Annotated in this window: 42 protein-coding genes and 1 rRNA gene (1 of these 43 only partly in view); 20 read left to right on the top strand and 23 right to left on the bottom strand. The window is 45.1% G+C overall.

Annotation, left to right across the window (positions count from 1 at the left end):
* Positions 1-118 (bottom strand): 16S ribosomal RNA (locus tag EKG38_RS21855); the annotation flags it as partial.
* Between the two features lie 594 nt (positions 119-712).
* Between EKG38_RS21855 and EKG38_RS21850 the strand changes: the two genes are divergently transcribed.
* The gene (locus EKG38_RS21850; protein WP_126523111.1) at positions 713-1,267 is read left to right on the top strand and encodes a gamma carbonic anhydrase family protein; all 555 of its coding nucleotides are present in this window, start codon (positions 713-715) and stop codon (positions 1,265-1,267) included.
* A gap of 35 nt (positions 1,268-1,302) precedes the next feature.
* On the opposite strand, the gene EKG38_RS21845 is transcribed toward EKG38_RS21850, so the two are convergent.
* The 5 genes from EKG38_RS21845 to EKG38_RS21810 all read right to left on the bottom strand — a co-directional run bounded on the left by EKG38_RS21845 (position 1,303) and on the right by EKG38_RS21810 (position 5,351).
* Complete coding sequence (locus EKG38_RS21845; RefSeq protein WP_126523110.1) at positions 1,303-1,581, bottom strand: DUF1488 family protein; 279 nt, start codon at positions 1,579-1,581, stop codon at positions 1,303-1,305.
* Positions 1,582-1,595: 14 nt separating this feature from the next.
* Complete coding sequence (gene aroE / locus EKG38_RS21840) at positions 1,596-2,411, bottom strand: shikimate dehydrogenase (RefSeq protein ID WP_126523109.1); 816 nt, start codon at positions 2,409-2,411, stop codon at positions 1,596-1,598.
* Positions 2,412-3,174: 763 nt separating this feature from the next.
* Positions 3,175-4,095 carry an oxygen-dependent coproporphyrinogen oxidase gene (gene hemF, locus EKG38_RS21820; RefSeq protein ID WP_126523106.1) on the bottom strand — a complete coding sequence of 307 codons (921 nt, stop codon included), beginning with the start codon at positions 4,093-4,095 and terminating at the stop codon, positions 3,175-3,177.
* A gap of 34 nt (positions 4,096-4,129) precedes the next feature.
* The gene (gene tsaC, locus EKG38_RS21815; protein ID WP_126523105.1) at positions 4,130-4,687 is read right to left on the bottom strand and encodes an L-threonylcarbamoyladenylate synthase type 1 TsaC; all 558 of its coding nucleotides are present in this window, start codon (positions 4,685-4,687) and stop codon (positions 4,130-4,132) included.
* 100 nt (positions 4,688-4,787) lie between these two features.
* The gene (locus EKG38_RS21810) at positions 4,788-5,351 is read right to left on the bottom strand and encodes a DNA topoisomerase family protein (RefSeq protein ID WP_126523104.1); all 564 of its coding nucleotides are present in this window, start codon (positions 5,349-5,351) and stop codon (positions 4,788-4,790) included.
* 137 nt (positions 5,352-5,488) lie between these two features.
* Between EKG38_RS21810 and EKG38_RS21805 the strand changes: the two genes are divergently transcribed.
* The gene (locus EKG38_RS21805) at positions 5,489-7,261 is read left to right on the top strand and encodes a collagenase (protein ID WP_126523103.1); all 1,773 of its coding nucleotides are present in this window, start codon (positions 5,489-5,491) and stop codon (positions 7,259-7,261) included.
* Positions 7,262-7,450: 189 nt separating this feature from the next.
* On the opposite strand, the gene EKG38_RS21800 is transcribed toward EKG38_RS21805, so the two are convergent.
* From EKG38_RS21800 to EKG38_RS21790, 3 genes are all read right to left on the bottom strand, one after another.
* Complete coding sequence (locus EKG38_RS21800; RefSeq protein ID WP_126523102.1) at positions 7,451-7,924, bottom strand: DUF494 family protein; 474 nt, start codon at positions 7,922-7,924, stop codon at positions 7,451-7,453.
* A gap of 2 nt (positions 7,925-7,926) precedes the next feature.
* Positions 7,927-8,919, bottom strand: a complete 993-nt coding sequence (gene dprA / locus EKG38_RS21795; protein WP_500691056.1) for a DNA-processing protein DprA — start codon at positions 8,917-8,919, stop codon at positions 7,927-7,929.
* Between the two features lie 160 nt (positions 8,920-9,079).
* Positions 9,080-10,183, bottom strand: a complete 1,104-nt coding sequence (locus tag EKG38_RS21790) for a LysM peptidoglycan-binding domain-containing protein (RefSeq protein ID WP_126523100.1) — start codon at positions 10,181-10,183, stop codon at positions 9,080-9,082.
* Positions 10,184-10,309: 126 nt separating this feature from the next.
* Here EKG38_RS21790 and def point away from each other — a divergent pair, with 126 nt between their 5' ends.
* Genes def through EKG38_RS21765 form a run of 5 tightly spaced genes read left to right on the top strand, consistent with a single transcriptional unit; the run spans position 10,310 to position 16,005 of the window.
* Positions 10,310-10,822, top strand: a complete 513-nt coding sequence (def, locus tag EKG38_RS21785; protein WP_126523099.1) for a peptide deformylase — start codon at positions 10,310-10,312, stop codon at positions 10,820-10,822.
* A 7-nt stretch (positions 10,823-10,829) separates the two neighbouring features.
* On the top strand, positions 10,830-11,819 hold the full coding sequence (fmt, locus tag EKG38_RS21780; protein WP_126523098.1) for a methionyl-tRNA formyltransferase: 990 nt from the start codon (positions 10,830-10,832) through the stop codon (positions 11,817-11,819).
* Position 11,820: 1 nt separating this feature from the next.
* A complete protein-coding gene (rsmB, locus tag EKG38_RS21775) occupies positions 11,821-13,101 on the top strand; it encodes a 16S rRNA (cytosine(967)-C(5))-methyltransferase RsmB (protein WP_126523097.1) in 1,281 nt (426 codons plus the stop codon).
* 9 nt (positions 13,102-13,110) lie between these two features.
* On the top strand, positions 13,111-14,520 hold the full coding sequence (gene trkA, locus EKG38_RS21770) for a Trk system potassium transporter TrkA (RefSeq protein WP_126523096.1): 1,410 nt from the start codon (positions 13,111-13,113) through the stop codon (positions 14,518-14,520).
* Positions 14,521-14,562: 42 nt separating this feature from the next.
* Positions 14,563-16,005 carry a TrkH family potassium uptake protein gene (locus EKG38_RS21765; protein ID WP_126523095.1) on the top strand — a complete coding sequence of 481 codons (1,443 nt, stop codon included), beginning with the start codon at positions 14,563-14,565 and terminating at the stop codon, positions 16,003-16,005.
* A 402-nt stretch (positions 16,006-16,407) separates the two neighbouring features.
* On the opposite strand, the gene EKG38_RS21755 is transcribed toward EKG38_RS21765, so the two are convergent.
* Together EKG38_RS21755 and hemG (EKG38_RS21750) are read right to left on the bottom strand one after the other, a co-directional pair.
* Entirely contained in the window at positions 16,408-16,884 is a 477-nt protein-coding gene (locus EKG38_RS21755; protein ID WP_126523093.1) for an energy transducer TonB, read from the bottom strand.
* A 434-nt stretch (positions 16,885-17,318) separates the two neighbouring features.
* The gene (hemG, locus tag EKG38_RS21750) at positions 17,319-17,858 is read right to left on the bottom strand and encodes a menaquinone-dependent protoporphyrinogen IX dehydrogenase (RefSeq protein WP_126523092.1); all 540 of its coding nucleotides are present in this window, start codon (positions 17,856-17,858) and stop codon (positions 17,319-17,321) included.
* 201 nt (positions 17,859-18,059) lie between these two features.
* Here hemG (EKG38_RS21750) and EKG38_RS21745 point away from each other — a divergent pair, with 201 nt between their 5' ends.
* A complete protein-coding gene (locus EKG38_RS21745; RefSeq protein ID WP_126523091.1) occupies positions 18,060-18,368 on the top strand; it encodes an ArsR/SmtB family transcription factor in 309 nt (102 codons plus the stop codon).
* A gap of 150 nt (positions 18,369-18,518) precedes the next feature.
* Here EKG38_RS21745 and hemG (EKG38_RS21740) read toward each other — a convergent pair whose 3' ends face one another.
* The 4 genes from hemG (EKG38_RS21740) to pepQ form a co-directional block, all read right to left on the bottom strand.
* Positions 18,519-19,046 (bottom strand): menaquinone-dependent protoporphyrinogen IX dehydrogenase, encoded by a 528-nt coding sequence (gene hemG / locus EKG38_RS21740; RefSeq protein ID WP_126523090.1) that lies wholly within the window; start codon positions 19,044-19,046, stop codon positions 18,519-18,521.
* Between the two features lie 95 nt (positions 19,047-19,141).
* Positions 19,142-20,599: a TrkH family potassium uptake protein gene (locus tag EKG38_RS21735; protein WP_126523089.1), complete on the bottom strand. Its 1,458-nt coding sequence runs from the start codon at positions 20,597-20,599 to the stop codon at positions 19,142-19,144.
* A 176-nt stretch (positions 20,600-20,775) separates the two neighbouring features.
* Positions 20,776-21,390: a YigZ family protein gene (locus EKG38_RS21730; protein ID WP_126523088.1), complete on the bottom strand. Its 615-nt coding sequence runs from the start codon at positions 21,388-21,390 to the stop codon at positions 20,776-20,778.
* Between the two features lie 87 nt (positions 21,391-21,477).
* A complete protein-coding gene (pepQ, locus tag EKG38_RS21725; protein WP_126523087.1) occupies positions 21,478-22,797 on the bottom strand; it encodes a Xaa-Pro dipeptidase in 1,320 nt (439 codons plus the stop codon).
* A 375-nt stretch (positions 22,798-23,172) separates the two neighbouring features.
* Between pepQ and fadB the strand changes: the two genes are divergently transcribed.
* The 4 genes from fadB to ybaK all read left to right on the top strand — a co-directional run bounded on the left by fadB (position 23,173) and on the right by ybaK (position 27,642).
* Entirely contained in the window at positions 23,173-25,323 is a 2,151-nt protein-coding gene (fadB, locus tag EKG38_RS21720; protein WP_126523086.1) for a fatty acid oxidation complex subunit alpha FadB, read from the top strand.
* A 21-nt stretch (positions 25,324-25,344) separates the two neighbouring features.
* Entirely contained in the window at positions 25,345-26,508 is a 1,164-nt protein-coding gene (gene fadA, locus EKG38_RS21715) for an acetyl-CoA C-acyltransferase FadA (RefSeq protein ID WP_126523085.1), read from the top strand.
* 182 nt (positions 26,509-26,690) lie between these two features.
* On the top strand, positions 26,691-27,152 hold the full coding sequence (locus EKG38_RS21710) for a GNAT family N-acetyltransferase (RefSeq protein WP_126523084.1): 462 nt from the start codon (positions 26,691-26,693) through the stop codon (positions 27,150-27,152).
* Positions 27,153-27,174: 22 nt separating this feature from the next.
* Positions 27,175-27,642 carry a Cys-tRNA(Pro) deacylase gene (ybaK, locus tag EKG38_RS21705; RefSeq protein WP_126523083.1) on the top strand — a complete coding sequence of 156 codons (468 nt, stop codon included), beginning with the start codon at positions 27,175-27,177 and terminating at the stop codon, positions 27,640-27,642.
* Between the two features lie 94 nt (positions 27,643-27,736).
* Here ybaK and EKG38_RS21700 read toward each other — a convergent pair whose 3' ends face one another.
* The 5 genes from EKG38_RS21700 to EKG38_RS21680 all read right to left on the bottom strand — a co-directional run bounded on the left by EKG38_RS21700 (position 27,737) and on the right by EKG38_RS21680 (position 32,649).
* Positions 27,737-29,074: a transglycosylase SLT domain-containing protein gene (locus EKG38_RS21700; RefSeq protein ID WP_126523082.1), complete on the bottom strand. Its 1,338-nt coding sequence runs from the start codon at positions 29,072-29,074 to the stop codon at positions 27,737-27,739.
* Between the two features lie 101 nt (positions 29,075-29,175).
* The gene (locus EKG38_RS21695; RefSeq protein WP_126523081.1) at positions 29,176-29,772 is read right to left on the bottom strand and encodes an LPP20 family lipoprotein; all 597 of its coding nucleotides are present in this window, start codon (positions 29,770-29,772) and stop codon (positions 29,176-29,178) included.
* A 9-nt stretch (positions 29,773-29,781) separates the two neighbouring features.
* A complete protein-coding gene (locus EKG38_RS21690; protein WP_126523080.1) occupies positions 29,782-30,822 on the bottom strand; it encodes a hypothetical protein in 1,041 nt (346 codons plus the stop codon).
* Between the two features lie 21 nt (positions 30,823-30,843).
* The gene (locus tag EKG38_RS21685; protein WP_126523079.1) at positions 30,844-31,821 is read right to left on the bottom strand and encodes an LPP20 family lipoprotein; all 978 of its coding nucleotides are present in this window, start codon (positions 31,819-31,821) and stop codon (positions 30,844-30,846) included.
* Between the two features lie 72 nt (positions 31,822-31,893).
* Positions 31,894-32,649 (bottom strand): ETEC_3214 domain-containing protein, encoded by a 756-nt coding sequence (locus tag EKG38_RS21680; protein ID WP_126523078.1) that lies wholly within the window; start codon positions 32,647-32,649, stop codon positions 31,894-31,896.
* Between the two features lie 637 nt (positions 32,650-33,286).
* Here EKG38_RS21680 and tusA point away from each other — a divergent pair.
* The 3 genes from tusA (at position 33,287) to EKG38_RS21665 (ending at position 37,528) form a co-directional block, all read left to right on the top strand.
* Positions 33,287-33,532: a sulfurtransferase TusA gene (gene tusA, locus EKG38_RS21675; protein WP_012004159.1), complete on the top strand. Its 246-nt coding sequence runs from the start codon at positions 33,287-33,289 to the stop codon at positions 33,530-33,532.
* Positions 33,533-33,557: 25 nt separating this feature from the next.
* Positions 33,558-33,998: an MOSC domain-containing protein gene (locus tag EKG38_RS21670; RefSeq protein WP_126523077.1), complete on the top strand. Its 441-nt coding sequence runs from the start codon at positions 33,558-33,560 to the stop codon at positions 33,996-33,998.
* A gap of 284 nt (positions 33,999-34,282) precedes the next feature.
* Positions 34,283-37,528, top strand: coding sequence for an amidohydrolase family protein (locus EKG38_RS21665; protein ID WP_126523076.1), 3,246 nt, complete (start codon positions 34,283-34,285; stop codon positions 37,526-37,528).
* Positions 37,529-37,693: 165 nt separating this feature from the next.
* On the opposite strand, the gene EKG38_RS21660 is transcribed toward EKG38_RS21665, so the two are convergent.
* Together EKG38_RS21660 and EKG38_RS21655 are read right to left on the bottom strand one after the other, a co-directional pair.
* Positions 37,694-38,860 (bottom strand): 3-phenylpropionate MFS transporter, encoded by a 1,167-nt coding sequence (locus EKG38_RS21660; protein ID WP_126523075.1) that lies wholly within the window; start codon positions 38,858-38,860, stop codon positions 37,694-37,696.
* A 66-nt stretch (positions 38,861-38,926) separates the two neighbouring features.
* On the bottom strand, positions 38,927-39,511 hold the full coding sequence (locus EKG38_RS21655) for a DNA-3-methyladenine glycosylase I (protein WP_126523074.1): 585 nt from the start codon (positions 39,509-39,511) through the stop codon (positions 38,927-38,929).
* A gap of 162 nt (positions 39,512-39,673) precedes the next feature.
* Between EKG38_RS21655 and glyQ the strand changes: the two genes are divergently transcribed.
* Both glyQ and glyS read left to right on the top strand, forming a co-directional pair.
* The gene (glyQ, locus tag EKG38_RS21650) at positions 39,674-40,579 is read left to right on the top strand and encodes a glycine--tRNA ligase subunit alpha (protein WP_126523073.1); all 906 of its coding nucleotides are present in this window, start codon (positions 39,674-39,676) and stop codon (positions 40,577-40,579) included.
* An 11-nt stretch (positions 40,580-40,590) separates the two neighbouring features.
* Positions 40,591-42,660, top strand: a complete 2,070-nt coding sequence (gene glyS / locus EKG38_RS21645) for a glycine--tRNA ligase subunit beta (protein WP_126523072.1) — start codon at positions 40,591-40,593, stop codon at positions 42,658-42,660.
* A gap of 103 nt (positions 42,661-42,763) precedes the next feature.
* Here glyS and EKG38_RS21640 read toward each other — a convergent pair whose 3' ends face one another.
* Entirely contained in the window at positions 42,764-43,807 is a 1,044-nt protein-coding gene (locus tag EKG38_RS21640) for an HDOD domain-containing protein (RefSeq protein ID WP_126523070.1), read from the bottom strand.
* Positions 43,808-44,021: 214 nt separating this feature from the next.
* On the opposite strand from EKG38_RS21640, the gene pxpB reads away from it, so the two are divergent.
* The 3 genes in view from pxpB to pxpA are tightly spaced (at most 50 nt apart) and all read left to right on the top strand, a layout consistent with a single transcriptional unit that may run on beyond the window.
* The gene (gene pxpB, locus EKG38_RS21635) at positions 44,022-44,708 is read left to right on the top strand and encodes a 5-oxoprolinase subunit PxpB (protein ID WP_126523068.1); all 687 of its coding nucleotides are present in this window, start codon (positions 44,022-44,024) and stop codon (positions 44,706-44,708) included.
* A gap of 28 nt (positions 44,709-44,736) precedes the next feature.
* Positions 44,737-45,702: a 5-oxoprolinase subunit C family protein gene (locus EKG38_RS21630; protein ID WP_126523066.1), complete on the top strand. Its 966-nt coding sequence runs from the start codon at positions 44,737-44,739 to the stop codon at positions 45,700-45,702.
* A 50-nt stretch (positions 45,703-45,752) separates the two neighbouring features.
* Positions 45,753-46,157, top strand: the 5' portion of a protein-coding gene (gene pxpA / locus EKG38_RS21625) for a 5-oxoprolinase subunit PxpA (protein WP_126523064.1). Its footprint extends 342 nt past the window's final position; the window shows 405 of its 747 coding nt (coding positions 1-405); its start codon is at positions 45,753-45,755; its stop codon lies off the right edge, out of view.

Below are 46,157 nucleotides of genomic sequence, written 5' to 3'. Positions count from 1 at the left end.
TTACTCACCCGTCCGCCGCTCGACGTCTGATAGCAAGCTATCTCCGTTTCCGCTCGACTTGCATGTGTTAGGCCTGCCGCCAGCGTTCAATCTGAGCCATGATCAAACTCTTCAATTAAAGTTTTTTGTTTTACTCACTTACTCAACTAAGAGTGTGAGCAAAACGGCTCAATGAATTATACTGTTTTTCATCAATCCGAAGATTAATGAAGTTTACATATTGCTATGGTCACTCAGTGGTTCATCGAGTTAAATTTTTGATTGCTTCCTAAGAAGCAATTTCGAATAACTCAACACCTGTGAGTGTCCACACAGATTTCTTGTTTCAACTTGTTAAAGAGCGTTAGCATCAATCTTTCAGATGCTGCCGTTAGACGCTAGGTCGTTGGCTTGAGGGGGCGTATTCTACACTTCCCTTGGTTGGCGTCAAGTGCTTTTCTTAAAAGATTTTTAATCGTTTAAAACGAGTTAAAAACTCTTGTAAAACTTAGCGAACTTGTTGCCCTGACTCGTTTCTGCCTTACTCTGCTTAACGCTTTGAAAGACTGCTTTGCCGTGTCAGTGGATGCGCATTATAGGGAGATCCTGAAACAGCGCAAGCGCTTTTATCATGAAAAGTGTTGTTCCCTTACTGTTTGTCGATAAAACCCCCTGACTAGCTACTTTTTAAGCTTTATAATGCCTGAAACCGCTATTTTAAGGACTTTTACTGATGACCATCTTGAAAAAAACTCAATCATTACGCTCTTATAAAGGAATAACTCCTGAACTTAAGGATAATGTGTATGTAGATGAAGCTTGCGTACTGGTTGGAGACATATTCCTTGATGAAGATGCAAGCATCTGGCCTTTGGTAGCCGCTCGCGGTGATGTTAACCATATTAGAATTGGGAAGCGATCTAACGTTCAAGATGGAACCGTTTTACATGTTACCCGTAAGTCCAATGCCAAACCTGATGGCAATCCTTTACTTATTGGTGATGATGTTACTATCGGCCATAAAGCTATGTTGCATGGTTGCACTGTTGGTAACCGCATATTAGTTGGCATGGGCGCAATCATTCTTGATGGTGCGATACTGGAAGATGATGTGATTTTGGGCGCGGGCTCTTTAGTTCCTCCTGGTAAGGTATTAAAGAGTGGTCACTTATATGTAGGTAGCCCAGCGAAACTGGTTCGAGAATTAACCGAAACTGAGTTAGCCTTCTTGCCTCAGTCTGCTGATAACTACGTCAAACTGAAAGATGAGTACCTGGAAGAGGTCTAGTCATCAATCTTTGACTGGTGCTTATTAATAGGTTCTTACTTTACTACGAGCCGACCTTGCTCATCGAATGACTCGCGTTCGATGAGTGTTTCAACCTCTTCTTCAATATCGAACCTATACTCTTCAAATAAGGTTAACGCTTTCTCTTTGATATCGCTGTCGGAACTTTTTAAGAGTGTTAAAGCCATTTCGGATAGCTTAGGCAATCCTATACGACATTCAAGATTCGCACCTTGTACCTGAGCCGGAAATACCACTGATTGCGTTTTCTCATCCCAGTCTTGTAGATCGGGAAACAAAATATTCTGATTCATGTGACCTCTGCTTTTTAAAGCTGTGCTCTAAGTTCAGCTAATACAGGTTCTACACTCGGTTTAACCTTGCGCCAAATAGCAAAACTTTGGGCAGCTTGACCAACTAACATACCTAAACCATCTAAAGTCAATTTTGCGCCTTGCTCTTTTGCCCAAACATTAAAAGATGTTGGCTCTTTTCCATACATCATATCGTAGCAAACGGTACTCGTAGCTATAACTTGAGTCGACAAATTAGGAACCTCTCCAGTCAAACTTGAAGAAGTTGAGTTAATAATGATGTCATAGCTTTGATTATCATGCTCCATTGGCAAAGCACAAACCTCACCATATCCAGAAAAGATTTCAACCAGTCGCTCTGCTTTGACTTGTGTCCGATTAACGATTGTGAGCTTGCTGATACCCGATTGTAGTAACGGCAAGACACTTCCTCTGGACGCCCCACCAGCACCCACCAGTAAAACAGTTAAACCGTTAAGCTCACCCATGTGTCTTTTCAAGTCAGCCACTAACCCTAAACCATCGGTATTATCCCCCCGGATCACACCGTTAGCTTGCACCGTTAAGGTATTCACCGCACCAGCTAACTTAGCCTCTTCACTTAGCTCGTCACACAAGTTAAACGCCTGCTCTTTAAAGGGCACTGTGACATTGGCCCCCTTACCACCTCTTTTCCAAAACTCCCCTAAACTTGAAGCAAACTCATCGACCGGAGCGAGTATTGCTTCATACTCCAGATCTTGTGCCGTGTCTTTCGCAAAAAAGCCATGGATCAGCGGAGATTTACTATGGGCAATGGGGTTGCCGAAAACGGCATATTTATCAGTCATGACTGGTCTCAAATATAGGAGGGCTTTACAAGAGTTTTACTAGTCTACTCAGACTATACTTTGGCGCAATTGATTACTCTTCATATTATTGGCATTTTTTGATTTCCAAGCTCGATATTGAGATTAAAGGGGTGGAAAATCGAGCCGCAACATTTGAGGCCATAAGTACCTTAGCCGGCAATATTCGTAAACAATAATCATAATATTGAGCTTAATGGTTATTCTTACTAATCAATTTCTCTTCTAAATTTAACCAATCCTTCGGTTTTAATAAGTCGGTGTAAAGAAGTGCTTCAGCCGAATTTTCTTCCGGTGTATAGGCGTACTGCCAACGAACTATGGGCTCGGAATACTGCATAGACATCAGAGTCGTTCTGATAACACTCCTCAGCCTATGCTAGTAAACTATATTTACTTTTCTAAGCCTAACCAGTCCTTTGGTTTTAAGAAGTCGGTATAAAGAAGTGCTTCAGCCGAATTTTCTTCCGGTGTATATGCGTACTGCCAACGAACTATGGGCCCGGAATAGAGCATAGACATCAGAGTCGTTCTGATAACACTCCTCAGCCTATGCTGGTAAACAATATTTACTTTTCTAAGCCTAACCAGTCCTTCGGTTTTAAGAAGTCGGTATAAAGAAGTGCTTCAGCCGAATTTTCTTCCGGTGTATAAGCGTACTGCCAACGGACTATGGGCTCGGAATACTGCATAGACATCAGAGTCGTTCTGATACCACTCCTCTGCCTATGCCGATAAACAATATTTACTTTTCTAAGCCTAACCAATCTTTCGGTTTTAAGAAGTCGGTATAAAGGAGTGCTTCAGCCGAATTTTGTTCCGGTGTATATGCGTACTGCCAACGAACTAGCGGCGGCATAGACATCAATATCGACTCGGTTCGGCCACCTGTTTGCAAGCCAAACAAGGTTCCTCTGTCGTAGACGAGATTAAACTCAACATAGCGCCCTCGACGATATAACTGGAACTCCCGCTCTTTTTCGCCATATTCTGTATCTTTACGGCGATCGACAATTGAAGCGTATGAAGTTAAGAAACCATTACCGACAGCCTGCATAAACTCGAAGCTTTTTTCAAACCCGTCTTGATTGAGATCGTCGAAGAATAAACCGCCAACACCGCGAGTTTCATTGCGATGGGGTAAGAAGAAGTATTCATCACACCACTTCTTATATTTTGGATAAACAGATTCTCCAAATGGCTGACATAAATCATGGGCATTCTGGTGCCATTCAATTACATCCTCTTCAAACGGGTAATAGGGAGTAAGGTCGAAACCACCGCCAAACCACCAAACAGGATCTGCTCCCTCTTTTTTAGCGATAAAGAAACGAACATTGGCATGAGTGGTAGGAATAAATGGATTTTTCGGGTGAATAACTAAAGAAACCCCCATCGCCTCAAAACTACGGCCTGCAAGTTCGGGTCTGTTAGCCGTTGCCGATGCTGGCATTGCAGCACCGGTAACATGAGAAAAGTTTACACCTGCCTGCTCGAATACTTTGCCATTAGTTAATACACGGCTCGTACCGCCACCTCCCTCTTCACGCTTCCAGGAATCAGCTTCAAACGTCCCTTCTCCATCCAACTGCTCCAAACCTTCACAGACTCGCTGTTGAAGATCGAGTAAAAACGCCTTGACTACACTGGTGTCTGGCACAGACATAATGATTCCTTTTTATTATTTATCTTTCTATTGTCTAACGTAACACTTTGCCACTGATCGCATCGACGATTGTTGAAGGTTTGCGCTCAGCTCCAAGAGAGCCGGCTATCAGGGCATCGATCTCACCATCAAATTTGGCAATGATCTCTTCACTGCTCATCGCAGGTGGTTCGCCGGCATGGTTGGCGCTAGTCGAAACCAACGGCTTACCAAGTCTCTGACAGATAGTTTGAATAGTAGAATGGGAAGACACTCTAACCGCGAGTGAATTAAAACTGCCACATAGCAGATTTGAAAGCCCTGGCTTAATCGGCATGATAAAGGTGAATGGTCCAGGCCACTTAACAAAGACCCTGTTTAACTGCTCATTGGTTAGTTTTGATTCATCAATATAGGGGAGTAATTGTTGATAATCACTGGCAACCAAGATAAGCCCTTTCTGCCAGGGGCGCTTCTTTAATGCAAGCAACTTGGTTATTGCTTCATCATTATCAGGATCACAGCCTAATCCATAGACCGCTTCAGTCGGGTATGCCACGACACCGCCCTGTTCGATAATCTCCTGAACCTCGTCTGGAGCCTGTTCCAACATAACAAAACCTTAAAGAAAAACTTGCTTACCCAAGCGGTTTAAACACCACTAATTCGATGAATGGAATTATACAGAGTTCCCTAATACTAACAATCACGCCCTATAGGGCACGCTTATACTTACATTGTTTTTTCGGGCATTCTAAACGTGCCCCAGCCGCTCCCTTACGTTCAACCAAAATACCAAAACCACAGTCGGGACATGTTTCATGCACTGGTGGGTAATTAACCAGAAATTTACACTTAGGGTAACCACTGCATGCATAGAAGCTTTTGCCGAAACGATTGGTTCGATGCTCAATATGGCCCTTATTACAGATGGGGCAAGGTATCTCTTCCCCTCCCACCTCTTGGTCTTGTTTCTCGATATGTTTACACTCAGGATATTGAGTACAACCGATGAAAATGCCAAATCGTCCGGATTTTACGGCTAACTCGTGTCCACACTCAGGACATTGAGAGCCCTCAATCACCTGGGTTTCTATCGACTCGTGCTGCACCAGCGGCCGGGTATAATCACAGGTCGGATAGTTATTACAGCCGATGAAACCACCATGTTTACTATTTTTTATCGATAGTTCACAGCCACATTTTGGACAAAGCTCAAACTCTTTCTCGAGTGCATGCTCATGGGAGCTAAATAGCTGTTGATCGATTTTAGACATGGTTATCTCACTTACCAGATGATGTTCATATTTTATCAAGCAATGACAATGCAGGGAAATGGCAATTGCGACTAATTAACCTTGGCTATATGGCAATAACACAAGTATATTGTATACAAAAAACACAAGGGGTTATCATGTTTCGCCATTCTCTTATTGCCATCACGCTTATATCTCCCGCACTCATGACATTAAATGGGTGTAGCAGCTCCCCCAACTTAATAGTAGACCAGACACTCGTCAGCCAGATTAACCAGACGAATAAAGATTCACTTTTTGATGCCAGTAACCCGCAGTTAAACAAAAATGTATTTGAACAGGTAACACTTGCCTTAGCGACAACAAGCGATCAGCAGCAGGCCGATAACCTTCTTTATTATCTACGTGCGTTTAGCTATTTTGGGCCCATCGATGAGCTTGATGACACAAGCTATGAATCACTCACCTTTGGGCTTAAACAACTCGCTAATAATGAGTTGTTGAGTCACTCCTCTCGGCTACAGGAACAATATGGAGTTACCCTGTATCGTTACTACGCTAATAGTGAACGCGCAGCACAACTTGCCACCCTCTTACCCCAGCTCGACTCACAACTATTCTCTCTCGGACAGAGCGCTTCCAATACGGATAATGACTACGCCCTTTGGGAAACGCTTAGAGCCTACGGCCTACTATTAAATGCAGCCAGAAAAGAAGCGGATGGAGATCTTAACAAGTTATTGGTAGAACAGGGTTTGGCGCGTCCTCTACTTGAATTTGCAGCATCAACGACAAGCATAAGGTCCGGTAATGACTGGCCTAAGGCTAATGCTTATTGGGCTCTGGGGCTATATCGTTTAGCGCTGCCGTCAAGTGAGAATGATAAGCCAACGCCTGCAGAGCAGAGAGTAGACTATGCGGTTGCCGACATAGCTAAACAAGACGTAAAGTTACGCGGTGAGAAAGCTAAAGAGACTTATACCCTAGGCTATCATGTTAACGCTTTTGCGGGTAAAGAAGCATGCGAAAGCAATAGTGAGATCTGCCGAATACCTAAATTACAAGATATTCTGCCTATCAAGCATTCCTGCTCTGATAGCTTGTTCATTCTGGCACAAGACCTAAATGAACAAGAGCTAGCGACAAGCTGCAGTAAACTCACCTCCCAAGAGACCAACTTTCATCAAGTGTTGGAAACCCAATATCAGCCTACCGCCAATGATTTCAACAATGCACTGCGTGTGGTGGCGTTTAAAAACTGGAGCCAGTACAACGCATACGGACAACTGCTTTTCGACATAGATACTGATAATGGTGGCATGTATATCGAAGGCACTCCGTCAAAACCAGGCAACCAGGCGACATTCTTCGCCTACCGACAGTTCTGGATCGAACCCGAATTTGCTATCTGGAATTTAAATCATGAGTACGTACATTACCTCGATGGGCATTTCGTCAAATATGGTGGATTCGGGCACTTCCCGGAAAAAATGGTGTGGTGGTCAGAGGGCCTAGCCGAATACATATCCAAGGGCAACGACAATCCAAATACGCTAAAAGTGATCAAAAAAGATATTGATAAGGCACCCAGCCTTGAAGAAATTTTTGCCACTGAGTATAAAGATGGGCAAGACAGAACCTATAAATGGAGTTATATGGCAGTGCGCTTTCTGGTTGAAAACCACCATTCAGATTTCGTTCAATTGAGTCATTATTTAAAAACGGATTACTTTGAAGGTTACGCTGAGTTAATGGCTAAACTCACTGACCATCAGGCTCAATTTTCAGATTGGCTAAATGTGCAGGTGGAACAGTTTGATGATAGCGAAGAGAAAACTAAGCCCAGACTCAATAAGCAAAACAGATATAGCTATCGGGATTACTTAAAACCTGGGCACCTGAAACAAGACAAGCAACACCAGCACTATTAATCTGTTTGAATGCTATAGGAAAGAGTGACATAAGTGTTCTGACTGCCACGGGCCAAAGATACTCCAGATACCTTTATGGCATTTCCCACATCCCTGTGGGTCATGGCGGGAATGCCGATAAATGTCTGGAACATTTACGGTCAGACACAAAAAAAGGAGGCGTATGCCTCCTTCTTATTTCAAGCGAAGTTAAGAGTGTAATCGTCCATCGGGTTGCTCAAAGATCAGATCTTCCATCTGTTCATAAGCAGACTCATTTCCTGGAGCATTAAATAACACCATTAAAACAACCCACTTAAGATCTTCCAGAATCAGGGCCATCTCATCCAGCTCCATGACCCGATCGATCACCATTTCACGAGTTTCTACACTGAGCACTTTAATTTGCTCAAGAAAAAGTAGAAAGCCACGACATTCGACATCAAGCTTATCCATCTCTTTCTGAGTATAAATTCGGAAAGAGTGTTGGGCATGATCACAAAGATATGGTTTATCACCCTCTTGTAGCTCGGCTAAGTTTTCAAGCCAAGATAATGCTTTAATAATGTCGGACTGATGAAAACCAGCACGAGTGAGCTCCTGAGTAAGCTCATCTTCATCCACTAAGAATTCTACTTCGCTGTGAACATAGTTTTCAAATAGATACATGAGGATATCAAACATGGCTAGCTCCTCCTTAGTCTTACATAACCACCGGGTACTACAGCGACCCAACCTTGTAGCTCAAGTTCAAGCATTTGCTCTAATACTAACTCTATGGCTTTTCCACTATGCTCAACCACAACATCAATTGGAGTGGCCTCATAACCAACACTAGCTAACAGTGAGGTAAATGGCAAATCTGAAGCGTTCTCCCCCCCTATATGGTGACGACTTTTCAATTCTTCAAGGTGAAAATCACATAAAGCTGACACTTCTTCTATTATATCGGCCGCATTCTCGACAAGTTTTGCACCATCTCGCAATAGGTCATGACAACCCTGACTCTGTCCACCCAAAATACTCCCCGGAACCGCAAACACCTCTCTTCCCTGCTCCAACGCCAATCGGGCGGTGATTAATGAGCCACTTTTCCGACAGGCCTCAACAACAAGCGTACCTAATGATAGACCGCTGATAATCCTGTTTCGTTTCGGAAAATTTCCAGCATAAGGTCTGACATCCGGCCAAAACTCGCTTATGACGGCACCATGGCATTGAATTTCATCATATAGCTTCTTATGTCTACGAGGATAAATAACTTCAACCCCCGTTCCCAATACCGCGACGGTTTTGGCATTGTTATCAATACATGCCTGATGTGCTGCGCCATCGACTCCCGCCGCCAGCCCACTGGATACAGAAAAACCAAGCGACCCGAGTTCACCCGCCAGTTGGTAAGCTGATTGTAAACCCGAACTCGTTGCTGCGCGGCTTCCAACAACGGCAATACTCGGTAGAAGAAGCGTATCGGGCTCACCTTTAATAAACAATATCGGTGGAGGATCGGAGATCTGTTTCAACAAATTCGGATAATGGGGGTCATCTAAAGTGACAATATGGTGATGTAATGACCTTTGTAACCAGTCTAATGCCGAATCGACAAGAGAAAAATCGGGGACAAGCTCACGTTTGAGCAGACTCTCCGGTAGAGGCAAAGCATCTTTCTCATGCTCCAATCTCTGCCTAAGTTCCTCTACATCCATGTAGTTGAGTAATTGTTGAATCCGGGCTGGTCCGAGCCCGGATACAGCACTAACAACCAGCCAATCGACCAGCTTTTCAGTAATTGATCACCTCGTAATCGATCTCAATATTTCAGTTATAGATAAACTAAAGCTAATCACTAGCCAATAGGGAATTTGGCTGAATAAGTTTATCGTCGACCCGCACAGGCCTTTCATTTACCACGATCAAGGCCAAGCTGGTTCTATCAAATACCTTGAACACCATAAGCTTTCCACGATAAATATCTGGCATTTTTACAGCGTTATCGGAGGATATGCCAGTCAATAAACTTTCATAGGTACTACGATCCTGGGGCAGTACAGGCTGGCCATCGCCGTTGATAACGATATCGACACCCTCTCTGAAGATAGAGAACACATGCCCGGCTTCCACCCCATCCTCATTCCCTTTATCTATGTAGACAACATCCAGCTTACCCATCTCTCTATTCTTCTTATCAGAAGCGATTACCGTTGCCGGAGTTTCCAGCTTAGCGGCTCTGGGCATGAAATAAGCGGAGAGCAGGGAATCATCTTCGATCGGTAAGACTCGATATCCGGCTTTCGTTTCACGAAAATTACTCAGCAACCTGACTTTAGAAATAGGTCCGGATTCGATGACACGGCCACTTGCCGTCAATATCACCTCTCGTCCCAAGGGCTCACCCTCTTCCTTGCTAACAAACTCACGGCCTTGAGCATACACGCCAAATTTATCACCTAAGGTAAGCTGATCTTGAACATAGATAATATCGCTAGCGATATGATATTTGGAATCACTTTCGCCGCCCATAACCATAGGCTGCTCATCAAACCAATCACCGTCTACAACTCTATTTTGCACCAGGAATGGTCGAATGAGTGATAGATCAACTGCCGGAATAGCCCCATCCTTTGGCATTATTCTACCTTCAGGGCTTTTGCGAATATGCGGCTTAACCACTAATCTTGGTTCACCGTCGATAAAGACTAAGGTGAGTCGATCCCCCGGATAAATAAGATGAGGGTTGGCTATTTGCGGGTTTGCGCCCCAGAGTTTAGGCCAACGCCAGGGATCATTTAAAAAATGCTCAGAGATATCCCAGAGGGTGTCTCCCTTCTTTACAACATAAGAATCAGGGTGTCCGGACTTCAATGTCAAAGTATCCGCGAACACGAACGAGCAACTTATTATCATTAAAGCGAGTAAAATTAGTCGTTTCATGGGGTTTTCCATGCTGTTTGCTCTTTTAATAGAGCTTTTACTGTTATTGAATGCCGCTAAGGATTAAAATTAAGCCATTAACTAAATGTCAGTATAACCAACTGATAATGATTTGACAGACTTGTTAAGAGTTTATGTATGAGTTTATTAAAAGTTTTACGTTTTCCCGATGAGAGATTACGCACGATTGCGAAGCCTGTAGCAGAGTTTAACGCTGATCTGCAGGTTCAAGTCGATAATATGTTCGACACCATGTATGAAGAGAAGGGGATCGGACTGGCCGCAACGCAAGTCGATTTTCATCAACAATTGATAATCATGGATCTACAAGATGACGTAGAGAGACCCACGGTGTTCATCAATATGGAGATAATTGCCCGTGATGGCAGTTGTACCAATGAAGAAGGCTGTCTCTCTGTCCCCGGCATCTATGCCAACGTAGATCGCGCCGAGTCGGTAACGATTAAGGCTTTCGACCGTGAAGGTGTTGAGTTCACCTTAGATGCAGACGGGCTGTTTGCGATATGTCTGCAACACGAATTAGACCACCTCAACGGTAAGTTATTTGTGGATTACCTGTCGCCCTTAAAACGACAAAGAATCAAACAGAAACTCGAAAAAGCAGCCAGGCTCGAAGCCAAACAAGGATAAACCGTACTTGAAACCATTAAACATTATTTTTGCTGGTACTCCAGATTTCGCGGCTCGCCATCTGCAAGCACTGATCGATTCAGAACACAATATTATCGGTGTTTATTCACAACCGGATAGGCCGGCCGGACGCGGAAAGAAACTGCAAGCGAGTCCGGTAAAAAGTTTGGCCATCGAGCATAACCTTCCCGTCTTTCAGCCAAAGTCTCTTCGTGATGAACAGGCTCAAGCAGAGTTGGCTGGCTTAAATGCCGATATTATGGTGGTTGTCGCCTACGGATTAATCTTGCCAAAAGTAGTGCTCGATACGCCTAAACTTGGGTGTATTAATGTACATGGCTCAATATTACCTCGCTGGCGCGGTGCGGCGCCAATCCAGCGCGCCCTTTGGGCTGGTGACACAGAAACAGGCGTCACCATCATGCAGATGGATATCGGTCTGGATACCGGCGACATGCTATTGAAGACCCGGTTACCGATTGAAGATAACGATACTTCGGCGAGTCTCTATGAAAAACTGGCTTTACAGGGACCTGATGCCTTGATTGAGGCACTGACCGGATTAGCTAAAGGTGAGTTAGCGGCAGAGAAACAGGATGAAAGTCTGGCTAATTACGCAGAGAAGCTCAGCAAAGAGGAGGCTGAGCTGGACTGGAATAAATCTGCGCTCGAACTGTGGCGTGAGATCAGAGCCTTTAACCCATGGCCTATCAGCCACTTTACTCACCAGGATGCCAGTATCAAAGTAAGAGAGTCCGCGGTCAGCAACCTCAGCAGTGATGCACCTGCAGGTACCATTATTGCGGCGGGTAAACAGGGTATAGATATTGCCACAGGTGACGGCGTGTTAACTCTGCTTAATATGCAGTTGCCAGGCAAGAAGCCATTGAGTGTCGGCGACATTTTGAATTCTCGTGGGGAGTGGTTTACTCCTGGCACGCTCTTAAATAGTAAAAAGCTGATTGGCAAAGAGCCAGCGGCAAAAGAGGCTGAGTAACATGAATTTGCGAGCATTAGCGGCCAAGGTCGTATTTCAGGTGTTAGAAAAAGGGATTTCATTGTCTGTCGCCCTGCCGGATCAGCAAAGACACCTTGAAAGTGGTAAAGATAAGGCGCTAATGGCCGAGCTCTGCTATGGCGTCATGCGCCACCTGCCTCAGCTTGATAAATTGGTCAGTGACTGCATGAGTAAACCTCTGAAGGGCAAGCAAAGGATACTGCATCAACTGTTACTCGTTGGCTGCTATCAACTTTATTTTACCCGCATCCCGAGCCATGCAGCCATTTCAGAAACCGCAGAAGCCTGCCGACAACTCAAATTTGAAGGTCTGGTAAAGGTTGTCAACGGTGTACTGCGCAATATTCAGCGTCAAGAGAAGCCACTGCCTACAGACAACGAAACCTTAGCTCTCAATACGCCGGCCTGGATCATCAAGCGACTCAAAGAGGCTTATCCCAAAAACTGGAAAGAGATCGTTGAGCAAAGCCATCAACGTCCACCTATGTGGTTACGCAACAATAAGCTATCGCAAACTCGCGATGAGTACTTAACCTCGCTTGCCGAAGTAGAGATAGAAGCTTCGGCAGGTAAGAGTAGTGATGCCATCTTACTCGAGAGCCCTAAAGATGTAATGCAACTTCCCGGCTTTGAGGAAGGAGCGGCCTCGGTTCAGGACGGTGCGGCTCAATGGGCTGCAACTCTACTAGCCCCAATCGATGGGGAATTAATCCTCGATGCTTGCGCGGCACCAGGCGGTAAGACTTGTCACCTATTAGAACAAGCTCCCAATATTGAATTAGTCGCCGTTGATTTTGACGCCAACCGTCTCGAACGGGTTCAGCAAAACCTGGACCGTCTTTCCCTCAACGCAAAACTGATCCATGGCGACGCCGCCGATATCGATTCATGGTGGCAAGGAGATAAGTTTGACCGCATCCTTCTCGATGCCCCCTGTTCGGCAACTGGTGTTATCCGTCGTCATCCAGATATCAAATGGCTAAGAAAACAATCCGATATTGAAGAGTTGGCCTCACTGCAGAGTAAGATATTAGATCACTGTTGGCAGTGGCTCAAGCCCGGTGGCACACTGCTCTACGCGACTTGCTCAATCCTTCCTCAGGAAAACGAACAGCAGATCCGTGCCTTCCTGGAGAGAGCCGAAGACGCGACTCTCGTTCCAATCGATGAGCAAAACCACCCTGATGATATTGGATGGCAAATTACACCGGGATTGGAGAATATGGATGGATTTTACTACGCTCGGTTGGTAAAGGGATAAAGCAACGCCATGAAAATTATCATTTTAGGTGCAGGTCAGGTTGGTGGCACATTAGCCGAAAACTTAGTCGGCGAAAATAATGACATCACTATCGTCGATAACGATAGAAGTCGATTACGTTCGCTGCAGGACAAGTATGATCTGCGGGTTGTTTTCGGTCATGGTGCTCATCCAAATGTCTTAAAAGAGGCTGGCGCCGAAGATGCCGATATGCTGATTGCCGTCACCAACAGTGATGAGTGCAACATGTCGGCCTGTCAGATGGCATACACGCTTTTCGGTACACCGACTAAGATTGCCAGGATCCGCTCCGAGCAATATCTTGCCTTGCGGGATAAGTTGTTTATCAACACCGAAACCAAAAAAAATGATAATAGTCCTCGTGGCGGTTTTATTATTGATGAGCTGATCGCACCCGAACAGCTCGTTACTGCTTATATTCGCAGGCTGGTCGAGTACCCCGGTGCCCTACAGGTTCTCGAGTTTGCCGAGGGGCGTCTAAGCCTTGTCGCAGTGAAAGCCTATTATGGTGGGCCCCTCGTAGGTAACGCACTGGCCGCTCTTCGCGAACATATGCCGAATATTGATACCCGAGTAGCAGCCATCTTCAGGCAGGGACGCCCCATTATGCCTCGCGGCACCACGATTATTGAAGCCGATGATGAAGTTTTCTTCGTCGCCGATAGCCGTCATGTTCGCGCTGTCATGAGTGAGATGCAGAAACTGGATAACTCCTATCGTAATATTATGATAGCGGGCGGCGGTAATATCGGTTTCGGGCTCGCTCAGCAGCTACAGCGGAATCACTCGGTAAAACTGATTGAACATCGACAAGAGCGCGCAGAAGAGCTGTCTGAAAAACTCGAAAACACCACTGTTTTTTGTGGTGATGCCTCAGATCAAGAGCTACTGCTCGAGGAGCATATCGATCAAACAGACGTATTTATTGCGGTAACCAATGACGATGAAGCCAATATCATGGCAGCCCTGCTGGCTAAACGCATGGGCGCGAAGAAGGTGATGGTGTTGATCCAACGCGAAGCTTATGTGGATATCGTTCAAGAGGCTAATATCGATATCGCAATATCTCCACAACAAGCGACTATCTCGGCACTGCTCACCCATATTCGTCAGGGTGATATCTGTAATGTGTATTCACTCAGGCGCGGCGCAGCCGAAGCTATCGAAGCTATTGCTCATGGCGACTCAAAAACGTCAAAAGTTGTTGGTAAACAGATAGGTAATATCAAGTTACCCCCCGGCACGACCATCGGTGCTATCGTCCGTGACGAAGAGGTACTGATGGCTCATGATAAAACCGTCATCGAACAAGGCGATCACGTCATTCTCTTTCTGGTAAATAAGAAGTTTATCGGTGAAGTCGAAAAGCTGTTCCAACCAAGTGCTTTTTTCTTCTAGCACCTTATCGTCAACCGACGCTTTTCAAAGGGTTGAGTCGTCATGCTGAATCTTCGACCTCTGCTGTTTATTTTGGGCATATTTCTGTCGACGCTGACAGTATTTATGTTCGTCCCACTTTTCTTTGCCCTGTTTTATGGCGAAGAAACGGTGGGCGCATTTATGATAGCCTCGCTGTTCACCGGTACATGTGCCAGTGCCTGCATGCATCAGGGCCGAGGTCATCAACTTCACCTGAACATCCGTGATATGTTTCTGTTGACCAGCTTAACCTGGTTAATCGTTAGCTTTTTTGCCGCAATGCCATTCACCCTCTATCACGGCATTAATTATACCGACGCATTTTTTGAAACCATGTCCGGCATAACGACAACTGGATCGACCGTCTTATCTGGCCTGGACAACATGGATCACAGCATATTGATCTGGCGCTCTCTGCTCCAATGGATGGGCGGTATAGGTTTTATCGTGATGGCCGTTGCCGTACTTCCCTTCCTCAATGTCGGTGGCATGAGATTATTCAGAACCGAGTCATCCGACTGGAGTGATAAGGCGATTCCTCGCACTCAAGATATGGCTAAGCACCTTTTCTATATCTACATCTTCTTGACCATTTGCTGCGGTCTCGCCTACCACTGGGCTGGTATGAGCTGGTTTGAAGCCATCAACCACTCGATGACAACACTGTCGACGGGGGGCTACTCTACCTCTGATAGCTCTATGGCAGCCTTTTCCAATCAGGCGCATTGGGTAGGCACTCTCTTTATGGCTGCCGGAGGCTTACCATTATTAATCTTCGTCAACTGTATTCAGCATAGATCTCTGTGGGTTTGGAATGATGCTCAGGTTAAAGGGTTCCTGTTATTTTTATCGACAGTATCTTTTGGCCTGGCCTTCTGGTTATGGCTGGGTCATGAAATGACGCCAATCGATGCACTACGTTTAGCCAGCTTTAATGTCGTATCTGTGGTAACGACTACAGGTTATGGTCTCACCGATTACACGGCTTGGGGGGCATTAGCCAATGTCGCCTTCCTGTTTTTGATGTTTGTAGGCAGTTGTTCTGGCTCTACATCCGGCGGCATCAAGATTTTCCGATTCCAGATAGCCATCGCGATTATGCGGGAGCAACTCAAGCAGCAATTCCACCCCAATGGCGTCTTTAAAGAAAGATACAACAACCGGGTGATAAGCGAAGATATTGTCCGTTCGCTGGTAGCCTTCGTGTTGCTGTTTATGCTGGTTATCGTCGTACTGTCCGTCATCCTGGTGATGACCGGACTCGATCCCACCACCAGTTTTACCGGCGCAGTAACTGCGGTAACAAATGTTGGTCCCGGGCTTGGGCACACTATCGGACCGGCGGGTAATTTCTCGACCTTGCCTGATGTCGCCAAGTGGGCACTGGCAATCGGCATGCTATTGGGTCGATTGGAGATCCTGACGGTAGCTGTGCTGTTTCACCCAGGCTTTTGGAAATACTAGTTCGAAGTACTTGGATCGATACTTTATCAAGGGAAATGTGTATTTAGTCGTTTTATGGGAAACCATGACCTCTATGTAATTTATAGCCTGCGGCTCGCTGAATGTGCAGATACTTCTTCGGCACGCTGCAAGTACATCCATGTAAGCTCGACGGTGGCATCCTTGCCACCAACGTCCTCAGCCGTATCTACACTTGAGTGTTTATCTCTCCGACGTAAATTTTTAGTTATGAATACAGCTCTAAGCTGAAATGAGTTAATAGTTAGTCTCTAACTCATGAGGTTTTGATTAGGGAAAGTATGGCAGCCGCAATAAACGGCTTATTACAGTTGGCTAAAATTGTTGAGAAACCAAACACAGCTAACTGTATTTGGTCCTGATCTAACAGTTTGTTAGCAATTGTCACCCACTACGTTTAACTCTATAACCAATAGAATAAATAACATCTTCGCCGCTGCACTGGCTATTTTCAAAAGAATCTTTTTCCGAGCAATGACCATCTCCAGTTTCTAAGCAAAACTGAAATTGAGTATTGGTTTTAATAGGCTCTTGGACAATACCTTTAGATAATTCAGACCATTTCCATTTTTTTACGTTAAGTTTTGCTTGTTTAGCAAAGTGTTTACTAGTTGAGGAAACAACTTTAATATCTCTAATTTCGTAACCTTGAGTAATAACATACTCAACCGAAGCACAGCCTTCTTTTCCTGCTCTCGCATCTTCAATGGGATATAAGGGAGGAAAGCGTTCTAATTTTTCCCATTTTTCCGAAAGCAATTCAGCTTCAGTTAACTGTAAATCTTGATATTGCTCGGTCGGTGTCGTTTTACAACCAACTAAAGCAAGTGTCCCTACTATTCCTAAAATATACCGATTCATGCCAAACTCCTTTTGTATTCCTAACCTTTGTATAGTGCGAACTTCACCACCCTTAACAATCAGCAACCTATCACCAAGTACTTTAGTTAGCCACTGATTTAATAGCTATTTAATACAAGATCTTTCTTAAACACAACGTGCATTAGATTCTACCGCTAGTCTGGCGGTAGAAATCAAACTCAAATCGAAGAGATAGATGAACGGGTGTAGATGCGACTGCGAACGTTGATGGCAAGGATGCCATCGTCGAGCCCACATGGAAGTGCTTGCGGCGTTTCACAGAAGTATCTGCACATAAGCTCACCGCAGGTGATAGATAACCATGAAGATTAAACCTTCAACAAGCTATCAAATACCAACTAAACCAAAACAGAAAATGTAATCAGCCTTCATTCGAAGGCTGACTATCAATAATATGAATACAAAGCTGAATGTTAGTCAGCCAGACTCACTAAGTGATCGGCATAGACCTTAACATCATCCCAGTCGGTGTAATCGATGACGGTTTTCGGATCCGTTGGGCCATCAGTCATCTTCATGATCAACTGAATAGCCAACCTGTCCCACCAACGCCAAGATGGGTAATCGACCTTACCGGCAATGACTTTGACATCTTTCGGTTTCCAGGGAGATAACTCGATAAACTTCTGCAAGTACTTATTATTTTCAGGTACACGCTTTTCAGGCTTACGCGCGACGACGTTAACACTGTAAAAACTGCTCGGCTTCTCGCTTAAGGCGACTTGATGTTTAGTGGTAAACTCGAAGACACTCTTATCGTAAGTGCCATACATGACACAGGCCCCCAAGGCGACACAGTCGTACTTTGACCAGTCCAGCCCCTCTTTCACCGCCTCACTGATGTGCATTACCGCACATTTATTGCCACCATTTTCAATGTGTTCAGCAATGGCTCGGCTGATCTTAGCGGTATGCCCGCCTCGAGAGTAATAAAGTACTAGAACTGATTTCATCGATATACCCGGTTAATATTCTGATATCTTCATCTATTGTTACAGTAAGTCCATTAATAAACAGGATAATTGATCACAAATTAGCTCTAGCTCATATAATTTAAAGTAAAAATTGAGATCCTCGTTATCGCTCAGTATTATTGTTTTTATGGACCAACTCAATTAGAATTAACTAATCAAAGGCTAGAAGTGAGTAACCGTATGCAAAAAGAAATTGATGTAGATGCAATGGTAACCAATGCTGAGAGCGCAGCGAAATGGCTGAAAGCAATCGCCAATCCCTATCGCTTGATGATTTTGTGCTTATTACTCGAAAATGAGTATAGTGTTACCGAATTAAATGAAACGGTTCCTCTAAGCCAATCCGCACTTTCACAGCACCTTGCCGTGCTACGTGCACAAGATTTGGTATCGACGAGAAAAAGCTCTCAGGTTGTCTACTACAAGCTTAAAAACGAGCAGGTAACCAAGATCATCTCAATTTTACACAGCCAATACTGCGCTGACTAAACGCTTATTTATGAACCCTGTTTTATAGTAAGTGTTAAAAAGCCTGCATTAGCAGGCTTTCTGGGGAAGTGTGTCATAAATACCTGATACAGCGCTTAGTCGCAGATACCTAGCGTAATGTCTAAAGTCACATCAGATTGTTGCAACCCCCTATTGCTCACTAAATGCTTTGGCAAACTCTTCAACCTGTTCCCAGTCAGTAAACTCATAAGTACCGCTGGTGTCCGTTGGGCCCTTGGTGATCCACATGATGAGACGGATCATGGTCTTATCAAAGAAGCGATAACTGGGGTAATCAATCTTTCCTGCGAACACGGCTAACTGTTGAGGCTTCCAGAGTGACAGTTCCAAAAACTTCTTCATATAGGGATTCGTTTCAGGCGTCTTTTTTTCTGGTTTTCTGGCGACTACGTTCACGGTGAAAAACGCATTCTGTTTAGCACTGAGTACGGCGTGATGGCGATTAATGTACTCGTAAAGTTCTGGACGGTGTTTTCCATAACGAATACTGGCACCAATTAAAATTTTATCAAAATCAGCTAAATTTAATAATTTAGCTTCATCGAGGGAAGCCATAGTTACGCTATCGCCCGCACCTTCATTTACCCCTTGAACGAGCTCGCAGATCGATTTCGTCTGACCATCTACAGTAGAATAAATTATTAATGTATTGCTCATCAGGTTTCCCAAATTAAGTTCGCATTATGAGTTCTAAGAGGAAATGGACCAAGCTTTCCCCCGCATTGATATAACTCTTCATGGTACGTGAAAAGTTAGGTTCTCCAGAATGTCGGTGTAAATAGTACCAATAAGGTAAAGACTTCGAGTCGTCCAAACAGCATAGCTATCAGCAACACCCACTTAGCGCCATCACTGATACTGGCATAGTTGCTGGCAACTTCACCTAGACCTGGCCCCAGATTATTCAGGCAAGCCGCCGTAGCACTAAATGCGGTGATATTATCCATCCCCATAGCCATCAAAGCCAACATACAGATAACAAAGACCAGCGCATAAGCAGAGAAAAACCCCCATACAGCATCGATAACACGCTCAGGAAGGGCCTTGTTTCCTATACGGATGGAGAACATTCCTCTTGGATGTACAAGACGTTTCAATTCACGTGAGCCCTGCTTTAACAGCAAGATCATCCGCATCACCTTGATACCACCGGCGGTCGAGCCACCACAGCCACCAATGAAGCTTGAGAAGATAAGTAACATAGGCAGGAAGAGTGGCCATACATGGAAGCTCTCTGTACCGAAGCCTGCCGTGGTAGATATTGAAACAGCCTGAAACAGGGCAAAGTCTAATGTCTCTTCGGGTGAGTCATAGATCCCCGAATGGTAGAGAGTAGCAAAACAGATCCCTGTCAAAACCAGCTGCACTATGATTAAAGCCTTAAACTCAGCATCTTTAAAATAGACTTTCAGGTTGATTCCACGACGTGTAAAAGCGGCGAAGTGCAGGCTAAAATTAAGCGCCGCGATAAGCAGGAAAACCACACACACCATGTTAATTGCAGTGCTATCGAAATATCCCATACTGGCATCATGGGTGGAGAAACCGCCGATAGCAATCGTCGAGAAAGAGTGGCAGATAGCATCAAACAGATCCATGCCTGCTACCCAGTAAGCAAATGCACAGGCAATAGTCAGTAAAAAATAGATATACCAAAGAGCCTTGGCCGTCTCAGCAATTCTTGGCGTCATCTTACTGTCTTTTACGGGTCCAGGCATTTCTGCTCGGTAGAGCTGCATCCCCCCGATACCCAATACCGGTAATATTGCCACAGCCAGCACAATGATCCCCATGCCGCCTAACCATTGCAACAGATGGCGATAAAACAGGATAGCTTTAGGAAGTGAATCCAGACCAACAATCACAGTAGCACCTGTGGTTGTCAGCGCCGAGAATGACTCGAAAAAACTGTCGGTCATACTCAGGTCGGGTTGACTGGAAAAGATAAAGGGCACCGCACCGATAGAACCCAGCACGCCCCAGAAAAGAACCACGAGCAGGAAGCCTTCACGGGTGCGCAGATCTTTGTGGTGCTTTCTATTTGGATACCAAAGAATAAACCCAAGAAAAAGGCTGAGTGCAAAAGCCTGTATAAATGCCGTTCCGCCACCATCTTTATAGATCACTGCCACCAAAGCCGGAGGAAGTAATGACAGAGAGAACAACCCCATTAAGAGGCCTGTTATTCTTATTATTGTTCTATATTGCATTAAACTATTTAGTCTTCCCTAAGTTTGCACACCTTGTACTTTACTATTTTCGCACAAATGATTAACGCGCAACAGCATTGCGGCTCATCTAACAATATCGCCTCACCGACTCAAGCAGAAATCCAAAGCGGCCACAGTCATCACGACCATAACCTTAACGAATGAGTCTTGACGAATTAACTCTTAAACTTTGCCGACAGCATCCCTTGACTCATGGTCGCCAAACCGAGATTCAACGTCTCTTGATAACGCTTTGGGATCTCAAACAGAAGCGTCACCTTATCTGTAAAAGATCTATCTTCGACAACTGCATCATATTGACTCAATAGATACTCAACATCTTTTAACTGGCTATACTCACACACCAAGGATCCCGGATATCTAATCTGCTTCAACTCAGTCTGCAGTTGAGTGAGCCCTTGCTTAATTCCGGAGCTGTAGGCCCTAACGAGTCCACCAACACCCAATTTTGTGCCACCGAAATAACGTACGACTATGGCGCCGATCTCTCCAACATTGGCACCCTGTAGCGTTGCCAGCATAGGGCGTCCGGCACTTCCGGCAGGCTCTCCGTCGTCACTTGAGCCTATAGCAATACTATTTTCTGGCTGGGCAGCGACAAATGCATAGCAATAATGGCTGGCCCCCGGATAATCAGCCTTTACGTTAGTGAGTACACACTTCAGCTCTTCATAAGACTGACAATGGAATAAAACAGATATGAAGCGACTATGCTTAATCTCCTCCTCAATCACCAGCTCAGCAGATGGAACCTGATAACTATCGGTCAATACAACCCACCCTTTGTTTATTGAAATACAAACTTTCAGCCCACCTCACCACTCAGTGGCCTAAATAGAGATGCGCAGCAGATCTAGTTAGTCTAAACCTAAATCCCGAGTCATATTTTCATTTTTATCACTATGCACTATGACATTATCTTCGATGCGGATCCCACCAAATGGACGCAACACATCTACATTATTCCAGTTCACCTGATGTTGGCGCTTATCTTGTTTAAGTCCCTGCAGGAGAGAGTCGATAATGTATAAACCCGGTTCGATAGTCAGCACTTGATTCGCGGCGAGAGTGCGCGTACAACGCAAAAATGGATGCGCATCGGGTGCAGCAATATGTGTCCCACGCTCGTCATGAAGGAAGCCACCCATATCATGAACCTGTAAACCCAACATATGGCCCAACCCATGGGGGAAGAAGGCACTGGTGATCCCCTGCTCTATCAGACCATCACGCTCTCCGGTAGCCAGGTCGAAGTCGATAAGCATTTGAGCCACCTTTTGGTGAGTCGCAAGATGAAGATCGACATATTTAACACCGGGACGCATCATATCGATAATCTCAAGCTGTGCCCTGTCCATTGCCTCTATTAACTCACTGAAGATATTCTTCTCAAACGCATAGGTTCTGGTGATATCCGACGCATAGCCAAAAAAGTTTGCGCCTGCATCGATAAGGAAGGAACGGCGGGGCTGCGGAGATTGATGCTCCAACTTGGTGTAATGCAGTATCGACGCATTCTGGTTCAACGCGATAATATTGCTGTATGGAACCTCGCTTTCCCCTTGATTCGTCGCCATCAAATATTGCTGCTGGATCTCAAACTCTGACCCGCCATTATAGAAAGCATTCTTAGCTGCGATGTGGCCCTTTACTGCAATCTTATTGGACTTGCGCATACAGGCTAATTCATATTCAGTCTTTGTAGCGCGATGGTAATGCAGGTAACTCATAACGGCGTCTGGGTTACGGGTCTTGAAACCAAGCACCTCAGCCACATCCAGATGCTCACCAATATAAGCCCAATCAACAATATCTTTTGGCAGTAGATCGGCCACCTTATCCGCTTTGGTCAGTAACTTAATATCGACATGAGCAGTCCAGAATTCATCAGGAAGATCGGCAACCTTATGCCAGAAGTCGACTGGACGATAGAAGATAAGTTGAGGCTTATCACGCCCGTTAACTAATAACCAACAGTGTGGATTATCTAAGATCGGCAGCCAAGCTTTAAAATGAGGATTAACTTTAAATGGATAATCCATATCATCGAGAAATTGTCGATGAGGCTGCCCCGAGTGGATCACCAGGCCGGATAAGTTTTCACGAGCAACAATCTCTGCAACCCTACGGTTTAACTCTGCCACATGAGCATGAAAATGATTAGTTAGCTGATCCATGAGCTATTTCCTGTAGATGGTTTATTGCTAATTCATACCGCTCAATTTATTAAGTAATAGACTCACACTTTCTACTCAGTCAACTAAGCTATTAAAAATCAATTTTGACACTTAAAACAGTCTAACATAAAGGTGAAAAATCCCCCTAACCAAGACGAAATCAAACACCCGTTTAAATTGGGTGTTGTAATTTACACATTTTACAAGCACACTGAGTCACAAGTGGTCAAATGATGGCCTGTTGTGAGATAGAACATTTACCTAATTATATATACCAGAGAACATTAAAATTGAAGATCAGCCATTAAGAGCACTCCAGTTTCGATGATTTCTGGCATACAACAAAGACAGGTATCACGCAAAAGGAAGCAAGCAATGATCTACCAAAGTCCTACGATTCAGGTTGAGTTACTTGAGGATAATATTGCCCGGTTATGCTTTAACGCATCGGGCTCTGTCAATAAACTGGATAGAGAGACGATTAACTCTCTCGATGCAGCATTAGACGCAATTCAGCAAAACTCACACATTCAAGCATTAGTACTGACGTCAGCTAAAGGTGCTTTTATTGTCGGTGCCGATATCACTGAGTTTCTTGGCTTATTTGCTCAAGAAGATAGTGTTCTTCTTCCATGGATTGCCGAAGCTAACGTGGTATTCAACAAGTTAGAAGATCTACCATTCCCAACGATTTCAGCCATTAACGGCTTCGCATTGGGTGGTGGTTTCGAAACCGTGCTAGCAACCGATTTCCGTATTGCCGATACCACAGCAAGACTAGGTCTGCCTGAAACTAAGTTGGGCTTAATTCCTGGCTTCGGTGGTACCGTGCGTCTACCTCGCCTTATCGGTACCGATAATGCACTGGAGTGGATCACATCGGGTAAAGATCAACGCCCTGAAGCCGCATTAAAGGTTGGCGCTATCGATGCGGTTGTTGCTCCCGAAAATTTACAAGCTTCAGCCATTAAGATGCTTAAAGATGCACTGGCTGAAAAGCTCGACTGGCAATCTCGTCGCGCCCGTAAACAGGCCGCACTAACGCTACCAAAATTAGAAGCCATGATGTCATTTGCTACCGCGAAAGGCATGGTATTCAAGATAGCAGGCAAACATTACCCGGCTCCTATGGCGGCAATCAGTGTTATCGAACAAGCCGCAAGATGCGGACGTGCCGACGCATTGAAAGTTGAACATCAAGCCTTTGTTAAGCTAGCCAAGACCGACGTTGCACAGGCATTAATCGGTATATTCCTTAACGACCAACTGGTTAAAGGCAAGGCGAAGAAAGCCGGCAAGTTAGCGAAAAATATCGATACGGCAGCCGTACTCGGTGCCGGTATCATGGGTGGCGGTATCGCCTATCAGAGTGCCAGTAAAGGCACACCGATTGTTATGAAAGATATCGCACAACCTGCCCTCGAATTGGGTCTGGGTGAAGCCTCTAAGTTACTGGCCGCTCAAATCAAGCGGGGGCGTTCAACTCCAGAGAAGATGGCCAAGGTACTTAATAACATCACTGCCACGCTGGATTACACACCGGTTAAAACTGTCGATGTTGTCGTTGAAGCCGTTGTTGAGCATCCAAAAGTTAAATCTATGGTACTCGCAGAGGTTGAGCAACACGTTAGTGATGACGCCATCATCACCTCTAACACTTCGACCATCTCGATCAACCTGCTCGCTAAGAGCCTGAAGAAGCCTGAGCGCTTCTGTGGTATGCACTTCTTTAACCCGGTGCATAAGATGCCACTCGTAGAGGTCATTCGTGGTGAGAACAGTTCTGAAGAGACTATCGCTTCCGTTGTCGCTTACGCCAGCAAGATGGGTAAAACACCTATCGTTGTTAACGACTGCCCCGGCTTCTTCGTAAACCGCGTGCTCTTCCCTTACTTTGCAGGCTTCAGCGGCCTGCTTGCAGACGGCGCTGATTTCGCCGCTATCGATAAGGTGATGGAGAAGCAATTTGGCTGGCCTATGGGTCCGGCCTACCTGCTCGATGTTGTCGGTATTGATACCGGTCATCATGCACAAGCCGTTATGGCTGAAGGCTTCCCGGATCGAATGGGTAAGAATGGTAAAGATGCTATCGATATCATGTTTGAAGCTGAGCGTTTCGGACAGAAGAACAGCAAAGGTTTCTATGCTTATTCGGTCGACCGTCGCGGCAAGCCAAAGAAAGATGTCGATCCAACCAGCTATGAGCTATTAGGTGCAGAGTTTGGTGAGCTTAAGGCATTTGAATCCGAGGATATTATCGCCCGCACCATGATCCCTATGATTATCGAAACGGTTCGCTGTCTCGAAGAGGGAATTATTGCGACTCCGGCGGAAGCCGATATGGGTCTGGTATTTGGTCTTGGATTCCCGCCATTCAGAGGTGGTGTGTTCCGCTATATCGATACCATGGGTGTAGCTAACTTCGTAGCACTTGCCGATAAATATGCTCACCTAGGTGGCCTTTATCAAGTAACCGATGCCATGCGCGAACTCGCCGCTAATAACGGCAGCTACTACCAGTCTTAATTTGTGGGAAGGAATAGAACAATGAAACAAGCAGTTATCGTAGATTGCATCCGTACTCCCATGGGCCGTTCAAAGGCTGGAGTATTTAGAAATGTACGCGCAGAGACACTCTCTGCAGAATTGATGAAAGCACTGTTAGTGCGTAACCCTCAGCTGGATCCTAACACCATTGAAGATGTGATCTGGGGTTGTGTACAGCAGACGCTGGAACAGGGCTTCAATATCGCACGTAACGCATCTCTCCTTGCCGGTCTGCCCAAGCAGATTGCTGGCGTAACCGTCAACCGTCTGTGCGGTTCATCTATGGATGCCCTGCATCAGGCGGCGCGTGCCATCATGACCGGTCAAGGCGATACGTTCATCATAGGCGGTGTCGAGCACATGGGGCACGTCCCTATGAATCACGGTGTAGACTTCCATCCTGGTCTCGCTAATAACGTAGCAAAAGCCTCGGGTATGATGGGCCTTACCGCCGAGATGCTAGGCAAGATGCACGGCATTACTCGTGAGCAGCAAGATGAATTTGCCGTCCGCTCACATCAACGTGCTCATGCAGCAACAGTCGAAGGGCGTTTCGCTAACGAGATCCACCCTATCGAAGGTCACGATGCCGATGGAGCGCTCATCAAGGTTGAACATGATGAAGTTATCCGCCCGGAGACCTCGATGGAATCTCTATCGGGTCTGCGCCCGGCGTTCGACCCAGCCAACGGTACGGTAACGGCAGGAACCTCATCGGCGCTATCTGATGGCGCCTCTGCCATGTTAGTGATGGAAGAGGAAAAAGCCAAGGCGTTAGGTCTTCCTATACGTGCCCGTATTCGTTCTATGGCTGTTGCCGGTTGTGATGCCGCTATCATGGGTTACGGCCCGGTACCGGCGACCAAGAAGGCGCTTGAGCGTGCAAACTTAAGTATCGATGATCTCGATGTTATCGAACTCAACGAAGCCTTTGCCGCTCAGTCACTCCCTTGTGTGAAAGAATTAGGGCTGATGGATGTCGTCGACGAAAAGATTAACCTTAACGGTGGCGCAATTGCATTGGGTCACCCACTAGGTTGCTCCGGTGCTCGTATCTCTACGACATTGATCAACCTGATGGAAGCCAAAGATGCGAAGTATGGTCTGGCGACCATGTGTATCGGTCTTGGCCAAGGTATTGCGACTATCTTCGAAAGACCTTAATCAGCTAAAGCGATAAACTTTGAGCTAAATAAGAAGACCCTAGGCACACGTTCCTAGGGTCTTCTTTTATGACCCTCGTGGAACGCCTCCCTAGCAAGCCACAGAAACACAAGCACTTCCCCTTGAACAATTAATCAAATTCTGTCAAAACTAGTCTTCACAAATCATTATAGAGCCGATAGATGGAACAGGTATTACTCGCTGATAAGCCCGATGCTATTCCACAAATAGCACAATGGTACAGCGATGAGTGGGGGTATCTCGGGGGCGGTAGAACCACCGATGCACTCGAGCTTAAACTTCGAACTTACCTCAATCGAGATAAGTTACCACTTATGGTCCTGGCAAAAGGGAGAGAAACCTTGATTGCTGTTGGACAGCTAAGATACCAAGAGATGGATACCTATCCGGCCGACTCCCATTGGATTGGTGGCGTTTACGTAGAACAGACTCATAGAGGCAGAGGCATTGCACGACACCTCCTTGAAAACATCATCAGCATTGCAAGAAAACAAGGCATCACAAGACTCTACCTTCAAACAGAAGATAAAACCGGAGGGTTATATGCTCGAATGGGGTGGACTGCCATTGAAGAGGTCACTTATCATGGTGTCGACGTACTCGTTATGGTTAAACTCATTTAATAAATTCGTGTAGACACAACTTATGACTCCTGCAATTGACCTCTTAATAAAAGCAAACATCAAACATACGATTCATGAATACCAGCATGAAGCCAGTGCACAGGCCTACGGGATCGAGGCAGCGACAAAACTCAATCTCGATACAAGACTGGTATTTAAAACTTTAGTGGCCAAACTCGACAGTGGCAAGCTAGTCGTAGCGATTATTCCGGTTGAAGAGAAACTCAATATGAAAGCGCTTGCAAAGGTAGCTGGAGTTAAGAAGGCCGCCATGGCCTCGTCTCAAGAGGTCGAGCGCTCTACCGGTTATGTATTAGGAGGGGTAAGCCCCTTAGGTCAAAAGCGTCCCCTATTAACCTATATCGATACCTCGGCAGAGCAACTCGACCAGCTCTACGTCAGTGGTGGAAAGCGCGGCTTGGATATAGAACTGACCCCCTCTGCACTGCTAAAGCTGACGAGAGCACAGTTTGCCCCTCTCATCGCCTAGTGTTACACCTGAAACACTGGTACGGCTTCAGTCAAAGTGTTGTAGGAAGGACGGCTCAGGCCCCCCTCCTTGAAGACCTAAGCTGATTTTTTTGCTAAATTTTATTTTGATATAAAGAAATTCGCCCACTAACCTTCTCTAGATAATGCTTAGTTTCTTCGTAAGGTAAATTTTGCAGCAGATGTTGATACACTTCATCGGGTTCCATCTGATTAATCACTTTCGAAGCCTTACGTATATTGCGTGCACCGTCGGAGTTGAACGCTTTTGCGACATTTCCAGCCCCTGTATTGTATGCTGCAATTGTACAGTACATTCGGCTCTTCTCATTGATGATCGACTTAAGGTAGCGCTTGTCTAAGATATTCAGATATGCCGCTCCCGTCTCAACATTAACCATGGGCAGATATAACTCACTTGAGCTCATAGGCTCGTTGATTTTCCGAACAATTTGGTTAACATCGAACCCAGCGCTTGTAGGGACGATTTGCATCAGGCCATAAGCAGGAATAGGCGATCTAGCTTTAGGATCAAAGCTCGATTCAGAGTGAATGACAGCCATGATCAATGCAGAAGGTACTTGCCAACGAAGTCCCTCCTTTTGGGCAAAATCAACCACTTTTGCTGCACGTACACTCAACCCATTTTTAGGCAGGCTCACTCGATACTGAATCACCTTCTTTTCAGTTAATTCGGCCTGCTTAGCTGACTCTCTTCGCTCTTCATAAGCAGCATCTAATTTAACCAGTCTCTCTTTGGCAAGATCCACCAATTTATTCTTTTTCTGATCTGATACTCGTTCAATAACATCCATGGAAATACTATCTAGTTTAGTAAGCTGCGCCTTATCTAACTCCTTATCAATTTCAGATAGTTGAGCCTTAGTTTGCTCGATGATAACACTCTTAGCTTGCTGTTCATTACTGTCAGAAAAGCTCACCGGACTGCTCTGCAACTGACCACGTTCAACTAGGTCTTCAGCTGTCACTAATGAGAAAATATTCGACTTTTTGTTTTCGACTAAAGATTTCACTTCACTGTTTAGTTTTTGCTTGATTTCATCATCCGTAAGATCTTTATCGACGATGATTGAAACGGTTAACTCATTAGCTTCGTAATCAACCACAGATTTAACGTTTTTATCTGCGGAATACTCCACACTCTTCTGTTGTTGAGAGACCTCTCCCGTTCCCCATATAGCAATAATTTCCGCTCGATATTGATCAAACTCCTGTAGATACTCCACTCGCCAGTTTTCATATTCAGCCATATAGGCAAAAACGAAGTCACTGTATTCCCTATCTTGCCCCTCCACTGGTGGTTTACCCGCCTTTTCAATCTCAGCATCTAACTCAGTGAAGCTATCCGATGCTAAAGCTGATTGACTTAACAATAATGTGCAACCGATTAAACAAGCAAAGCGCAAATTCATATACAGCGTCCTTTCATAGCAATACAAAGTAAAATGGGCTGAAACTCAGCCCATTAAATTTAGCTTCCCTAGAACATTTAAAACTTAAAACGTAGAGCAAACTATAGTTTTTGTAGTGAGGATAAAACAGCCTCTAAATCTTCAGCTGCTTTTTTATTATTAAATTTATTCCAAAGTTGAGGATCTTTTTGTCCTGCGGCAGTAACGACTGCAGCCAAGTTAGCATCATAGGTCGCCTTGTCCATACCAACCAAAGTGTATAAACCACCACCTGGACTACGTTGTGTCACAATAACCCGGCTATTTGATAAGGTTCGGCTCGTTACGTTTTTAGTCACCGTTTCAAAGTATTCAGTTACCTCTTCAGATACTTCTTCAGTAGTTGAAACTATGTTTGCTTGGGTTGCTTGCTTAAATAGTGTATTAACATTCGACTCAAACTGCTGAGCTAAGCGAGCTCGAGCATCGTTAGTGGCAATGTCACGCATAATATTTAAACCAGCGACACTCTTTTTTGAATAGCCAACAGCTCCCATTTCAATGCCTTCAGGCATCACATCACATATCCAACGTGGCGCGCTAACTGTCACTGCATCCGGGTAGAAACAATCCAATTGCTGAACATTCTGAACTGTATCATTGCTCTGACAACCTGCAAGCATGCCGATAAAACAAGTAGTAATAAGTATTTTTTTCATGCTGTTCCTTTATAAACTCAAAGTGTTAGATAGAGTTTCCGATGTTGTATGACAAAGTTTTGAGAAAATAGACATACCATTACAAGCATCTTCAAATTTTACTTTTACCGTATCACCACGTTTTACCTTACTCGCCATATCAGCATCGATCATGACCCAGGAATAATTTGGCTTAATGCCGTGTTCGGCGTTATTGATAACCACCCCTTTACCATAGCCCCTCGACTCAACTTCTAACTCTCCAGCATAATTAGTCACTTTCTCGTGAGTACTGAAGTTAACGTCCCACTCAGGTAAAACCCCTTGGCTACTTCCAATATCTATGCGAACCATAGTACCGACTTCACATTTACGCATTTCAACGACACTGGCACGTGGTGCTAATAAGTTTTTTAAATCGTCATTGCGCGTTACTGCGTGCTTAGCAGCCTTAGAGATCATACTATTTATTTGATCTTTCGAGATAGGGCAACGTGAATCATAGGTGTCATAAGAGAAGCTTTCATCACCTACAAATTGAATCTGCTTCATCGTTATCATTTCAGGCAATGACACCGCTCTAATGCTGGCTTCTATCGTCGCCTTAAACGAACAAGCAGCGGCGACCATAACTCTTTTATCCTTAAACGGGTCATACGATTCATGAGCCGCTTTAAATTCTCGTGAAAAATCAGCCACACCAATATCACTAAATACTGCGTAGTCTGCTATCGGAACACCTTCAGAGCTATAACGTCCACTAGCTTCTGCAATCTGTAGCTCTGACTTTAGTTTTTTAGCTAGTGAACGATCGACTATTTTTGAGCCAGTCATATTAACTTGATTAGATAATGACTGATGAAAAGATGCAGTGATCCTTTTGGCTGTATCTGTTTCAAACTTCATATCTGGCTCAAACACCAAAACCTTAGTGCTAGCAGAGCTTTTAATTTGGTGGCCACTCATTGGCATTTCAACTCGCGTTGACGATGGGCAAACGTTAGTAGCCGTTGATTGGCAACCAGTAATCGTGGCAAGAGTAGCTAGTGTAACAAGTGTTTTCTTTAACATATCACATTCCATATTTAATGTTTAAAAATCAAAGCCTAAGGCTTTCCAAAAATCTTGTTCTTTTACCTTGGCAGAAAAACTGCGTGATACCCCTTCCCGAGCACGCTCAAAGCTAGTAACAGAATTGGCATTAGCAATAATTTCATTACTTGCCACGACTAAGCTCTTTTCATCTTTCACGATAAGGTTCACCCTTGCTGTCGAGACAAAAATATCGGCAATACTGCTATTATTCCAATGAGTGTCCAATATCAAGTTGTGGCTATAAGCTCCCTTTTTATAGTCCACTACGGGTATGTTATATTTTGAAAAAAGGTTAGTTAGTAAGTCTTTCATCAACTCCTCTTCCTGCCCTCCAGATATGGTAATAATGATCTGAGATTTCACACGACTAACGTTGGACTTAAGCAGAGGTAGTACTGTTTTAGGTTCATAATCATTAGGAGTAGAAAGCGCTGCTAACATAGAAGTCTTTACTGTTAACTCTTTTTCTAACTCTTCAACATTGCGGTTTTTCAACCACCAAACTAATAGATCTGTATGGGCCAGCGCACTTAACTCAAATTTTGCGTGTTCATTTATCTTGTCGATATCTGCGACAAGCTGGTTTCTAAGGCTCGTTTTAAATACCTTAGCCTCCACATAATAGAGAGGACCAACTTGCTCCGCCTTTGTGTATTCGACGCCACTAAGCACCAGTTCGGAAGTCTTGGTATTAAGACTAAAATCATTGAGTTGTTGGTAGTGATCACCACCATTGATATTATTCGCGATATTCCGGCTCTGACTACTCGAACTGACTTGAGTCCATAACCTCTGATTTATGGCACTTAATGCTTTCTTTTTAGCATCATCAAGTGAATTACCTTCCCCAACAGCCGTTATTGATTCTGGATAGTTTACATTCGGTGCTAGCACCCAACTCGGCGTCTTGGTGGTTGATTGGCACCCTATAAAGAGGAAAAAAATAACAACTAGTGACGTATTTTTACTAAACATAAATTATCCGATTTTTGGTTTCGGAACATATAGATTCAATAGCGCTTCAGACTGTTTACTCTATAAACTGACTTATTTGCTCGCTAATAGCGTCTTATGTTCAAAGTGTGTAAGCAGGCCAGAAACCATTAACCCTGGTTCCAACTCTGAAATCGCAAAATAGTTAGGTGAAAGAGTTCGACTCACAGTCAATAGGGCAAGCACATCCTCTTCACCACGATCCAGTGCAGTATTTAGCGCTTTAACCACTTCAGTTTCCCGATCGGTGTACGCCCCATAATTAACACTTCCAATCAGTAAGTTGTAAAACATGACATTTTTGCCCAGTTCATGAGACTCGGCGTAATACTCCAAATTATTGGAGTCAGAGTAGTAAGAGTCGACGACAGCATATGAACTCGCGATACTGCTTTCTGCGAGCTTTATATCTGTAAATGGAATGGGGACATTGAAATCTGGTATTAAGCCAATAATGCCATAGCCGGATAAACGTTGATCTTTAACCGCTAACATCAACTGATATTTGGCATCGCCATAATAGTAATAGGTTAAATAGAGATCAGATTTTGACTTCTTAGATGCGTGAGGTGCACCCAATATCGAAGTGATATAATCATAGGTTTGCCCGACATGTAGTTTAGACAAACGCTTATATTCAATATCGTTTGTCCAATGGGCAACAAAGAGTTCGTACCCCGAATTGAGAGCTTCTTTTGTATCGTTCCACTGCCCTAGAGACAACATTAACGCAACGACCAGAAATGAAGCGCTTTGAAGTTTAGGCCAAAAACCTACCTTTTTTTTGATATCACTCGCAGTGTTTTCCATGCTTTATTGCTATTAGCCATCCATTTTGACTACTGAACAATACAACATGAATAATTGACAACACAATTCAACCAAAGAAAAATGCGATCCAAATCAACTAGTTAGCACATCCTTCAAACAAATAATATATCGTGGCCATTCATTAAATAGTATTTCATTCTGTATAAAGCCTTGAAATCGAACAAAAGACCACCAAGCCTGCTCCGACCAGTTGAAAGCTTCAAAGTTCAACAATTAAAACATTAAACCAACAAGCGTATTTAAGTATGAGATTTGTTCTTCTGCTCGAAAAAGTTAAACAATTTCCTTGATAGCAAAATGGACGATCTCGACAATGAGGCCTGTACTGGCGTTCATTGGTTAGCGGTGTCTATGTATGTCAAATTGCCGCAATAAAAAGGTGGCACAGTTTGCCCCTCTCATCGCCTAGTGTTAATTCTCAAGTGTTCCACGTGAAACATACAGGCACGACTTTACCCAGACATGACTATCCTGGTGGTTTCACAGGTCTGAGCTCACAAAAGCTTCGCCGCTACTTGGCATATTTTTAAGGCTAGCGTAATATTAGCCCCCACTGTTACAGTGCAATTTCTTAGTAACTCAAAAATATTTCATTCCAGTCAATTAGGTTATAAACATGAGCGACCCATTTTCAGAAGCACAACACCAACTCGATGCTCTCGGACTTAGATGCCCGGAGCCGGTCATGATGGTTCGTAAATCAGTACGCAAGATGGCTCAGGGTGAAACACTATTGATCATCGCCGATGATCCGGCCACGACTCGTGATATTCCCAGCTTCTGTGAATTTATGGACCATAAATTGCTGGCCAGCCAAACAGACTCGACGCCCTATCAATACCTTATTCAGAAAGGCTTATAAGCCGAACAGAAGTAAGGATTGCACGATGAAGAAACTTATCGCTATCGGGTTTAAACCAGTCAAACAAGGTCCTATGACGTTAGTAAAATCTGCTGACGTCACTCAATCTCATGGTGTAGAACAGGACTTCTTTGGTCGTCCCGGCAAACGCCAGATCACGGTAATGTCTAAAGACCAATGGCAACTAGTTTGTTCTGAGCTTGATGCATCACTCCCTTGGACGACTCGCCGTGCAAACCTATTGATCGAAGGACACAGTTTCAGTGCCGCAGACAAAGGTAAATTATTACGTATTGGTAAACTCACACTCGAGATAACCGGCGAAACCGATCCCTGTAAAAAAATGGAGATAGCGCACGCAGGACTCGAAGCGGTACTGACACCGGATTGGCGTGGCGGTGTAACCTGCCGTGTATTAAGCGATGCCGTAATCAACGAAGGTGATCTGGTTCAGCTACTGAACTAACTCATGGCTCAACTCCTGTTTCCCGGCCAGTTTTAGTCCACTGACACTCTGGCCATAGTATTTCCTTAAACTCCCCCTCCCTCTATCTGTCACAAACTTTAGCGATATCAGTCGATATTCAAGCACGTTACTTGTTAACAATATTGCTACACGTTATTTGTGTTACTGATCACATAAATGTGCGATAAATGATACCAAATGTATATAGCATCCAAAAACTAAAAACGAGAAAAGCGCCACCAAAGCAGCTTTCAATATATCAACGATATGAAACAGGGATTCGAATGTTAAAACATAAGCTCACCCCACTATTTGCGGCCATAGCACTCAGCTTCAGCCCCCCTATTTTTGCAGAAGAAACCAAATCAGAAAAAGAGCCAGCCTGGCAGGTAAACGCTCCGGCAAATGCACCACTTGAAAAAGTGAATATCGATGTCAGCGAAGGCACCTGGATGAATGTTAGTGTCAGCCCCAATGGCGAACATATCGTGTTCGATATGTTAGGTGATATCTATCAGATCCCGATGAAGGGTGGCGAAGCGAAAATACTGGCCAAGGGTATAGCCTGGCAGATGCAGCCCGCCTACAGTCCGGACGGTAAATATATCGCTTTCACCTCAGATGAAGATGGTGGCGATAACATTTGGGTCATGGAAGCCGATGGAAGCAACCCCAGAGCAGTAACCGAAGAGACATTCCGCCTACTCAATAGCCCAGCCTGGAGCCCTGACTCTCAATACCTGATTGCCCGTAAGCACTTTACCGGCTCTCGCAGTTTAGGCGCCGGTGAAGTCTGGATGTACCATGTCGCTGGCGGCGAAGGCGTTAAATTAACCAAGCGTCCAAACGAACAGAAAGATCTCGGTGAACCAGCCTACTCACCCGATGGCCGTTATATCTACTTCAGTCAGGATGCGACACCAGGTAAAACTTTTCATTACTCCAAAGACTCGGTGAAAGGGATCTATAAGATTAAACGTTATGACACTCAAACCGGTGACATTGAAGTATTAATCGAAGGCACAGGCGGCGCGATACGTCCAACCCCTAGCCCTGACGGTAAGAAGCTTGCCTACATAAAGCGAGACGGATTTCAGTCATCGCTCTATATGCTGGACCTCAGGTCCGGAGAAACAGAGAAGCTCTACGGCAAGTTAGACAGAGATATGCAGGAGACATGGGCCATCCATGGCGTCTACCCGACCATGAGTTGGACCAGCGACAACGAAGAGATAATCTTCTGGGCCGGTGGTAAGATCAACAAGCTCGATGTTGAATCAAAGTCAGTCAAGCAGATCCCCTTCTCAATTAAGACCCAGCTCGACGTTCAACCTGCCGTTCGTTTTACGCAAGATCTGGACAAAGATAAGTTCGACGTGAAGATGCTGCGTATGGCACAGGTCTCTCCCGATGGTAAGAGGATCGTCTATGAGGCCTTGGGAAAGCTATGGGTTAACTCCCTATCTAATGGAAAGTCCGATGGTAAACGCACCCGATTAACTAAGCTGGATTCAGAGCTTAGAGAGCTTTTTCCTCAGTGGTCCCGCGATGGCAAGAGTATCGTATTCACCACCTGGAATGATCTGGAGCAAGGCAGCGTTCGCGTCGTCAGCCTAATAAGCAAGAGAGTGAGGACCTTAACCAAGGAACCGGGGAAATATGTCGAAGCCACCTTCTCACCCGATGGTTCATTCGTGGTTTACCGTAAGGCTAAAGGAGGCTACATCACCCCAAGGACCTGGTCACAGGAGACGGGTCTGTACAGGGTAGATATTAAAGGAAAGGAAAACATTAAGATCACTCCCGACGGCTACCAGCCACAATTTGGTGCCGAATCGGACCGAGTCTACTTTATGGATCATGGCGAGACTCCCGAGTTAGCCTCGATCAACTTAGACGGTTTCCAGAAACGTGTGCATTACACGAGTAAGCATGCCACAGAATTCCGCGTCTCTCCCGATGGCAAACAACTTGCCTTCGCCGAGCGTTTCAAGGTTTGGGTTACCCCTTTTGCTAAACATGGCGAAACCATAGAGATAGGCCCGAAAGCCAATAACCTTCCGGTCACTCAACTCAGCGTTCGCGCCGGTGAAAGCATAAGCTGGAATAATGATAGCGATCAGCTCTACTGGACCTTGGGCCCGGAGCTCTATCAAGTCGAAGTAGATACGGCCTATGCAGCCAAAGATAAGACAGCTAACGATAAACAAGCTAAAGCCATCGAGCCACAAATAACCGACATCGGATTCTCGCAAAATGTTGATGTTCCACGTGGAACAGTCGCTTTCGTGGGTGGTAAAGTTATCACAATGGAAGATGATAAGGTGATCGAAAATGGAATAGTCATAGTCAAAGACAACCACATAGTTGCGGTTGGTGGGGCCGATACAAAGGTACCCGCCAATGCTCAGGTGATCGACATCAAGGGCAAGACCATAATGCCGGGTCTTTTCGATGCCCATGCACACGGTTCACAGGGAGAAGATGAAATTATCCCGCAACAAAACTGGGAGTTATACTCTAACCTGTCTCTGGGAGTGACAACGATTCATGATCCATCCAATGATACAACAGAGATTTTTGCCGCTTCGGAGCAACAGAAAGCGGGTAACATCGCCGGTCCTCGTATCTTCTCTACCGGTACAATTTTGTATGGTGCCAATGGACCGGGTTACACCTCCCATATAGATTCACTGGACGATGCAAAGTTTCATTTAGAGCGCCTCAAGAAAGTTGGCGCCTTCAGTGTGAAGAGCTATAACCAGCCCCGTCGAAATCAGCGACAGCAAGTGATCGCCGCAGCGAGAGAACTTGAGATGATGGTCGTGCCTGAAGGCGGAAGCCTGCTGCAGCATAACCTGACCATGATAGCCGATGGTCATACCGGTATAGAGCATTCCCTACCTGCGGCATCTATCTATAATGACATCAAGCAGTTCTGGAGCCAGACCAAGGTTGGTTATACACCAACTCTGGTTGTCGCCTATGGTGGAATTTCGGGTGAGAACTACTGGTATGACAAAACCGATGTCTGGGCTCATCCGAGACTCTCCATGTATGTACCGGGTGATCTGCTACAAGCCCGTTCGATGCGGCGCCCTACTGCACCGGATGAACACTATAACCATTTCAACGTTGCTCGCGTGGCCAATGAGATGAACGACCTTGGTGTTAAACCAAATATTGGTGCCCATGGTCAGCGCGAAGGTTTAGCCGCTCATTGGGAGATGTGGATGTTTGCCCAAGGTGGAATGAGTAACCTCGAGGTATTAAAAACCGCGACCATTAATCCGGCTAAACATTTCGCCATGGATCATCAAATCGGTTCTATCGAGCAAGGTAAGCTTGCCGACCTGATTGTCATCGATGGTGACCCGCTGGAAGATATTCGCGTCACCGATCGTGTTGCCTATACTATGGTCAACGGCAAACTCTACAATGCCGAAACCATGAATCAACTCAACGGTGGCTCAAAAAACAGAGGAAAAGAGAGAAAACCATTCTTTTTTGAAAATCGCACCAATGACTAAGTAGCCCCGAAAAAATTGGTTTCAGGAAAATTTAAAAATTAATTAAAAGTCGGCCAAATTCAAATTTTTGCTGAAAACGTATTTGTAAAAGTATCATCGACAAGCAGAAACAAAAAGAGTGTTCCACGTGGAACACTCTTTTTTTAATTTTAACCACATTGAATCTTATACCGTGACGGTTTTCTTGATTGGTTTCAGATTCAAAGAAAAGGTAAGCACAAACCCAACAACCCCAAAAATAGCCATCGCGATAAATAGGTCGGCTTTAAGGCTATCAAACAGGTAGCCAGTAACAAAAGTAACTAATGCCGTCACCGCCATATATAGACCATTATACAAGCCTTGAAATTTTGCCATCTGAGATTCGGGAAGGTACAGCTGAATAGACTTAATTGCTGCAAGATGGGTCATAGCAAACGTCACTCCATGCAGCGTTTGACTTAATGCGATGTACAAGGGTTGCTCAGCGAGTGAGAGCGCTCCCCAACGCACAAGAACCCCAACACTGGCAATTTGTAGTAACAGCTTAGGCGACACATTACTAAAAGCTTTCTTAGCAAAGATAAACACCAGAATCTCACTGACTATAGATATTCCCCACAGGTATCCAATAACCCCTTCTGCTATACCTATCTCTTGCCAATATACGGAACTGAATCCGTAAAAAAAACCATGACTGCCCTGCAATAAAGATAATATCCCCAACAACAAGATCAGTTCGGCACCAAGCCAGTGCTTGCTATCTTCCGCTAACATTTTATGTTGCGACCGATCTGTTTGCAGATCAGGGCACCTTAGGGTTACCGAAAAGAGCATCAGGCTACAGCTGATAATGAGGATGATAGGCAAGACACTAATCGTCCACAGTTCAAAGCAATAACCACCAACCACAGTTGCGCCGACAAAACCTAGCGATCCCCACATGCGGGTCGGTCCATAGCTGAGGATTTTTCTCTTGTCTAAGGTGGCGATAATAGCATCGGATAATCCAAATACCGGTGCTATGGCGGCATTAAACAATATCGTTAATATCAATAGATGATAAAAACTCGGGCTCCAATAAACCATAGAAATGGCGGTACACAAACCCAAGGCACTGACCACTCTTAGTACATTTTGGTACTGACTCTCATGCTTGGCTAATATCCCACCTATAATGCTTGCCGCACAACGACTCATTAACCCCACGGCCAGGATAATACCTATGCTCTCGCTTCCCATTCCCTGCTCACTCAACCACAGTTGATAGAAAGGGAGGAAAATCCCAAAACAAAAGAAAAACTGAAAAACGTAGTTAGAACACCAAATATAGGCAGCGCTTTTATGACTCATCAACACAAGATCCAAAACTGAATAACGGCCAAAGAAGCGGTCTTAAACCGCCCCATCGAAGGAGCGTTATTCTCCCTCGGATCCTTCTAGATGTAAATCATAACAAAAACAATTTGTTGTATGATCGTTAACCATACCAACGGCCTGCATAAACGCGTAACAAATGGTGGGGCCGACAAAGTTAAAACCAAGTTTTTTCAATGCCTTAGACATAGCCTCCGATTCTGGCGTCTGCGCAGGAACCTCAGCCATAGTCTCGAATGTGTTCACTATGGGTTTTCCTCCGACGAAGCTCCACAAGAATTCGGAAAAATCATTCCCATTTTCTGTATAGCTGATATAGCTGCGGGCGTTTTTGATGATCGAGTTTACCTTTAGTCTATTACGCACTATGCCTTTATTCTGCAGCAAGGCTTCTACTTTTTCATCATCGAATTTTGCAATAATCGTAGGGTCGAAATTTGCAAAAGCCGCTTCATAATTTTGCTGTTTCTTGAGAATAGTGATCCAGGAAAGTCCCGCCTGTTGACCATCTAAACAGAGCTTAGCAAACAGCTCCTGGCTATCATAAACGGGACGCCCCCATACCTTATCGTGATACGCCTGATAGAGGTCATCGGCCCCTACCCAACTACAACGCTGCATTTCCATGGTCATTTTTCCAATTTTTATCTTGTGTGATAAAAAATAACCTACATATGACCAAATCTACAAGGTATAATCGAAACCATTTTTTCAATTTCCAAGCTTGTTCTGCATGCTTAAATAGCATAAAGAAAGGTTGGTATCATCCTGACGGCGTAGATAGTAGACATGACGACGAAACATGACGTAAAGACATTCCAGGGTTTCATTATGACCCTGCAGGAGTTCTGGGCGCAGCAAGGTTGCGCAATCGTTCAACCATTGGACATGGAAGTAGGAGCGGGTACATTCCACCCTATGACCTTCTTACGAGCATTAGGCCCAGAGCCGATGAGCTGTGCTTATGTTCAACCTAGTCGCCGCCCTACTGATGGCCGTTACGGCGACAACCCGAATCGCCTACAACACTTCTATCAATTCCAAGTAGTGTTAAAGCCGTCTCCGGACAATATTCAAGAGCTTTATCTTGGTTCTTTAGCAGCCGCTGGTATCGACATGGACATCCATGACGTGCGCTTTGTTGAAGACAACTGGGAGTCACCGACTCTGGGCGCTTGGGGTCTTGGTTGGGAAGTCTGGTTAAACGGCATGGAAGTCTCACAGTTCACTTACTTCCAGCAAGTAGGTGGATTAGAGTGTAAGCCAGTCACTGGCGAGATCACTTACGGTCTCGAACGCCTTGCGATGTACATCCAGGAAGTTGATAACGTATACGATCTAGTGTGGACAGACGGCCCAATGGGCAAAGTTATGTATGGTGATATTTTCCACCAGAACGAAGTTGAACAGTCAGCTTATAACTTTGAACACGCTAACGTTGAAGTGTTATTTAGAAACTTTGATGATTGCGAGAAAGCTTGTCAACGTCTACTCACACTAGAAAAGCCCCTTCCACTGCCTGCCTACGAGCAAGTTATGAAGGCCTCTCACGCATTTAACCTGCTTGATGCACGCCACGCTATCTCTGTTACTGAACGCCAGCGTTATATCTTACGCGTTCGTACTATGGCTAAAGGCGTTGCGGAGTCTTACTATCAAGCCCGTGAAGCTCTCGGCTTCCCAATCTGTAAGTAGAGGAATAACAAATGAATTTTGAAAACTTACTGATTGAAGTAGGCACTGAAGAACTACCTCCAAAATCATTACGTAAGTTAGCTGAGTCTTTTCTTAGCAATTTTACCGATGAACTAAAAAAAGCAGAACTCAGCTTTGAGTCTGCGGTATGGCATGCGGCCCCTCGCCGTTTAGCAATCTGCGTTAACCAACTTGCTCTAGCTCAGGCTGACAAAGTGGTAGAAAAACGTGGACCAGCTATCGCTCAAGCCTTCGATACTGACGGTAACCCAACAAAAGCCGCTATGGGCTGGGCTCGTGGTAATGGTATTACTGTTGAGCAAGCCGGACGCCTTAAAACCGATAAAGGTGAATGGCTGTTACACCAAGCTAAAGTGGTTGGTGTTGAAACGAAGAGCCTTATTGCCGTTATGGCGCAACGCTCGTTAGACAAGCTACCTATCCCTAAGCCAATGCGCTGGGGTAACAACACCACTCAGTTTATTCGTCCGGTTCACACTGTGACTATGCTGCTTGGCAGTGAAGTGGTTGAAGGTGAGTTGTTAGGTCAAAAGTCGGCTCGCGTTATTCGTGGTCACCGCTTTATGGGCAAACCAAGCTTCGAGCTTGATCATGCCGACAACTACCTATCTGCACTTAAAGAACAAGGTAAAGTAGAGGCCAATTATGAGGTGCGTAAAGCACTGATTAAAGCCGATGCTGAAGCTGCTGCCGCCAAGATTGGTGGCGTAGCCGATCTAGAAGACGATCTACTTGAAGAAGTGACCTCTCTGGTCGAGTGGCCTGTTGTATTAACCGCCAATTTCGAAGAGAAGTTCCTGGATGTACCCGCCGAAGCCTTGGTTTACACCATGAAAGGCGATCAAAAGTACTTCCCGGTATTTGATAAAGCAGGCCAGCTAATGCCTAACTTTATCTTCGTCACCAACATAGAATCTAAAGATCCGCAGCAGATTATTGCAGGCAACGAGAGAGTGGTTCGTCCGCGTCTTGCCGATGCAGAATTCTTCTTCGAAACCGATAAGAAAGACTCACTAGAGTCTCGCCTTACGAGTTTAGAAACAGTGATATTCCAGAAGCAACTGGGCACCATCAAAGATCGTGTCGCGCGCATCTCAGATATGGCTGGTTTTATTGCTAACAGCATAGATGCTAACGCCGATGAAGCGGCTCGCGCAGGTTTACTGTCTAAATCTGACCTGATGACCAACATGGTAATGGAATTTACTGATCTTCAGGGCACTATGGGTATGCATTACGCACGCCTGAACGGTGAAACTGAAGCGGTAGCCCTTGCCCTGCAAGAGCAATACAAGCCTAAGTTCTCTGGTGACACAGTTCCAACTGCGCCTGTCTCTGTATGTGTCGCTTTAGCTGAAAAGCTCGATACCTTAGTGGGTATTTTCGGTATTGGCCAAGCACCTAAGGGCGCAGCCGATCCATTCGCACTTCGCCGTGCAGCTATCGGTATCCTGCGTATCTGCGTCGAGAACAACCTGCCGCTAAACCTTGTAGACCTTATCGCTAAAGCGCAAGAGCTACATGGTAGCAACCTTACCAATGATAAGGCTGCCGAGCAGGTACTAGAGTTCTTTATGGGTCGTTTCCGCGCCTGGTATCAAGATCAAGGTGTTAGCGTAGACGTTATCTTAGCTGTATTGGCACGTCGCCCTACATCACCAGCCGATTTCGATAGTCGCATCAAAGCAGTATCTCACTTTAGAAGTCTTGAACAAGCATCGGCACTTGCCGCTGCCAACAAGCGTGTATCTAATATTCTGGCTAAAGTTGAGGGTGAACTTCCGGCAGCTATCGATGCAGGTTTGTTAGTTGAGAATGCTGAGAAAGTATTAGCCGAAAAGCTGAACGAACTTCAGCCACAACTGGCACCGCTGTTTGCTGCTGCTAACTACCAGGAAGCATTAGCACTACTTGCTGATCTGCGTGAAAGCGTCGATACCTTCTTCGAAGATGTGATGGTTATGGCCGACGATGAAGCACTGAAGAACAACCGTTTAGCGCTACTATCCAGCCTACGCGAACAGTTCCTGCATGCTGCCGATATTTCATTGCTACAATAAGAAGATCCTAGTGCCTAGGTTCTAGGAACTAAAAAAAGCCTCAGATAATTCTGGGGCTTTTTTGTATAGGGATTGCGTTGGAGGGGATTTATGTCCGGAACGCTTAAAACGTTTTAAGCTTCTCATGAAAGAGATCAAACTCTTCGCGAGTCAGGTCGGCATCGATAATTAATCGGTTTAAACACACTTCATCTAATTTTCCTGCTTGATGTAGCATAGAGCACTCACTGATTAAGTTAGCCTGCCAGACTACGACGGCAAGTCTTTCAGTTGGCTTAGCACTCGTATTGGCTAATGCGTTCAGAGATGTCTCAAAACTTGCCGGCAACTGCCAACACCGAGCCAGAAGTGCACTTAAACTTAATGACTTAGAGGTCATCACCTGTCTAAACAGAGAGGAGCAGGGAAGCTCACCGGGGTCGGCTAAGTTAAACCCATCCAACAACATCTTGAAGATAGCTATCTTACCCACATCATGGAGCAGACCTAACATAAATGCCGTATCGGGATCCTCATTAGACAACTCGGAAGACAAAAATGCCACCTGCATAGAGTGACGCCAAATCTGCAAACCAAAGCGTCGATAATAGATGGGTTTTATCTCTATCATCTCCCGTACCAGAGAGGTGGTAACGAAACGCCTTAATTGATCTCGACCTAATTGCACGAAGGCTTGCTGAAGACTCGTCACCTCTCTCTCTGAACGCTTAAAGACGGGAGAGTTACATAACTTGAGAACTTCTACACTCAGTACAGGATCTTTCTGCATGAGTTCGAGTAATACCTTGATATCGGCACTTTCATCGCCCAGTTTCTTATCAAGTTCAGCCATGCGAGTCGGCAACTTAAGCACATTTTCTGCAATCGCCATAGGCGAAGACAAGGCTCGTTCCACATCGCCGATAACATTTTTCTCTAAGTTGTTAGCCACACCTCCCTGATCTTTCTCCCTCACAGGAAAAAGCAGGCTATAGAAGAGTGCCGAAACATCGACAGAGTCAGTAACAGAGCTTAACGGCTCGAGACTCGCCTTAGGTTTCGTGCTTGATATCTGCTGTAATTCAGGGTTCAGAGTGAAACTTTTAGGCTGAGAAACGACAGCATTATCTCTGATATTGAATATTTTCTGGAGTAATTTTATGACCAATTTTTATGACCGGGTATAAAGGGAATGTAATAGAGGTACAGAAAGATTATAGGACAATATTCTATGACTACACTAAGACAAAAACAGATAGCGGGGATTCTATCCTCTATCATAAGTGGTAAAAACAAATTCCGACTCAAAGTTATACTTACCGCTTGTTTTTACGACAATGAATGCCGAAACTAGCTTAAGTGGCCACAATAAGAAGCTAAGAATGACAACAGAGCAAAGCCCTAAGGTATTTAGGTTGGGGGAGAGTGCAGTGGTTATAGACTGCACCAATGATTTTCCGCAGGCGTCGAGACTGTGTATCCAACGCAAAATTTGGTGGTTGGCCGATCGATGCAGACAGACAGATGAATTTATCGATATCGTCCCCGGCATGAGCAATCTCACCCTCTTTGTGAAGAGTACCAATCGAATAAATTATTGGTTAGCTCAATTAGGCACACTCTGGCTACAGGCGAAAGAGATGAGCCTCAGTGGCCGAAATGTGGAGATCCCCCTTGTCTATGGTGGAGAGTTTGGTCCCGATCTGGAGCAGGTAGCCAAGTATCACCAACTCAGTTGTGAGGAGGTAATACGGCGACATTCAAGCGGGAAATATACCGTCCTGTTTCTGGGATTTCAGCCAGGTTTCCCCTATCTCGATGGGCTGGACTCAAGCCTGTTTACCCCAAGATTGGCAGTGCCCAGATTATCCATTCCGGCGGGCTCCGTTGGAATAGGTGGTAATCAGACAGGTATTTATCCGGCGTCAGCCCCCGGAGGGTGGCAACTTATTGGTCGCACCAATATCCCCCTGTTTACTCCACAGTCCATCGGCTCACCAACACTTGTCGAACCAGGCGATACGGTTCAATTTATTCCGGTGACAAGTTTAGAATTTAAAGCAAAATAATGAGCAGTATCAAAGTGACTAAAAGAAAATGACTAAGAGAAATAGTATCCAAGTCCTCAAGGCCGGTTTGCACTCATCGGTACAAGATCTCGGCTGCACAGGCTATCGCCACCTGGGAATAACCACGGGCGGAGCACTGGATCGGCACGCCTTAATACTCGCGAATAGACTCCTCGGCAATAGCGATGCATCGGCGGGCATTGAGCTAACATCCGGTATAGTTGAACTTAAATTTAACCGCGACACCTGGTTTGTATTAACCGGAGCGAACTACCGAATATCTATTGGTCAACGCGACATCTGGTGTAACTGGCGAAATAAAATAAGAGCGGGCGAAACCCTCAGCCTGAGGGGACCAAAATCAGGTATGCGTGCCTACCTCGCTCTCGAAGGCGGAATTGTGAGTGAAATACGCGATGATACGAATAACAACTTACAACTCAAATCTGGCTCACTCTTAGAAGCCAGGTTTTCCGGTGTCTTAGGTGCCGTACTTAAGGATGGAGATAGATTAGAATTAGGTCAGGCCGGAACAATATCGAAACCCATAGGTGCGGTGCAGCGGGGGTATTCAAATGAGATCCGCGCCCTTCCCGGACCGGAGATGTCACTATTTTCGGAAGAATCAAAAAAGGCCTTCTGGAATACCTCCTGGCAACTCACCAACGAAAGTAACAGGATGGGAGCCAGACTATCCGGAATAGCATTATCCTTAGCGCAGCAACAAGATATGGAATCCCACGCCGTCATGCCGGGAACGGTACAAGTCCCTCCCTCCGGGCAACCCATAGTATTACTCGCCGACTCACAAACTACGGGTGGCTATCCTAAAATAGCGACCGTGATTGAAGCCGATCTCTGGAAGCTAGCCCAAACCAGACCCGGAGAAGAGGTTCGATTTGTTCACGTGAGTCCAAGCCAGGCTGATGATGCAGGTTATGAATGGGAACAATACTTTTATCGTTTACAGAGAGCAATTGATGCCAATGGCTAAGATTAAGAAGGTCTCGAGCTCGTAGCTCAATAATATCACTGAGGTCCATCATGTTATCAAATCCGAAAGGTTACCCCATAGATCTCAACGCAGATCTTGGTGAAGGCAGTGAGTTTGACGCTGAGCTGCTAATGCTTATCACCTCGGCAAATATCGCCTGTGGAGGTCATGCCGGCGATCCTCAGAGCATGCGAAAGACGGTGACTCAAGCACTTAAGAACAGGGTCAATGTTGGTGCTCACCCCAGCTTTCCCGATCGACATCATTTCGGGCGTAAGAGAATAAATATTTCAGATAAACAACTGTCAGACTCTATCTGTCAACAAATTATGGCATTGAGAACCATCTGTGATGAACTGGGAGCTAAACTGTTTCACGTGAAACCTCACGGAGCCTTTTATAATGAAGTGGCTAAGAATGAGGTTTTAGGGCTTATTTTGATTGATGTCATAAAA

Origin of the sequence: Shewanella canadensis, from assembly GCF_003966225.1 — a bacterium.
GTDB classification, from domain to species: domain Bacteria; phylum Pseudomonadota; class Gammaproteobacteria; order Enterobacterales; family Shewanellaceae; genus Shewanella; species Shewanella canadensis.
This window is presented reverse-complemented; position numbering and strand designations above follow the sequence as displayed.

Coding starts and splice junctions, on each gene's coding strand:
- EKG38_RS21850 (WP_126523111.1), top strand. CDS start 713: ATGACCATCTTGAAAAAAACTCAATCATTACGCTCTTATAAAGGAATA.
- EKG38_RS21845 (WP_126523110.1), bottom strand. CDS start 1,581: ATGAATCAGAATATTTTGTTTCCCGATCTACAAGACTGGGATGAGAAA.
- aroE (WP_126523109.1), bottom strand. CDS start 2,411: ATGACTGATAAATATGCCGTTTTCGGCAACCCCATTGCCCATAGTAAA.
- hemF (WP_126523106.1), bottom strand. CDS start 4,095: ATGTCTGTGCCAGACACCAGTGTAGTCAAGGCGTTTTTACTCGATCTT.
- tsaC (WP_126523105.1), bottom strand. CDS start 4,687: ATGTTGGAACAGGCTCCAGACGAGGTTCAGGAGATTATCGAACAGGGC.
- EKG38_RS21810 (WP_126523104.1), bottom strand. CDS start 5,351: ATGTCTAAAATCGATCAACAGCTATTTAGCTCCCATGAGCATGCACTC.
- EKG38_RS21805 (WP_126523103.1), top strand. CDS start 5,489: ATGTTTCGCCATTCTCTTATTGCCATCACGCTTATATCTCCCGCACTC.
- EKG38_RS21800 (WP_126523102.1), bottom strand. CDS start 7,924: ATGTTTGATATCCTCATGTATCTATTTGAAAACTATGTTCACAGCGAA.
- EKG38_RS21790 (WP_126523100.1), bottom strand. CDS start 10,183: ATGGAAAACCCCATGAAACGACTAATTTTACTCGCTTTAATGATAATA.
- def (WP_126523099.1), top strand. CDS start 10,310: ATGAGTTTATTAAAAGTTTTACGTTTTCCCGATGAGAGATTACGCACG.
- rsmB (WP_126523097.1), top strand. CDS start 11,821: ATGAATTTGCGAGCATTAGCGGCCAAGGTCGTATTTCAGGTGTTAGAA.
- trkA (WP_126523096.1), top strand. CDS start 13,111: ATGAAAATTATCATTTTAGGTGCAGGTCAGGTTGGTGGCACATTAGCC.
- EKG38_RS21765 (WP_126523095.1), top strand. CDS start 14,563: ATGCTGAATCTTCGACCTCTGCTGTTTATTTTGGGCATATTTCTGTCG.
- EKG38_RS21755 (WP_126523093.1), bottom strand. CDS start 16,884: ATGAATCGGTATATTTTAGGAATAGTAGGGACACTTGCTTTAGTTGGT.
- hemG (WP_126523092.1), bottom strand. CDS start 17,858: ATGAAATCAGTTCTAGTACTTTATTACTCTCGAGGCGGGCATACCGCT.
- EKG38_RS21745 (WP_126523091.1), top strand. CDS start 18,060: ATGCAAAAAGAAATTGATGTAGATGCAATGGTAACCAATGCTGAGAGC.
- hemG (WP_126523090.1), bottom strand. CDS start 19,046: ATGAGCAATACATTAATAATTTATTCTACTGTAGATGGTCAGACGAAA.
- EKG38_RS21735 (WP_126523089.1), bottom strand. CDS start 20,599: ATGCAATATAGAACAATAATAAGAATAACAGGCCTCTTAATGGGGTTG.
- pepQ (WP_126523087.1), bottom strand. CDS start 22,797: ATGGATCAGCTAACTAATCATTTTCATGCTCATGTGGCAGAGTTAAAC.
- fadB (WP_126523086.1), top strand. CDS start 23,173: ATGATCTACCAAAGTCCTACGATTCAGGTTGAGTTACTTGAGGATAAT.
- fadA (WP_126523085.1), top strand. CDS start 25,345: ATGAAACAAGCAGTTATCGTAGATTGCATCCGTACTCCCATGGGCCGT.
- EKG38_RS21710 (WP_126523084.1), top strand. CDS start 26,691: ATGGAACAGGTATTACTCGCTGATAAGCCCGATGCTATTCCACAAATA.
- ybaK (WP_126523083.1), top strand. CDS start 27,175: ATGACTCCTGCAATTGACCTCTTAATAAAAGCAAACATCAAACATACG.
- EKG38_RS21700 (WP_126523082.1), bottom strand. CDS start 29,074: ATGAATTTGCGCTTTGCTTGTTTAATCGGTTGCACATTATTGTTAAGT.
- EKG38_RS21695 (WP_126523081.1), bottom strand. CDS start 29,772: ATGAAAAAAATACTTATTACTACTTGTTTTATCGGCATGCTTGCAGGT.
- EKG38_RS21690 (WP_126523080.1), bottom strand. CDS start 30,822: ATGTTAAAGAAAACACTTGTTACACTAGCTACTCTTGCCACGATTACT.
- EKG38_RS21685 (WP_126523079.1), bottom strand. CDS start 31,821: ATGTTTAGTAAAAATACGTCACTAGTTGTTATTTTTTTCCTCTTTATA.
- EKG38_RS21680 (WP_126523078.1), bottom strand. CDS start 32,649: ATGGAAAACACTGCGAGTGATATCAAAAAAAAGGTAGGTTTTTGGCCT.
- tusA (WP_012004159.1), top strand. CDS start 33,287: ATGAGCGACCCATTTTCAGAAGCACAACACCAACTCGATGCTCTCGGA.
- EKG38_RS21670 (WP_126523077.1), top strand. CDS start 33,558: ATGAAGAAACTTATCGCTATCGGGTTTAAACCAGTCAAACAAGGTCCT.
- EKG38_RS21665 (WP_126523076.1), top strand. CDS start 34,283: ATGTTAAAACATAAGCTCACCCCACTATTTGCGGCCATAGCACTCAGC.
- EKG38_RS21660 (WP_126523075.1), bottom strand. CDS start 38,860: ATGAGTCATAAAAGCGCTGCCTATATTTGGTGTTCTAACTACGTTTTT.
- EKG38_RS21655 (WP_126523074.1), bottom strand. CDS start 39,511: ATGGAAATGCAGCGTTGTAGTTGGGTAGGGGCCGATGACCTCTATCAG.
- glyQ (WP_126523073.1), top strand. CDS start 39,674: ATGACGACGAAACATGACGTAAAGACATTCCAGGGTTTCATTATGACC.
- glyS (WP_126523072.1), top strand. CDS start 40,591: ATGAATTTTGAAAACTTACTGATTGAAGTAGGCACTGAAGAACTACCT.
- pxpB (WP_126523068.1), top strand. CDS start 44,022: ATGACAACAGAGCAAAGCCCTAAGGTATTTAGGTTGGGGGAGAGTGCA.
- EKG38_RS21630 (WP_126523066.1), top strand. CDS start 44,737: ATGACTAAGAGAAATAGTATCCAAGTCCTCAAGGCCGGTTTGCACTCA.